General features: G+C 68.7%; 33 protein-coding genes. 14 read left to right on the plus strand and 19 right to left on the minus strand.

Going from position 1 to position 42,928, the window contains the following annotated elements; translation table 11 throughout:
- Positions 1 to 329, minus strand: a 329-nt coding sequence (locus BCL67_RS12985) for a transposase (RefSeq protein ID WP_181256015.1), incomplete at its 3' end; no start/stop codon positions are given.
- 631 nt (positions 330 to 960) lie between these two features.
- Between BCL67_RS12985 and BCL67_RS12995 the strand changes: the two genes are divergently transcribed.
- The gene (locus BCL67_RS12995) at positions 961 to 2,193 is read left to right on the plus strand and encodes a saccharopine dehydrogenase family protein (RefSeq protein WP_106123858.1); all 1,233 of its coding nucleotides are present in this window, start codon (positions 961 to 963) and stop codon (positions 2,191 to 2,193) included.
- Between the two features lie 44 nt (positions 2,194 to 2,237).
- Here the strand turns inward: BCL67_RS12995 and ychF are convergent, their stop codons facing one another.
- Positions 2,238 to 3,323, minus strand: coding sequence for a redox-regulated ATPase YchF (gene ychF / locus BCL67_RS13000; protein WP_106123884.1), 1,086 nt, complete (start codon positions 3,321 to 3,323; stop codon positions 2,238 to 2,240).
- 265 nt (positions 3,324 to 3,588) lie between these two features.
- On the opposite strand from ychF, the gene betT reads away from it, so the two are divergent.
- The 3 genes from betT to BCL67_RS13015 are packed head-to-tail and all read left to right on the plus strand — an operon-like array spanning position 3,589 to position 8,801.
- Positions 3,589 to 5,742, plus strand: coding sequence for a choline BCCT transporter BetT (gene betT, locus BCL67_RS13005; RefSeq protein ID WP_106123859.1), 2,154 nt, complete (start codon positions 3,589 to 3,591; stop codon positions 5,740 to 5,742).
- Entirely contained in the window at positions 5,743 to 7,236 is a 1,494-nt protein-coding gene (locus tag BCL67_RS13010) for an aldehyde dehydrogenase family protein (protein ID WP_106123860.1), read from the plus strand. It abuts the gene before it with no gap.
- Positions 7,233 to 8,801, plus strand: coding sequence for a GMC family oxidoreductase (locus tag BCL67_RS13015; protein WP_106123861.1), 1,569 nt, complete (start codon positions 7,233 to 7,235; stop codon positions 8,799 to 8,801). Before BCL67_RS13010 ends, BCL67_RS13015 begins: the two co-directional genes overlap by 4 nt.
- A 145-nt stretch (positions 8,802 to 8,946) precedes the next feature.
- Here BCL67_RS13015 and BCL67_RS13020 read toward each other — a convergent pair whose 3' ends face one another.
- Complete coding sequence (locus BCL67_RS13020; RefSeq protein ID WP_181256016.1) at positions 8,947 to 9,708, minus strand: histidine phosphatase family protein; 762 nt, start codon at positions 9,706 to 9,708, stop codon at positions 8,947 to 8,949.
- A gap of 139 nt (positions 9,709 to 9,847) precedes the next feature.
- On the opposite strand from BCL67_RS13020, the gene rmuC reads away from it, so the two are divergent.
- Positions 9,848 to 11,065, plus strand: coding sequence for a DNA recombination protein RmuC (gene rmuC / locus BCL67_RS13025; RefSeq protein WP_181256017.1), 1,218 nt, complete (start codon positions 9,848 to 9,850; stop codon positions 11,063 to 11,065).
- Between the two features lie 74 nt (positions 11,066 to 11,139).
- On the opposite strand, the gene BCL67_RS13030 is transcribed toward rmuC, so the two are convergent.
- From BCL67_RS13030 to BCL67_RS13050, 5 genes are all read right to left on the minus strand, one after another.
- The gene (locus BCL67_RS13030; RefSeq protein WP_106123863.1) at positions 11,140 to 12,801 is read right to left on the minus strand and encodes an SLC13 family permease; all 1,662 of its coding nucleotides are present in this window, start codon (positions 12,799 to 12,801) and stop codon (positions 11,140 to 11,142) included.
- A 218-nt stretch (positions 12,802 to 13,019) separates the two neighbouring features.
- A complete protein-coding gene (locus tag BCL67_RS13035; protein ID WP_106123864.1) occupies positions 13,020 to 14,207 on the minus strand; it encodes an MFS transporter in 1,188 nt (395 codons plus the stop codon).
- Positions 14,204 to 14,968, minus strand: coding sequence for a sulfite exporter TauE/SafE family protein (locus tag BCL67_RS13040; protein WP_106123865.1), 765 nt, complete (start codon positions 14,966 to 14,968; stop codon positions 14,204 to 14,206). The genes BCL67_RS13035 and BCL67_RS13040 overlap by 4 nt, the downstream gene beginning before the upstream one ends.
- 86 nt (positions 14,969 to 15,054) lie before the next feature.
- A complete protein-coding gene (locus BCL67_RS13045; protein ID WP_258175066.1) occupies positions 15,055 to 16,179 on the minus strand; it encodes a 4-hydroxy-3-methylbut-2-enyl diphosphate reductase in 1,125 nt (374 codons plus the stop codon).
- A gap of 62 nt (positions 16,180 to 16,241) precedes the next feature.
- Positions 16,242 to 17,174 (minus strand): hypothetical protein, encoded by a 933-nt coding sequence (locus BCL67_RS13050; RefSeq protein ID WP_106123866.1) that lies wholly within the window; start codon positions 17,172 to 17,174, stop codon positions 16,242 to 16,244.
- A gap of 95 nt (positions 17,175 to 17,269) precedes the next feature.
- On the opposite strand from BCL67_RS13050, the gene xseA reads away from it, so the two are divergent.
- Complete coding sequence (gene xseA, locus BCL67_RS13055) at positions 17,270 to 18,598, plus strand: exodeoxyribonuclease VII large subunit (protein ID WP_106123867.1); 1,329 nt, start codon at positions 17,270 to 17,272, stop codon at positions 18,596 to 18,598.
- Positions 18,595 to 18,870: an exodeoxyribonuclease VII small subunit gene (locus tag BCL67_RS13060; RefSeq protein ID WP_106123868.1), complete on the plus strand. Its 276-nt coding sequence runs from the start codon at positions 18,595 to 18,597 to the stop codon at positions 18,868 to 18,870. The genes xseA and BCL67_RS13060 overlap by 4 nt, the downstream gene beginning before the upstream one ends.
- 13 nt (positions 18,871 to 18,883) lie before the next feature.
- On the opposite strand, the gene BCL67_RS13065 is transcribed toward BCL67_RS13060, so the two are convergent.
- The 4 genes from BCL67_RS13065 to BCL67_RS13080 all read right to left on the minus strand — a co-directional run bounded on the left by BCL67_RS13065 (position 18,884) and on the right by BCL67_RS13080 (position 24,170).
- Positions 18,884 to 20,374 (minus strand): SLC13 family permease, encoded by a 1,491-nt coding sequence (locus tag BCL67_RS13065; RefSeq protein WP_106123869.1) that lies wholly within the window; start codon positions 20,372 to 20,374, stop codon positions 18,884 to 18,886.
- A 79-nt stretch (positions 20,375 to 20,453) separates the two neighbouring features.
- Entirely contained in the window at positions 20,454 to 21,692 is a 1,239-nt protein-coding gene (locus BCL67_RS13070; RefSeq protein WP_106123870.1) for a pyridoxal phosphate-dependent aminotransferase, read from the minus strand.
- Between the two features lie 159 nt (positions 21,693 to 21,851).
- Positions 21,852 to 23,090: a pyridoxal phosphate-dependent aminotransferase gene (locus BCL67_RS13075; RefSeq protein WP_106123871.1), complete on the minus strand. Its 1,239-nt coding sequence runs from the start codon at positions 23,088 to 23,090 to the stop codon at positions 21,852 to 21,854.
- A 117-nt stretch (positions 23,091 to 23,207) separates the two neighbouring features.
- Positions 23,208 to 24,170, minus strand: coding sequence for a glycine betaine ABC transporter substrate-binding protein (locus tag BCL67_RS13080; protein ID WP_146131166.1), 963 nt, complete (start codon positions 24,168 to 24,170; stop codon positions 23,208 to 23,210).
- 46 nt (positions 24,171 to 24,216) lie between these two features.
- On the opposite strand from BCL67_RS13080, the gene BCL67_RS13085 reads away from it, so the two are divergent.
- Positions 24,217 to 25,956, plus strand: coding sequence for a tetratricopeptide repeat protein (locus BCL67_RS13085; protein WP_146131167.1), 1,740 nt, complete (start codon positions 24,217 to 24,219; stop codon positions 25,954 to 25,956).
- Positions 25,957 to 25,963: 7 nt separating this feature from the next.
- Here BCL67_RS13085 and BCL67_RS13090 read toward each other — a convergent pair whose 3' ends face one another.
- From BCL67_RS13090 to BCL67_RS13110, 5 genes are read right to left on the minus strand one after another with little or no spacing between them, the layout of a single operon-like run.
- Positions 25,964 to 27,238, minus strand: coding sequence for a phosphotransferase (locus BCL67_RS13090; protein ID WP_106123874.1), 1,275 nt, complete (start codon positions 27,236 to 27,238; stop codon positions 25,964 to 25,966).
- Positions 27,239 to 27,249: 11 nt separating this feature from the next.
- Entirely contained in the window at positions 27,250 to 28,371 is a 1,122-nt protein-coding gene (locus BCL67_RS13095) for a hypothetical protein (RefSeq protein WP_146131168.1), read from the minus strand.
- A gap of 16 nt (positions 28,372 to 28,387) precedes the next feature.
- Complete coding sequence (locus BCL67_RS13100) at positions 28,388 to 29,008, minus strand: GNAT family N-acetyltransferase (protein ID WP_258175068.1); 621 nt, start codon at positions 29,006 to 29,008, stop codon at positions 28,388 to 28,390.
- 32 nt (positions 29,009 to 29,040) lie between these two features.
- Entirely contained in the window at positions 29,041 to 30,750 is a 1,710-nt protein-coding gene (locus BCL67_RS13105) for a DUF885 domain-containing protein (protein WP_106123877.1), read from the minus strand.
- Between the two features lie 6 nt (positions 30,751 to 30,756).
- Positions 30,757 to 32,142 (minus strand): NAD(P)H-quinone dehydrogenase, encoded by a 1,386-nt coding sequence (locus tag BCL67_RS13110; protein WP_374955653.1) that lies wholly within the window; start codon positions 32,140 to 32,142, stop codon positions 30,757 to 30,759.
- A gap of 290 nt (positions 32,143 to 32,432) precedes the next feature.
- Between BCL67_RS13110 and BCL67_RS13115 the strand changes: the two genes are divergently transcribed.
- The 5 genes from BCL67_RS13115 to BCL67_RS13135 all read left to right on the plus strand — a co-directional run bounded on the left by BCL67_RS13115 (position 32,433) and on the right by BCL67_RS13135 (position 37,559).
- Positions 32,433 to 33,260: a purine-nucleoside phosphorylase gene (locus BCL67_RS13115; protein WP_106123887.1), complete on the plus strand. Its 828-nt coding sequence runs from the start codon at positions 32,433 to 32,435 to the stop codon at positions 33,258 to 33,260.
- Positions 33,261 to 33,347: 87 nt separating this feature from the next.
- Positions 33,348 to 35,186, plus strand: a complete 1,839-nt coding sequence (locus BCL67_RS13120; RefSeq protein ID WP_106123888.1) for a phospho-sugar mutase — start codon at positions 33,348 to 33,350, stop codon at positions 35,184 to 35,186.
- A 49-nt stretch (positions 35,187 to 35,235) separates the two neighbouring features.
- Entirely contained in the window at positions 35,236 to 35,940 is a 705-nt protein-coding gene (deoC, locus tag BCL67_RS13125; protein ID WP_106123879.1) for a deoxyribose-phosphate aldolase, read from the plus strand.
- A gap of 42 nt (positions 35,941 to 35,982) precedes the next feature.
- A complete protein-coding gene (locus BCL67_RS13130; protein WP_106123880.1) occupies positions 35,983 to 36,303 on the plus strand; it encodes a hypothetical protein in 321 nt (106 codons plus the stop codon).
- Between the two features lie 23 nt (positions 36,304 to 36,326).
- Positions 36,327 to 37,559, plus strand: a complete 1,233-nt coding sequence (locus BCL67_RS13135) for an acyltransferase family protein (RefSeq protein WP_106123881.1) — start codon at positions 36,327 to 36,329, stop codon at positions 37,557 to 37,559.
- Here the strand turns inward: BCL67_RS13135 and mfd are convergent.
- Positions 37,496 to 41,155 carry a transcription-repair coupling factor gene (mfd, locus tag BCL67_RS13140; RefSeq protein ID WP_106123882.1) on the minus strand — a complete coding sequence of 1,220 codons (3,660 nt, stop codon included), beginning with the start codon at positions 41,153 to 41,155 and terminating at the stop codon, positions 37,496 to 37,498. The two genes, BCL67_RS13135 and mfd, sit on opposite strands and share 64 nt — an antisense overlap.
- 125 nt (positions 41,156 to 41,280) lie before the next feature.
- Positions 41,281 to 42,498, minus strand: a complete 1,218-nt coding sequence (locus BCL67_RS13145; RefSeq protein ID WP_308738007.1) for a calcium/sodium antiporter — start codon at positions 42,496 to 42,498, stop codon at positions 41,281 to 41,283.
- 134 nt (positions 42,499 to 42,632) lie between these two features.
- Here BCL67_RS13145 and BCL67_RS13150 point away from each other — a divergent pair.
- The coding region (locus tag BCL67_RS13150; RefSeq protein ID WP_146131169.1) for a transposase family protein at positions 42,633 to 42,928 on the plus strand (296 nt) is incomplete at its 3' end.

The following is a 42,928-nucleotide window of genomic DNA, read 5'->3' on the forward strand; positions in this document are numbered from 1 at the left end:
CAGTCAGCCACGACTGTGATCAGTGCTGATTCGGCTCGTTTGCGACGTTCGAGCAGCCATTCTGGGAAGTAAGTGCCTGAGCGCAGCTTCGGGACCTGCACATCGACGGTGCCCAGGCGGGTGTCGAGGTCCCGGTGGCGGTAGCCGTTGCGCTGAGTGGCCCGGTCGGGGCTGGGCTTGCCCCATTCGGCTCCGATGACGGCGTCAGCGTCTGCCGAAAGCAGCGTGTTGATCACCGTCTGCAAGAGGTTGCGCATCAGATCCGGGGATGCGTCGGTGAGGGCTTCAGCGAGCAGGCCGGCAGGGTCGATAATGTGAGGTGCGGTCATCGTGATGATGCCTTTCGAGTGGGATGTGAGAGTTTTTCTCGAAGGATCACACGGTGGCCGCATCTATGTCGGTAACGACAGGCGTGGCCACCATGGGTTACACCACTATGCGGGACTCAACTGAGCCGGCCCAGACCATGGCGTTTCTCAACTACTATCCTGCCGCTGACTCGGGCCCCAATCCCGCGGATACCCTGGCCGTGCTGCTCACAGCGCCCTCGAATGGACGGCGCTATGGTCTCGATGATCCCTTCGTGGACCGAGAACTTCGCCGCGTCTGGGACACGGCTGGGCTGCCCGGACGCTTCGAGACGTCCGTCGAGGAGTGCACCATCCTGGATCCGCATTATTTCAGTCTCGCCGGCGGTTTCGGAGGTGCCCTGTATGGAGCTGTCCGCCCCCTGGCGATGAGCGGTCCCCTGCACCGTCCAGCTCACCATAGCCTGAGGCGGCCATGGCTGTGGCGGGTCGGCGCCTCGGTGCATCCGGGCGGCGGACTGCCGGCCGTGATGGGCGGCGCCATGATGACGATGGACGGACTGCTTCGGGCACTGCCGCCCGGGCACGGCGGGCGTGGCTTCCACAGAGGAATGCACTCCCCGGTGCCGGTCCGCTGTGGAAGACTGCCGGCATGGAGGCTCCAACGCGCAACCACGACCTCGTCCTCTTCGGTGCGACCGGATTTGTCGGGGAACTCATCGCTGGGTACCTCGCGCACCACGCTCCACCGGACCTGCGAGTGGGACTCGCGGGGAGGTCGAGGGTGAAGCTCGAAGCCGTACGGTCCAGACTGCCCGTCGCCGCTCATGACTGGGCCATCATTGAGGCCGATATCGGGCGCCCTGACTCGCTCGCGGCAATGGCCGCCGGAACCAGAGTTCTGTTCACCACGGTGGGTCCCTACGCGAAGTATGGGCTCTCGGTTGTCGAGGCGTGTGCCCGCGCCGGCACCCATTACGGGGACCTGACGGGAGAGGTGTCCTTCGTCCGTGAAGCTGTCGACCGTTGGGATGCCCTTGCGAGGGCCACAGGTGCACGGATCGTCCACGCGTGCGGCTACGACTCCGTCCCGTCGGACCTCGCGGTGCTCCTCCTGCACCAGGCCGCGCAGGCTGACGGCGCGGGCGGACTGACCGAGGTGCAGCTCGTTGCCAGGGCGAAGGGCGGTGTCAGCGGCGGCACCATCGAGTCCATGCGTGGGCAGCTCGACGGCATCCGGACGGACCCTGTGCTGCGATCGCTTGCGCGCGACCCCTACTCGCTCAGTCCAGACCGGACGGCGGAGCCCGTGACCCGGCAGCCGCCGGATCTGGGGTGGGTCGGCCGTTCGGATGACGGCAAGTGGGCCGCGCCCTTCATCATGGCGTCGGTGAATACGCGGATCGTACGTCGCAGCAATGCCCTGCAGGGGTGGGCCTACGGCAGGTCCCTGCGATACGGCGAACTGATGGGTATGGGGCGAGGTCCAGTCGGCGCCGTCACCGCCGGCGCGACGGCGCTTGGCCTTCGGCTGTCCGGAGCCGCACTGGCGCTCCCTGTCACGAGGAGACTACTGGACCGTGTCCTTCCGTCGCCCGGTGCCGGACCGAGCGAGGCCGCGCGGCGCTCAGGCTGGTTCCATTCCCAGGTGACTGCTTCCACGGAGAGCGGCCGGCGCTATCGTGCCATCGCAGCCGGGCCCGGCGATCCGGGATACGCCGCCACCGCCGTGATGGCCGGAGAGACAGTGCTCTCACTCGCCCTCGACGCCGACCGTCTGCCGCCCGCCACAGGATCACTGACCCCGGCGACCGCCCTCGGTGACGTTCTGGTTGAGCGGCTGCGCGAGGCGGGCCAGACCTATGAGGTCACGTCTCTGACCTGACGCCGGACGTGAGGGACTGGTCGTGGTGTGGTCAGGGGCGCCGACTACACGTTGAAGCGGAACTCCACCACGTCGCCGTCCTTCATGATGTATTCCTTGCCCTCTATCCGCACCTTGCCGGCAGACTTCGCGTCAGCCATGGATCCGGCCGCCACCAGGTCGTCGAAGGACACGATCTCGGCCTTGATGAAGCCGCGCTGGAAGTCGGTGTGGATGACGCCGGCCGCCTCGGGCGCCGTCGCCCCCTTGTTGACGGTCCAGGCGCGGGTCTCTTTGGGTCCGGCGGTCAGGTAGGTCTGCAGTCCGAGCGTGGCGAAGCCGACGCGGGCCAGCTGGTCCATGCCGGACTCCTCCTGGCCGTTGAGCTCGAGCATCTCGCGGGCCTCCTCCTCGGAGAGCTCCACGAGGTCGGCCTCGAGCTTGGCGTCGAGGAACACGGCGTCGGCCGGGGCGACCAGCGCTGCCAGCTCGGCCTGCTTCTCGGGCGAGTTCAGCACGCCCTCATCGGCGTTGAACACGTAGATGAAGGGCTTGGCGGTGAGCAGGTTCAGCTGCGCCAGGTGCTCCATGTCCAGCTTGTCCTTGGTGACGGAGCCGAAGATCGTGTCCCCGCGCTCCAGCGTCTTCTGCGCCACCAGGTACGCGTCCAGGGTGGCCTGCTCGGCCTTGCGCCCCTTGACCTGCTTCTCCAGCTTCGGGATCGCGTTCTCCATGGTCTGGAGATCCGCCAGGATCAGTTCGGTGTTGATCGTCTCCATATCGGAGGTCGGATCAACCTTGCCGTCCACGTGGATGACGTTCTCGTCCTCGAACACGCGGACCACCTGGGCGATGGCGTGGGCCTCACGGATGGTGGCCAGGAACTGGTTGCCCAGCCCTTCACCCTCGGAGGCGCCCTTGACGATCCCGGCGATGTCGACGAAGGACACCGTCGCAGGAAGGATCTTCTGCGAACCGAAGATCTCGGCCAGTGCCGCCAGCCGCTGGTCGGGCAGGTTCACGATGCCCACATTCGGCTCGATGGTGGCGAACGGGTAGTTCGCCGCCAGGATCGACTGACGAGTCAGCGCGTTGAACAGGGTCGACTTGCCCACATTGGGTAGTCCTACGATTCCGATAGTCAAAGCCACGGTCACCTAACCTACCGTCCAGAGCTCCCCTCCCGCGACTTCACGGGACTCCCCGCCCCTTCACGCTCTTCAACGGCGCACATAGACTGGCCATCCGTTCACTATGTGGACCGAATCTCCGCCGGTTTCAGGAGATCTGGCTCACATCTACCGCACCTTCGTATCCCGGATGCGGCCGACCCGCGTCTAAGATGCCTGAGGCTCCACCACTCGAACCTATTGATACACAAGCGCATTCATTCAGCACCGGAAGGAACATAATTTCATGGCATCGGCCACGCAAGACGTCCCCAGTGACGTCCCGAGCGATGTCCAGGGGGACGGCTCGTCAGGTACTCCTGCACGCTCGAAAGTGAATCTGCCGGTCTTCATCGGCTCCGCGGCGATCATCATCGCCTTCACCCTGTGGGCCTGGCTCGCACCGGACACCGCCTACACCACGCTGGAATCGGTCTTCCTCTGGATCGGCGCGAACCTCGGCTGGTACTACATCCTCACCGCCGGCATCGTGGTGGTCTTCGTCCTCATCGTCGCCTTCTCCCGAGTGGGCCGGACCAAGATCGGACCAGACCACTCCACCCCGAAGTACAACCTCTTCACCTGGACCGCGATGCTCTTCGCCGCGGGCATCGGTGTGGACCTGATGTTCTTCGCGATCTCCGGACCCGCCACGAACCTCACCACCGCCCCCGGCGTGGAGGCCGGCTCCTCCGCCGCCACCGAGATGGCCGTGCTGTGGACCCTCTTCCACTACGGGATCCCCGGCTGGGCGATGTACGCCCTGATGGGCATGGCCTTCGGCCTCTTCGCCTACCGCTACCACCTGCCGCTGAGCATCCGCAGCGCGCTCTACCCGATCATCGGCAAGCGCGCCCAGGGTGTCACCGGCGACGGCATCGAGATCGCCGCAGTGATCGGCACCATCTTCGGCATCGCCACCAGCCTCGGCATCGGCGTGGTCTTCCTCAACTACGGCCTGGAATGGCTCTTCGGGATCGAACAGGGCACCGGCGCGCAGATCGGGCTGATCGTGCTGGCCGTGATCGTCGTGATCGCCTCCTCCGTCTCCGGCGTGGACAAAGGGATTCGTCGTCTCTCCGAGCTCAACGTGGTCTTCGCCGTCGTGCTGATGCTCTACGTGCTCATCGCCGGTGAGACCACCTACCTGCTCAACGCGCTGGTCAAGAACGCCGGCGACTTCGCCGCCTACTTCCCCTCGATGCTGCTGGACACCTTCGCCTATGACCCGCCCGAGGGTCAGTGGCTGGAGTGGTGGACGCTGTTCTTCTGGGCCTGGTGGATCGCCTGGGCGCCGTTCGTCGGACTGTTCCTGGCCCGGATCTCTCGCGGCCGGACGCTGCGCCAGTTCGTCATCGGCACCCTGATCATCCCGTTCGGCTTCATCCTGCTGTGGATCTCGATCTTCGGCAACGGCGCGATCTGGGAGTTCCTCAGCGGCAACACCGAATTCATCACCGCCGCTGTGGAGAACCCCGAGTCCAGCTACTACCTGCTCCTGGAGCAGTACCCGGGCGCGACCTTCACCATCGGGCTCTCGGTGATCACCGGCCTGCTGTTCTACATCACCTCCGCCGACTCCGGCGCCCTGGTGATGGCGAACTTCACCTCCAAGCCGCTGAGCCACTCCGACGACGGCGCCCCCTGGCTCCGCGTGTTCTGGGCCCTGGCCACCGGCGCCCTGACCCTGGCGGTGCTGATGCTCGACGGGGTCTACACGCTGCAGATGGCCACGGTGATCATCGGACTGCCGTTCTCGGTGGTGATGTATGTGCTGATGATGGGCATCTGGCGGGCGCTGCAGATGGAGCGCTACAACCGCGAGTCCCGCGAGGCCACCCTGCCCTGGATGGTCTCCGAGCGCAGCCAGGACTCCGGCGATCGGGGCGGGCTGAGCTGGCGCCGTCGCCTGGCCCGGGGCATGCACTTCCCCACCGCGAAGCAGGCCACCGAGTTCATCAACACGGTGGCGGCCCCCGCGGTGGAGGACGTGGCCTCGGAGCTGCGTGATCAGGGTGCCGAGATCAGCTGCGAGCGCGGCCTGGTGCCCGACACCCAGATCCCGCACATCGATCTGCACGTCTACTTCGGTGAGCAGACCGAGTTCAAATATCAGGTCTACCCGATCGCGTACTCGGTCCCGAGCTTCGCGCGCAGCATGCGCCCCACCGAGGAGACCTACTACCGTGTGGAGACGTTCTCCGCCACCGGTTCGGAGGGCCACGACCTCATGGGCTACACCCGAGACCAGGTCATCGCCGACGTCCTGGACGCCTATGAGCGACACCTGGCCTTCCTCACCATGAGTGAAGAAGGCGGACAGTCCTCATCGCTGCACACCGGCAGCAACATCCCAGACGACTGGGACCATGACCGCACCAACGGAAGCGCAGGAGCATAAATGAGCACAGCAGAACCGATCTCCACGCTGTTCATCGACGGGAAATGGGTTCCCGCCCAGTCCGGCGAGACGCGCACCATCCACTGTCCCGCAGACGGCTCCGAAGTGGGACTGGTCTCCGAAGCCGGCGAGGCCGACACCCTCGCCGCGATCGCCGCCGCCCGCAAGGCCTTCGACTCCCACGTCTGGGCCGACACGCCGGCCGCTGAGCGTGGAGCCTTCGTGCTGGCCGTCGCCGATGCGATCGAGGCGCGCAAGGACGAGTTCGCTCGGGCCGAGGCGCTGGACACCGGCAAGCGGTTCGTCGAGGCGCAGATCGACATGGACGACATCATCGCCTGCTACCGGCACTTCGGGAAGCTCGCCGACGCCGAGTCCGGGCGCCTGGTCGACGCCGGGGACCCCACGGTCCTCTCCCGCGTGGTCTACGAGCCCGTGGGCGTCGTCGGGATGATCACCCCGTGGAACTACCCGCTGCTGCAGGCGGCCTGGAAGATGGCCCCTGCCCTGGCCGCGGGCAACAGCTTCATCCTCAAGCCCGCGGAGCTGACCCCGCACACCGGCATGCTGATCATGGACGTCTATGACTCCCTGGGCCTGCCCGCCGGCGTCGCGAACCTGATCACCGGCGCCGGCGCCACCGCGGGCGCGCCGCTGTCCTCCCACCCGGATGTGGACATGGTCTCCTTCACCGGTGGCGTGGTCACCGGGCGCAAGATCGGCGCCACCGCCGCAGAGACCGTCAAGAAGGTCGCTCTGGAGCTCGGCGGCAAGAACCCGAACGTGGTCTTCGCCGACGCCGATTTCAACGCCGCGGTGGACAACGCGCTCAACGCCGGCTTCGTGGACTCCGGGCTGGTCTGCTCCGCAGGCACCCGGCTGATCATCGAGGAGTCGATCAAGGAGAAGTTCGTCACCGAGCTGGTCCGCCGCGCGGAGCACATCCGGATGGGCGGACCCTTCGAGGAGACCGCCGAGACCGGACCGCTGATCTCGGCCGAGCACCGTCAGAAGGTGTACGACTACACCCAGCGCGGCATCGAGGAGGGCGCCACCCTGCGCACCGGGCACCACTTCGGCGGCGAGAAGCACCGCAACGGGTACTTCTACGCCCCCACCGTGCTCGACGACGTCAAGCGCGGCATGTCCGTGGTCGAAGAGGAGGGCTTCGGCCCGGTCATCACCGTGGAGACCTTCACCACCGAGGCCGAGGCCATCGAGACCGCGAACGACACCATCTACGGCCTGGCCGGAGCGGTCTGGACCTCGGACCGGGGCACCGCGCACCGGGTCTCCTCCCGGCTGCGCCACGGCACCATCTGGATCAACGACTACCACCCCTACCTGCCGCAGGCGGAGTGGGGCGGGTTCAAGCAGTCCGGCGTCGGCCGCGAGCTGGGTCACATGGGGCTGGATGAGTACCGCGAGGCCAAGCACATCTACGAGAACACCGAGCCCGCCGTCACCGGCTGGTTCAGCATGCCGGAGAAATGAGGAGACCCGTGGAGAACACCACTTTCGACTACGTCGTGATCGGCGGCGGATCAGGCGGCGCCGCCGTCGCCGCCCGCCTGTCCGAGGACCCCAACGTCACGGTGGCCCTGCTGGAGGCAGGTCCCACCGATGCGGACAAGCCCGAGATCCTGCAGCTCAACCGCTGGATGGAGCTGCTGGAGTCCGGCTTCGACTGGGACTACCCCATCGAGGAGCAGGAGAACGGCAACTCCTTCATGCGCCACGCCCGCGCCAAGGTGCTCGGCGGCTGCTCCTCGCACAACTCCTGCATCGCCTTCTGGGCGCTGCGTGAGGACATGGACGAATGGGAGGCGAAGGGCGCCACCGGCTGGAACGCGGAGTCCACCTACCCGCTGTTCCAGCGGCTGGAGACCAACGACGCCCCCGGCGATCACCACGGTCGCAGCGGACCCGTCAACCTGATGACGATCCCGCCGAAGGACCCCTGCGGCGTCGCCCTGCTGGACGCCTGTGAGGAACAGGGCATCCCGCGGGTGGCCTTCAACACCGGGGAGACCGTGCTCAAGGGCGCGAACTTCTTCCAGGTCAACCGGAAGGAGGACGGGACCCGGTCGTCGTCGTCGGTCTCCTATCTGCACCCGATCCTTCAGCGCCCGAACCTGAGCATCCTCACCGACACCTGGGTCCGCGAGATCATCTTCGAGGGCGACCGCGCGGTCGGCGTGGACGCGGTCAACAACCCGTTCGGCCGGGCGCACCGGATCAGCGCCACCAAGGAGATCGTGCTCTCCGCGGGCGCGATCGACTCCCCGAAGCTGCTGATGCTCTCCGGGATCGGACCGGCGCAGCACCTGGCCGAGTTCGGCATCGAGGCCCGCGTGGACTCCCCCGGCGTGGGCGAGCACCTGCAGGACCACCCCGAGGCGGTCATCGCCTGGGAGGCCAAGCAGCCCATGGTGAAGGACTCCTACCAGTGGTGGGAGATCGGGATCTTCTCGGCCACCCGCGAGGGCCTGGACCGGCCGGACCTGATGATGCACTACGGCTCGGTGCCCTTCGACATGCACACCCTGCGGCAGGGCTACCCCACCGCGGACAACACCTTCTGCCTGACCCCCAACGTCACGCACGCGAAGTCGCGCGGGACGGTGCGGCTGCGCTCCAAGGACTACCGGGACAAGCCCAAGGTGGATCCGCGCTACTTCACCGACCCGGAGGGCCACGACATGCGCGTGGCCGTGGAAGGCATCAAGCTGGCCCGGAAGATCGCCGCGCAGCCCGCCATGGCGGACTGGGCCGGCCAGGAGCTCTTCCCCGGTGCTGACACCCAGACCGACGAGGAGCTGGCGGACTACGTCTCCCGCACGCACAACACGGTCTATCACCCGGCCGGATCCGTGCGGATGGGCGCCGACGACGACGCGATGTCACCGGTGGACTCGCAGCTGCGGGTCAAGGGCGTCCACGGGCTGCGTGTGGCCGACGCCTCGGTCATGCCGGAGCTGACCACGGTGAACCCGAACATCACCACCATGATGATCGGTGAGCGCTGCGCGGACCTGATCAAGGCGGCCAACGCCTAGGTTCCGCGCGCGAGCCCGGGTTCCGCCGGGCGCCCCACATCGAGTGGGCGATTTGAGGGAGATTCTCGGCCTGAGAGGTCGGGACAGTCCCTTGAATCGCCCACTCGATGTGTATCCGGGGCTGCTGTTCAGATGGAGCCGCTGCTCAGATGGCGGGAGTGCTCAGCTCCGGGTTCAACAGCTCAGGGGACAGGTTGATCAGGCGCAGCCGCGCGTGAGCGGCGATCTGTGCATCGGTGAGCTCACGGATCGCGCGGGCCTCGGCGTCGTCGTCGTGCTCCTCGTCCAGCCCGGCGTTCGGCAGCGAGGAGGAGACCGAACCCGAGGTCAGCGGGATGTCGAGCACGGTGACCGCGGCCGGGGTCAACGGGATGAACTGGCGCCGATCCAGCAGTCCGAGCCCCTCGAAGAGCACCCGCAGCGCAGCGCCGTGGCAGACGACGACGGCGGTGCGCACCTCGAAGCTGAGGTCGGCTGAGGCGGTGGGAGCGATCTCCGCGGTCGAACGCACGATGTCACTGAAGGCGCGCGTCATCCGGGCCTGCAGATCCGGGTGCGCCTCTCCCCCGGCCGGGGTGTAGCTCCCGGCCCGCCAGCCCTCGAAGTTCTCCGGCTCGGCGTCACGGATCTCCGCCGCGAAGGCGCCCTCCCACTCACCCAGATTCTGCTCGCGCAGCTCGTCCCAGATCTTGGGCTGAAGGTCCAGGCCGAACTCGGCGAAGGTCTGCTGGGTCCGCACCAGGCTGGAGACATGAGCCTGCGCCGGGTTCTGCGCGCGGACGAAGGCACCGGTGGTCCGCGCCTGCAGCTTCCCGGACTCGGCGAGCGAGATGTCCGAATGTCCCTGGAGGCGGTGGGTCTTGTTCCACTCGGTCTCTCCATGGCGGACTAGCAGAATTCGGATCATCGGGGCTCCTCTGGTTCGGGCGGGAAGCGCCTTGCCGGCGCGAGTTCTCTGCTGCAACCCTATGTCAGCGGGCTCGCCGGTGCGGATGTCGCCCCTGAGGTCAGCGTCCATGTCCCTGCCCGGTGGCATGCTGGGTGGCATGACCACTCTGTACTTCTTCGCCGCCGTCCTGCTCGGTGTTGTCCTCGGCGTCCTGGGCTGCTGGCTGGTGCTCTATCTGCTGCGCCGCGGCACCGAGGACCCCGCCGCGCTGCGTGACCAGCTGCACCACGTACGGGCTGAGCTCGCTGACGCCCAGGGCCAGCTCGCCGCCTCGCAGCAGGAGCTCAGCCTGGCGCAGGGACGGCTCTGGGAGCTGGAGCGCCGTCGGGAGGAGGACTCCGAGGCAGCCCGGGAGCGCGAGACGCTGGTGGAGATGCTGCACCCGGTGCGCCAGGGCGTCACCGAGATGCACCGCCGGGTCCAGGAGCTGGAGACCGAGCGGGCCGCGCAGCACTCCCGGCTCTCGCAGCAGCTGACCTCCGCCGCAGAGACCGACGCCCGGATCATCGAATCCACCCAGGCGCTGCTCGGGAGTCTGCACTCGACCTCGGCGCGCGGACACTGGGGCGAGGTGCAGCTGCGCCGGGTGGTGGAGTCTGCCGGCATGCTGCCCCATGTCGACTTCACCGAGCAGTACAGCGGTCGCGGCACCGACGGGCAGCTGCTGATCCCGGACATGGTGGTGCACCTGCCGGGAGGCCGCCAGCTGGTCCTCGACGCGAAGGCGCCGCTGAACCCGACTGACCCGTCGGCCCAGGCCAAGGCGCTGCGCTCCCGGGTCGATGAGCTCGCGAAGAAGCGCTACTGGGAGGCGGTGGACCTCTCCCCGGATGTGGTCTTCTGCTTCGTCCCCGCCGAGTCGCTGCTCTCGGCGGCGATGGAAGCGGACCCGATGCTGCTGGATGACGCACTGTCCAAGGGCGTCACCCTGGTCTCTCCCGCCTCGCTGCTGGCCTCGCTGAAGGCGGTCTCTGCGGCCTGGCGGCAGGAGCGACTGGCGCAGAACATCCGCGAGGTCGTGGACCATTCCCGGGACCTCTACCGTCGGCTGGCCAAGATGAGCGAGCACCTCGCGCGCACCGGAGACCGGCTGCGGCAGGCGGTGACGGCGTACAACGGGTTGATCGGCAACATCGAACGTCAGGTGCTGCCCAAGGTGGAGGCGATGAGCCGGCTGGAGGTCGGTGAGCCCACGGCCACCTCCACCGAAGGGCTGCTGGAGGATCTCGGTGAGACGCTGAGCGTCACCACGGTGAGCACCGAGGTCAATCCGCTCGGCCCCCGGCTGGAGGCCGAACGCAGTCAGGGGCAGTGATCCGCGCTGACGCTGCGGTTCACTGCCCCTGACGTTCCCGCCCGGGCGGGGCAGGCAGGTCGAGCTTCTCGGTGTTACAGGGTCAGGCCGAAGACCCAGACCAGGATGGTCATCGACACCGCGGTGATGCACACGACGCCGGCCACGTTGAGCCAGATGCCGCCCTTGATCATCTGCCCGATGGTGACGTAGCCCGAGCCGTAGGCGATCGCGTTCGGCGGGGTGGCCACCGGCAGCATGAAGGCGCAGGTCGCAGCCAGCGCCACCGGTGCGGCGAGGATCAGCGGATCGATGCCGGTGCCCATCGCGACGCCGGAGGCCACCGGGAGGAAGGTGGCCGCCGTCGCGGTGTTCGAGGTCATCTCGGTGAGCAGCAGGATGCCGAGCGTGGCGACCAGCACCAGCACCCAGACCGGGATGCCAGCCAGTCCTTCGACCTGCGTGCCGAGCCAGGTGGACAGACCCGAGGAGCTGAACTGCGCCGAGAGGGCCAGACCGCCGCCGAAGAGCAGCAGCACGCCCCAGGGCAGCTTCGCGGCGTATTCCCAGTCCAGCAGGCGCACGCCCTTGGCGGCACCGCCGGGCAGCAGGAAGAGCAGCAGGCCCACGACCATGGCGATGCCGGCATCGGAGATGAACGGGTCCTCCATGCCGAGCAGGTTGGTGGAGACCAGCGGGATGAAGACCCAGGAGAGCGCGGCGAGCACGAAGATGATCAGCACCCGGGTCTCTGCGGAGGACATCGGGCCGAGCTTGCGCAGCTCGCCCCGGATCAGGTCGCCGCCGCCGGGGATGTCATCGATCTCGGGCTTGAACAGCACGCGGGTCAGCAGGACCCAGGCGATGACCAGCATGATGATCGAGATCGGCACGCCGACGAGCATCCACTGGCCGAAGCCGATGGTCAGGTCATGGGTCTCCGCCATGTGACCCACCAGCAGCGCATTCGGCGGGGTGCCGATGATGGTGCCCAGCGAGCCGATCGACGCGGCGTAGGCGATGCCGAGCATCAGGGCGGTGCCGAAGTTGGACTTCAGCGCCGAGTTGGTCTCGTTCTCGCCGGCCTCCGTGGCCGTCGCGGGGTCTTCACCCTTCATGATCTTGCTGACCAGCATCAGCACCGAGACGCCGATGGGGAGCATCATCACCGCGGTGGCGGTGTTGGAGACCCACATCGAGAGGAATCCGGTGGCGATCATGAAGCCGGCGATCAGGTTCACCGGCTTGGAGCCCATGGCGCGCAGGGTCATCAGCGCGATCCGGCGGTGCAGGTTCCAGCGCTGCATCGCCAGGGCCAGCATGAAGCCGCCCATGAACAGGAAGATGATGTTGTTGCCGTAGCTGGCGCCCACGTCATCGACCGAGACTCCGCCCACGGCCTCTTCGGCGCTGCCGAAGTCCCCCGCGGGGACCAGCAGCGGGAAGATGATCAGCGGCAGCAGCGCGGTCGCCGGGATCGGGATCGCCTCGGTCATCCACCAGACGGCCATCAGCACGGCGGTGGCGGCGGTCAGCCGGGGCCAGACCTCCATGTCGCCGGGCATGACCAGGTAGACCAGGAGCGCGAGAACCACGCCGCCGACCAGGCCGATCATCCGGCGCATCAGCGCGGTCCGGTCCAGGCCCTCGGCGCGGGCGCCGACCGAGAGCTCTTCGCCTTCCGCCTCGGACTGTGTTCTAGGGTCGTACTTCTTCAGGTGGTCACCTGAAACACGGGAACGCGGAGGCGTCGTCATTGCCGGTACTCCTGCTGGTTCGGTATTGGGTGGTGCGCCATCTCGTGATAGGGCTCACAGAGTCTACGGGGCCCCTGCAGAAGTTGCCACTTTGAACCGAGACGGCGACGTCCCCGCTGGGCAGGTCCGTCGGGTGATGCGGCTGCTTCGGCCCGGCCTGGTCAGCTCGACCGGGCCTGCTCTGGTCGGCCCGGTCTGGTCTGGTCTGGTCGGGGCGGTCAATCCTTGGGCAGCACGACGGCGGCCAGCACCGTCGCGAGTCCTGCGAGCCCGAGCACCATCAGCACCGTCCCCGACCAGCCAGCCACGTGCAGCGCGGTCCCGCCCAGATAGCCGAAGATCGAGGAGCCGCCGTAGTATCCCAGGTTGTACAGCGACGCTGACTGAGCACGGCCGGCGGTCGCGGCCGCGCCGACCCAGCCCGAGGCCACCGCGTGGGCGGCGAAGAACCCCGCGGTGAGCACCACGGTGCCCACGATGATCACGGCAAGATGCGGCACCAAGGTCAGTCCGACGCCGAGGATCATGATCAGGTTTCCAGCGAGCAGCACCGGCTTTCGCGAGTAGCGTGCCGCCAGGCGTCCGGCGCGCGGCGAGGACCAGGTCCCGGCGAGATAGGCGAGGAAGACGAAGGATGCGATCCAGAGCGGGATCGAATACGGCGGCGCGGAGAGGTGGAAGCCCAGGAAGTTGTACATGGCCACGAAGCCGCCCATGGTGAGGAATCCCTGCAGGTAGAGGGTCCAGAGCGTGGGCGAGCGCAGGTTCCCGGTCAGCGCCGGCACGATCTCGCGCACCCGGACGCGCCGCGGGGTGAAGTTCTGCGCGGTCGGCGCCAGGCGCAGGAACACCAGGACGCAGGCCACCGCGATGAGCGTCACGGTGAGCATGCCGATCTTCCAGCCCAGCTGCTCCCCCACCGGGGCGGCCACGATGCGCCCGGTCAGTCCGCCCAGCGAGGTGCCGGAGATGTAGGTGCCCGCCGCAGCCACTGCGATCTTCGGGCTGACCTCCTCGTTGAGGTAGGCCACGGCCAGGGCCGGGACCCCCCCGAGCATGAATCCCTCGATGAAGCGCATCAGCAGGGCGAGCTCGAAGCCCTGGCTGACGAACAGGGCGGGCATGAGCACCGCCAGGATCCCGAAGAGGCAGGCGAGGCTGATCGCCCAGATCATGGCCTTCTTCCGACCGTGGGCGTCGCCGATATAGGACCAGGGGATGACGCCGAGCGCGAGTCCGAGGGTGGCGGTGGAGATCATCAGCGCGGCCCGGTCCGCGGAGACGTCCTGCTCGGCGGCGATCAGCGGCAGCAGGCCCTGCGGCGAATAGAGCTGGGCGAAGGTCGCCACCCCGATGAAGAACAGCGCGATCAGCAGGCGGCGGCTGTGCGCGCTCTGCGCGGTCACGCCAGCACGTCCAGGGTGCCGCGGACGATCGCGCCGGCTCCGCCGAGTCCGGCCAGCGTCATGGCCACGGTCCTGGCAGTGGGGATGGACACGCGTTTCGCGAGCTGGGTGCCGAGCAGGATCCCGACGATGACGGTCAGCACGATCACCGGGAAGAGCCAGCCCAGCGGCGGACCCGCCTGTCCGTTGACCTCGACCGAGCCCATCAGCAGCTTGGTGATCACCGAGACCGCACCCATGGTCATGAAGATCGGCTGCAGGGTCGCGGCAAAGCTGCGATGCTCCCAGCGCGAGATCCGGGAGTAGATGACCAGGACCGGTCCTGCGACTCCGGAGGTGGTGTTGAAGAACCCACCCAGCAGTCCGGCGAAGAGTCCTGCCCCGCGGCCGGGAAGATGCGGCAGCGTCGGCAGCGCGAAGGTCACCAGCAGCGCGAAGACCACGATGCCGCCGACGATGATCGAGAGCCAACCGGCGCTGAGCTGCCCGACCACCCAGGCTCCGGGGATCGCGCCCACCACCGAGGCAGGCATGATCAGCCAGAAGCGTCGCCAATTGATATGTGCCCAGACCGCGATCATGATCAGGCCGCCGGAGACGAACGTGGTCATATTGGTGATCAGCACGCCGAAGGCCGGACCGAGCAGGATCGAGAGCACCGGGGCGACCACCAGGCCGACGCCGGTCCCGGAGACCCGTTGGAGGATGGTGCCGATCAACACCGCGGCCGCGATCACCGCAGTCATGCCCAGCACCGTCATGAACTCATCGTATGTCAGCCCAGGTCATGCCGACGTCACGCCACCCTCGCGCACAGATGTCGGGCCCTGGACTCTGGACCAGGGGCTCAGGAGGTCGAGCAGGGGCTGGACTTGCGGCCGCCGCGGCCGACGTCGTCGTGTCCTGCCTGGGTGAGCGCCTTGCGGATCTCCTTGGGCAGCGAGAACACGATGTCCTCCTGCGCGGTGACGACTTCCTCGACCTGACCGTAGCCGTACTCGGCGAGCAGCCGCAGGACGTCATCGACCAGGACCTCGGGCACGGAGGCGCCGGAGGTGACCCCGATGGTGGCCGCGTCCTGGAACCAGGCCTCGTCGACCTGGTTGGCGTAGTCCACGCGCTCGGCGCGGGCCGCACCGTACTCCTTGGCGACCTCTTTGAGCCGAACGGAGTTCGAGGAGTTCTCGGAGCCGACCACGATCACCAGATCAGACTGGGGGGCGACCTTCTTGATCGCGGCCTGCCGGTTGGAGGTGGCGTAGCAGATGTCGTCCGAGGGCGGATCCTGCAGCTTGGGGAAGCGCTCACGCAGCTTCTGAACGGTCTCCATGGTCTCGTCCACCGAAAGGGTGGTCTGCGAGAGCCAGATCAGCTGATCCGGGTTGCGCACCTCGAGATCGTCGACCTCCCAGGGTCCGTTGACGATCGTGGTGTTCTGCGGAGCCTCGCCGTAGGTGCCCTCGACCTCTTCGTGGCCTTCGTGGCCGATCAGCAGGATCTCGTAGTCGTCCCGCGCGAAGCGCACGGCTTCGCGGTGGACCTTGGTGACCAGCGGGCAGGTCGCGTCGATGGTCTGCAGGTTCCGGCTCTCTGCCAGATCCTTGACGGCCGGAGAGACCCCGTGGGCGGAGAAGACGAGCATGGCACCCTCGGGCACCTCATCGGCCTCTTCCACGAAGATCACGCCCTTCTCCTGCAGCGTCTCGACCACGTGGCGGTTGTGCACGATCTCCTTGCGGACGTAGATCGGCGCTCCGTAGGTCTCCAGGGCCTTCTCCACGGCGATCACGGCCCGGTCCACCCCGGCACAGTAGCCGCGGGGTGCCGCGAGCAGCACCTTGCGCGGACCGGTGAAGGTGGACTCGGCGGCCACTTCCTCGGGGCTGCGGCGCCGGCGGGGCACCATCGGCATGGGGACAGCGATGTGCTGTCGCCGGGCCGGAGCGTCGGGGGCGGTGGCAGTGGAAGTCATGCGCCTGAGTCTACCGGCGGGCGCCTGGGGCCGTCACACCGTGTCCCCGGTTGACGCTGGGTTCACCGGTCGAGATCGCGGCGCCGGCTCCCCCGTCGGCTGCTTCGGGCTGCCACGCTGCCCAGCAGCCCCACGACGACGGCGGCGCCCGCCGCTGCGGTGAAGATCCACCAGGCCGGCTGGGCCCATTCGGTGAACCGGGACTGGACATGGTTCGCGAGGGCCGCGTTGGCCTCACCGGCCACCGCGCCGAACTCTGGAGCGGAGATCGCGAAGACTCCCAGTAGCCCCAGACCCACCGCGAGCAGGCCGCCGAGGGTCAGCGCCACCCACCGGCTCCGACCCGGGCCCAGGAGCAGTCCCAGTGCGGCCAGCACTCCGGCGGAGACGGCGAGCACCAGCCAGTGTCTGCTGACCTCCGCCAGCAGCGCCCAGGTATAGGGGTCTGCGCCCTCGCCGAGGGTGGCTTCGATGTCCACCACCAGCTCAGGGGCGAGGAACTCGAAGCTGGAGGTGTCCACGAAGGGCAGCCAGCCCAGGGCGGAGTCCAGACCCTCACGCAGCGGCTCGGTCATCGCCTCCGACATGGGGCTCAGGTCCACCGGGAGGTCCAGGTCGCTGGCGTCACCGGTGGTCCCCTGCTCGAACAGGGTCTCGAGCTGCGCGGTGTAGTCGGCCCGGGTTCCCTGCAGGGTCTCGTCCCAGGCTGCGTCCACTCCCTCGTTCTCCAGCATCGAGGCGACGATGGAGTCGACCGTGGAGTCTGCCGCGTCGCCGAGCAGGTTCGTGAGGCCTCCGGGAAGCTCAGACTCCAGCTCGGTCATCAACGTCTCGGTCACAAGCTCGCTGAACCCCTCCTGCTGAGGAAGGTCGCCGGCGATCTGCGCGATGGGCTCCTGCTCCCGCAGCAGCTGGTTGATCTGGAACCCTGCCAGCGCCGTCGCGGCGAGCACGGCGGCGAGCAGCAGCGAGATCACGCTGAGCACCTGGCGCATGTGGATAACTCCTTCAACCAGGTCAAGGGGGTGGCATAGGCTGTAAGCACCATAGCGAACCTTCCGGGGAGACCGTCGATGATCGAAGGCAGGACATGAGCGAGCCGGCACAGGCGCAGGACACTTCGGCGGAGACCCCGTGGCCGCTGAGCACGTACTCCGGCAAGCTCAAGGCCCATATCGAAGCCGCACCGCCCACCTGGGTGGAGGGCCAGCTGGTGGAGTTCAATCTGCGCAACGGCAATGCCTGGATGACGCTTCGGGATCTGGAGCAGGAGGTGTCCTTCTCCACGGTGGCCTGGCGCGCGGTGGCCGGCAGCCTCAACGGCACCGTCCAGCCCGGATCCCGCGTGGTCGCCCTGGTGAAGCCGAACCTCTACGAGAAGTCCGGCCGGCTGTCCCTGGTGGCCCAGCAGATGAAGCCCGTGGGACTCGGGGACCTGCTGGCCCGGATCGAGCAGCTCAAGCAGCGTCTGGCCGCAGAGGGTCTGTTCCGGGTCGACCGGAAGAAGCCGCTGCCGGTGCTGCCGTTGCGGATCGGACTGATCACCGGTCGGAACTCGGACGCCAAGAAGGACATCCTGCGCAACACCCACGCCCGCTGGGCCGCCGCCCAGTTCGAGATCCGTGAGGTCGCGACCCAGGGGCCCAGTGCGCCCCAGGAGGTCGCCGCGGCGCTGGCGCAGCTCGACGCGGATGCGGACGTGGAGGTCATCGTGATCGCGCGCGGCGGCGGCGCCCTGGAGGAGGTCGTGCTGCCGTTCTCCGATGAACGGCTGATCCGCGCCGTCGCGGCCGCGCACACCCCGGTGGTCTCGGCGATCGGGCATGAGGCGGACCGCCCGCTGCTCGACGAGGTCGCGGACATGCGCGCATCCACCCCCACCGGTGCCGCGAAGCTGCTGGTGGTCGACGAGGCCCAGGAGCGCGACCAGCTCACCCACGCGCGGGAACGCATGTCCGCCGGCGTCGAACGGCTCATCGGCCGGGAGACCGAATGGCTGACCGCGCTGCGTTCCCGGCCGGTGCTCGCCCAGCCTCAGGACATGATCACCGGACGCGCCCAGGAGCTGCTGATGCTGCGGCGTCGCTCGCTCTTCGGGATGGAGACCGCGGTGCGCCGCGGCACCGACTGGGTCGCGCAGACGCGGGCCCGGGTCCGGTCGCTCTCCCCCCAGTCCACCCTCGATCGCGGATACGCGGTGGTGCAGACCCAGGCCGATGTGGGCTGGGAGGTGCTGCGCGATGCCGCCACCGTCTCCCCCGGGGACCAGCTGAGCATCATGGTCGCCTCCGGCGAGCTCACCGCCCGCGCCGAAGAGATCTACCCCAAGGACCGCCGGGCCGCCCCTGCCGAGCAGGCTGCCACGGCGCTCGAGACACCACAGACCGCACAGACCCCGAACCGAGAGGCAGCGCCATGAGCGAAGACGCCAGCGCCACCCAGACCCAGACCGCGACGTCCACCGAGTTCAGCACCGCGCAGACCGAGGACATCGAGACCATGAGCTACGAGCGGGCCCGCGAGGAACTGATCTCGGTGGTGACCAAGCTCGAGACCGGCGGCGCCCCGCTGGAGGAGTCACTGGCCCTCTGGCAGCGCGGCGAGGCCCTCGCCGACCGCTGCGAGCGGTGGCTCGACGGCGCGCGGACCCGCCTCGAGGAGGTCCGCGTGGAGCTGACCGAGGACCGCTAGGCCGGCAGGGGCGTCATACCCCGCTGGCGAGGACGACCGGCTGCCAGAGCAGGATGAAGACCGAGATCAGGCTCAGCGCGATGATGTTCATCCAGAAGCCGGCCTTCACCATGTCGTCCATCTCCAGGTAGTCGGAGGAGAACACTGCCGCGTTCGGCGGAGTGGAGATCGGCAGCATGAATGCGCAGCTTGAGGTCAGCGCGACCAGCGCCATGATCGCGAAGGGGTCCACTCCCATGCCCAGGGCGAGCCCCACGCTGACCGGGATGAGCATGTTGGACACCGCGGTGTTCGACATCACCTCGGTCATGAACAGTACGATGGCTCCGAGCACGACGATGATGATGACGTAGGGCAGCACCTCTAGTCCGCCGAGTATCTCGCCGAACCACGGGGTGAGGTCGGAGTCGTCGAAGGCCGCCGCGAGCGAGAGTCCCCCGCCGAAGAGCAGCAGGATCCCCCAGGGCAGTGCCTGCATGTCCTTCCACACCAGGATGCCGCCTCGCTTGCCGTCCTCATCAGTCGCTCGGGCGCGCAGCAGGAACATCGCGGTGGCACCGATCATGGAGACCGTCGTGTCTGTGAGCGGAATTCCCCATTCCTCGGGTAGGAACCCGATGGTCATCCACATGGCGCCGACGAAACCAAAGATGGCCAGGACCGTCTTCTCCTCGTAGGACATGGAGCCGAGCTCGCGCAGCTGATCATGAGCGAAGTCTGGTGAGATCTCGGCCTGGGAGACCAGTCGGAACTGGACCTTGGAGAGGTAGAAGTACAGCAGCACCAGCAGGATGGCAGTCAGCGGGGCGGCGAAGACGAACCACTGCGCGAAGCTGACGGTGATGTCGAAGTGCAGCGACGCTTGGGCGGCGAACACCGCGTTGGGCACCGAGCCGATCAGCGTCGCCAGTCCGCCGATGGAGGCGGCGTAGGCAATGGCCAGGAGCAGTCCCTTGGCGAACTTCTTGAGTCCCTCCTCGTCGAAGAACTGCTTCTCCTTGACCTCTTCGATCAGCGCCAGGCCGATGGGCAGCATCATCAGAGCCGTGGCCGCGTTCGAGATCCACATCGAGAGTCCGGCGGTTGCCAAAATCACGCCCAGCATCAGCCGGTTGCCCTGGGTCCCGACCATGCGGATGATGGTCATGGCGATGCGTTTGTGCAGGTTCCACTTCTGGATCGCGAGGGCGATCGTGAAACCACCCATGTACATGAAGACGATCGGATTCGCATACGCCATCGCGGCGGTCTCTTCATCTGTTCCACCCGTGAGCGGCAGCAGAAACAGCGGAAGCAGCGACGTCGCGGGAATCGGCAGCGCCTCGGTGATCCACCAGGCGGCGACCCACAGGGTCACCGCGAGCACCGCTCGAGGCGCGTCGTCGAGACCGGTGATCGCCGGGATGAAGTAGAACACGGCGAAGAGCACCGGGCCCAGCACCAGCCCTACTCGTCGTCGGCTCAGCAGCTGCGTGCGCTCGGTCGTCTCCTTGTCGGTGGCCATGGGGCCAGAGTGTTCCAGACCACAGCGACGTAATCCAACTCAACGCTTCGCTTGAGCGAGGCGGAAACAGGAACCAGGCTCAGGCGCGGGCCGCGGCGTCCCGGTAGTCCGCGAGGAACTCTGCGATCCCGGCGATCGCGTGCTCGAGGTCTTCCACCCCGGGCAGAGTGACCAGCCGGAAGTGGTTGTCATCGATCCAGTTGAACGCCCGGCCGTGGGAGACCAGGATCTTCTGCTGCCGCAGCAGCTCGATGACGAACTTCTCGTCGTTCTCGATGGGATAGATCTCCGGATCCAGCCGCGGGAACAGGTAGAGCGCGCCGTCGGCCTGGTGCACCTGGACGCCTTCGATCTCGCGGAGCAGCCGATACGCGGTCTCGCGCTGTTCGAAGAGCCGCCCGCCCGGATCGATCAGGTCCTGGATGGACTGGTGTCCGCCCAGCGCCGCCTGGATCGCATGCTGGGCGGGAACGTTGGCGCACATGCGCATGTTCATCAGGAGGGTCAGCCCTTCCATGTAGTTCTTCGCCCGGTGGGTCGGCCCGGAGACGAAGATCCACCCGGAGCGGAAGCCCGCCACGCGCCACGTCTTGGAGAGTCCGGAGAAGGTGATCGTGAAGACGTCATCCGAGAGCGTGCAGGCGTTGATCATCTCGGCATCGTCGAAGGTGATGTTCTCGTAGATCTCGTCCGAGAGCAGCATCAGGTTGTGCCGCCGGGCGATGTCGACCATCGCCTCGAGGATCTCACGCGGGTAGACCGCACCGGTGGGGTTGTTCGGGTTGATGATCACCAGGGCCTTGGTCCGGTCGGTCACCTTCGACTCGATCTCGGCGGGGTCCGGCCACCAGCTGTTGTCCTCATCGCAGATGTAATGCACGGCCCTGCCGCCGGCCAGCGTGGTGGCGCCGGTCCAGAGCGGATAGTCCGGGGCGGGGATGAGCACCTCGTCACCGGGCGCCAGCAGCGCCTGGAGCACCATCGAGATCAGTTCCGAGACCCCGTTGCCCAGATAGATGTCCGCAGGGTCCGCATCGGTCATGCCGCGAGCCTGGTAATACTGGGCGACGGCGATCCGGGCGGAATAGATGCCCTGGGAGTCGGAGTAGCCCTGGGCGTCGTGGAGGTTGCTGATCATCGCCATCCGGATCGAGTCCGGCGCCTCGAAGCCGAAGGGCGCCGGGTTCCCGATGTTCAGCCGCGTGATCGCATGCCCTTCGCGCTCCAGCCGAGCGGCCTCCTGCGCGATCGGCCCGCGCACGTCGTACCGGACGTCCTGAAGCTTGGGCGACTGGGTGAAGTCTTCGAATTCCTGCATCCTGGAGTTACGCACTGTCCTATCCTGCACCTTCCGAGGTGTGAGAGCCCCTGTCGTTTCACATGCTGAACGTCGCACCGTCCCGGCGCGGCGCGTGCCGCGCGCCGTTCTTCGGGCGCACGGTGCCGCGCGGGCGGAGCCTGAGCCCGCGCGCCGCGGTCAGGCTCGGGCGAACGCGTCGCGGTAGGAGGCGAGGAAGTCCGCGATCCCGGCGATGGCCTCTTCAAGCTCCTCCACCGGCGGCAGCGACACCAGCCGGAAGTGGTTGTCATCGATCCAGTTGAATGCCCGACCGTGGGAGACCAGGATCTTCTGCTGACGCAGCAGCTCCATCACGAAGGTCTCATCGTTCTGGATCGGATAGATCTTCGGATCCAGCCGGGGGAAGAGGTAGAGCGCGCCGTCGGCCTGGTGGACGTCCACGCCTTCGATCTCGGCAAGGAGCTTGTGGGCGATGTTGCGCTGCTCATAGAGCCTGCCGCCGGGACGGATGAACTCCTCCACGGACTGGTAGCCGCCGAGCGCGGTCTGGATCGCGTGCTGGGCGGGGACGTTGGGGCACATCCGCAGGTTCGACATCAGGTTCAGGCCCTCGATGTAGTTCTTGGCCCGGTGCTTGGGTCCCGACATGTAGAGCCAGCCGGAGCGGAAGCCCGCCACGCGCCAGGTCTTGGAGAGTCCGGAGAAGGTGATCGTGAAGACGTCATCGGAGAGCGTGCAGGCGTTGATCATCTCGGCGTCGTCGAAGGTGATCTTCTCGTAGATCTCATCGGAGAGCAGGATCAGGTTGTGCCGGCGGGCGATGTCGACCATCGCCTCGAGGATCTCACGCGGGTAGACCGCGCCGGTGGGGTTGTTCGGGTTGATCAGCACCAGAGCCTTGGTCCGGTCGGTGACCTTGGACTCGACCTCTTCGGGGTCCGGCCACCACTGGTTCTCCTCGTCACAGATGTAGTGCACGGCGCGCCCGCTGCACAAGGTGGTGATCGCGGTCCACAGCGGGTAGTCCGGGGCGGGGATGAGCACCTCGTCGCCGGGGTTGATCAGCGCCTGCAGCACCATGGTGATCAGCTCGGAGACGCCGTTGCCCAGGATCACATCGGAGACCTCGGCCTCGCGCATGCCGCGGGACTGGTAGTACTGGGCGACCGCGGTGCGGGCCGAGTAGATGCCCTGGGATTCGGAATAGCCCTGGGAGCTGGGGAGGTTCTTGATCATGTCCACCAGGATCGAGTCCGGCGCGTCGAAGCCGAACGGCGCCATGTTCCCGATGTTCAGCTTGGTGATCCGGTGTCCCGCTCGCTCGAGCCGTGCGGCTTCTACTGCGATGGGGCCGCGCACGTCGTACCGCACGTTGCGAAGCTTCTGGGCCTGTGTGAAGTCCTCGAATTCCTCCATGACCAGATTGTGCCCTATGTCGGACTCTGTGCCGGGACGTTACGACCTCGACTCTTCTTCGGCGCGTTGCGCCCCGCGAGGCGAGCCGTGCGGTGTGCCTTCACACCCGGCGCGCGCTCAGCCCCAGTCCTCGGGCTCTGCGACGAAGCCCTCCTGGACCAGCCAGTACTCGGCGGCCTCCTGCGGGCTCAGCGCCTGCTCCCCGTCGACCAGCCGGCGCAGCGTGACCAGGGCGTCCTCATTGAGCGCCTGCGCCAGCTCCACGGCCACGCCGGGGACCTCCTCGGCGACCTCCGCGGAGACCACCGGGACGAACTGCTCCTGCGGGAAGGCGCGCTCGGCGTCGGTGAGCGCGATGAGCGCCTGCTCCTCGATGCCGGGGTGTGAGGTCGTGACGATCGCGGCGTCGAGCTCGGCGGTGATCACGTCGTTGATCAGCTCGGACTCCTCCGCGACGACGATCTCGGCGGGCTCGCAGTCATAGATCTCGGCCAGCAGCGGTCCTGGCTCCGGCAGATCCGGGCGCACGCCGATGCGCAGCTCGTCACAGGCCGCAGCGAAGGCGGGGTCATCGACCTCCCCCTCGGTGGCGATCTCGTTGAGCTGGGCGGTGACCGTGGTGATCACCAGGGAGCTGCCGAGCACCGCCGAAGAGGGCTCCAGCAGCTGCGCGTCCTCGTCGAGGCTGTCTTCGATGACGCCGAGCAGCTCCGCCGAGCTGGGCTGCTCCAGCTCGCCGAAGGCCTCCGGGTCCAGCTCCCGCGCGAGGGCCATGGACCGGCCGATGACGAGATCGGACTCCCCCGCCGTGACCACATCACCGGGGCCGCGATCTGAGGTCTCCACCACCGCGGGCGTGTCCCGGGAGTTCAGCGCCAGGGCGTAGACATTGGCGATGGTCTGATCCAGCGGATGCTCCCCCACGGCGATGGTCCAGGCCCGCTCGGCGGCGCTCCCGGTGGGCTCCTCCGCCGGTGGCGGGGGCGAGCACCCCGTCGCCGTCCATACCGCGACCGCGGCAACAGTGGTGATCCCCGAGACGCGGCGGGCACGCCGAGGCGTCACAGGGGAAAAAGTCATGAGCGTCATTCTACGACGGCGCCGGATCGGCGCTAGTCTGGTGAAGATGACGAGTCCGCTGATTCCGCGTCTGACGGCACTCCTCGAGGCCGCCGGTGGCACGACTGTGCCCGCCGCCGATGCCGCCGGATGGCTCGACCTCGCCTATGAGGGCGCCTACGGCGAACGCTACCGCTCGGCCGCTGAGGCCGCCGAAGCCGGACTGAGCTCCCCTGGTGGAGAAGATCCGGAGAACCGGCTGATGCTGCTGCGCATTCTGGCCGGCGTCCACGAGATGCGCGGAGACTCCGCCGCCGCCGCTCCGTTCATCGCTGCCCGGCTGAGCCTGCTGCGCGATCTGGGCCGGTTCCGCCAGGCCCGGCTCGAAGACGATCTCGGCGCGATGCTGCTGCGGGAACCCGACCGGGTCGAAGGCGAGATCCTCGCCCGGGTCGCGGAGGACCTGCGCGCCGAGGATCAGTCCTCCGGCCAGGTCTCAGTGGAGCTCGCCGACGTGCTCTCCTCGCTGGCGGTGCGCCGGCTCCAGGACGAGGGTCCCGAACTCACTCTGCCCCTGGTGCAGGAGACCTGCACCATCCTGTCCACGCTGGACCGGCCCGAGGCGCTGGCCGGGGCTCGGATGTTCCTGGCCCACACGCTGCTGCTCTCCGGGGAGACCACCCAGGCGCTGACCACCGCGGAGCTGGTGCTCGGCGCCCCGGCGAACCGTGCGGTGCACGGCGCGATGGCGATGCTGCAGGCCACGATCCACCATCATGAAGACCGCAACCTCGTCGCGATCGAGTCCGCGCTGCGCTCGGTCGAGCTCTATGCCGCCGCTCGGGTGCGCAAGGGAGCCGCCTCGGCCGCGGCGCTGCTGGCCGGGCTGACCGGAGAAGAGGACGACGGCGAGGCCTCGGTCCTCGCCTGGCGGGTCGCCGTGCAGCAGGCCGAGCTCGGAGAGTTCCGCGAATCGAGGCTGCTGACCCTGGCCCTGGGACAGCAGCTCCTGGAGCTGGACGACTACGCCGAGGCCGAGAAGGTCCTTGATGCGCTCTCCGTGCGGCTGGGCGGATCCGAGGAGGATCGCTCCACCCGGGCTCGGGCGCTGATGGGGCTCGGTCACGCGGTGACGCATCTGAAGCGCCCGCTGGAAGCGATGTCGCACTGGAACGAGGCGGCGGAGATCTTCAGCGAGATCGGTGAGACCGATGAATCAGCCCGTGCCCACCTCGCCGCCGGCGCGCTGGCCGCCTCGCTGGAGCGCCTGGAGGTGGCCCGCAGCCACTACGAACGTGGACTCGAGCTGGTGGAGCACAGCGAGGACCTGGACCCGCAGGTGCTGTTCCAGGCGCTGCACTCCCTGGGGCACCTGCTCACCCGGGCCGAGGACCAGACCGGGATCGCCCACCTGGACCGGGCGCTGGCGCTGGCTCGAGAGCACGGCACCACCTGGCAGCGGGCGGACATCACCGATTCACTCGCCCGCGGTTGGACCGCCCTGGGCGATGGGACCAAGGCGGTGGCCGCGGGCCTGGAAGCCGCTGACCTCTTCGCCGAGGCCGGGGACGAGGACTCAGCCGGGGACGCCGAGGTCTTCGCCGCGAAGGTGCTGCTGGAGATGGGGCGCGCCGACGAGGCCGAGACCATCTTCCGGATGTCCACCGACGAGCGCGAGGCCAGTCCGACCCTGATGGCCGATGCGCTCGAGGGTCAGATCGAGGCGCTGATGCGCCAGGGCAAGGCCGAGGCGGCCGCCGATCTGCGCCGCAAGCTCACCCGGCTCAAGCGCCGCATGCGCAGCTGAACAGGTCCTAGCGTCTCGGCCACTGCGGCAGCGCAGGCTCCGGCGGGCGAAGACCCACCACGGCCTCGGCGCAGCTGAGTCGGTGCTCCGCCTGGGCCTGCCAGTGCTGTCTGCGGGTGTCCCGCGCCCCAGCCACCAGCGACAGCGCCACCGATGCGGTGCGCACGCGCAGCGCCTGCGCATCCACGGTGGCTGCGAACCCGGCGGCGAAGCGCTGGAACGCGGCGGGGACATGGATGTACCGGGCGTCTACGGCAGGCAGCACCGCGAGGTGGCCCAGGAAGCAGGCGAGGTCATCCACCCGGTGTCCCGGCCCCAGCGAGTCGACGTCGAGCAGCGCGGAGACCTCGCCACCGTGCATCAACAGGTTCGCCTCATAGAAGTCCCCGTGGGTGGGGACCACCGGTCCGCGGTCGGTCATCGGCAGTGCCGCGCTGATGTGCTCGACCAGCGCGCGGATGCGGTCGGCGGCCTCGGGCAGGGCGGAGGTCGCGGCCGTGGCGTAGGCGGAGAGCCGGTCGGTCCAGGCTTCTCGGGCCGGCAGCGTCATCACCTCGGCCGGGAGCTTCTCGAGCAGCTCGATGAACTGCTCCGGTGCGGCACCGGCGGCGCCGTCGGCGAGGAAGTATTCGGCCAGGGACTCCCCCGGACCCTCCTTCAGGGCGACGACGTCGAGCACCGGCTCACGCACCGGCACGGCGGCCGGGATCCCGGCGTCGAGCAGCAGCTGGTGGCGGGTATGCAGCTCATCGGCGCGGCGGGCGCGCAGGACCTTCAGGAAGAGTCGAGTGCCGTCGTCGAACTCGGCGGCGATCACCGCCCGGCGCAGCGGCCGGTAGCTGATGGTCTCCAGGCTGATCAGGTCACGGCCTGCGCCCCAGACGTTGCGGACCGAGTCGGGGTCGGTGGCGATGCGCAGCCCCGGCAGCGACGGGTCCAGCGGGTGCTGCCAGATGGAGAGCCGGCCGTAGGGACTGTGTGACTGCACGACGCCGTCCGCATCGGCGGGCACCGGTTCGGTGGTCATGCCCACGTAGAGCTCGTCCACATGATCGGAGGTCTCGGTGTAGGCGCCGGCGGGTCCTCCGCGCGGCATCACCGGGCGCCCGGTGGCAACCCGGTAGACCCCGGTCACCCCGGCACCCGGACGGTGCTGCAGAGACTCCAGGTGCACGCTGGTCGCGTAGACCCCGGTGTGTTGAATGGCCTCCGCGATCGGCGGATGCGCGTCATAGGACTCCATGAACGCCAGCTGCCTGGCTTCCAGCTCGGCTGGGGTCATGCCTTTTGACATCAGGCGCGCCGGCGCTTGAGCACTTCGTCGAGATTCATGGAGTCGTGCTTCGGCCCCTTGAGCTGCTCCGCCGCACGGTCCTGCTCGACCGGCCCGTGGCCGACGGCCGGGGTCTGCTCGGCGGGAGGCTGCGGGTCCAGGAAGCGGCGCTGGGTGAGCTTGACGTCGCTGCGCGGAGCAGGGGTCTGCGCCTTGAGCGCCTCGGGCTCGACCCGCTGCGCCTTGTCGAGCTCCAGGTACTTCGGGCGCGGCACGGCGCGCGGCTCCCACGGACCGACCGGCTCGGCTGCCTCGCCGAGCACCGTGCCGGAAGCCTGCACGTCGGCTCCGAAGGTGCGCTCCAGACCGACGGGAAGTCCGTCCTCGTCGATCTGCTGCAGCGAGTTCGGGCCGCCGGCTCCGCGGTCATCGGAGCTCAGCGCGTCGAAGAGCCCGGCGCGCGCCGGGCGCTCCCAGGGCGTGGCCTGCAGCGGGTTCATCGCTTCTTCGATGGCTGACTGCACGCGGGCCCGACGCTGGCTGCGTCGGCGCAGCACCGCCATGGTCCGCATCGTCACCAGCGAGAGCAGGAAGATCCCAGCGGCGCTGAGCGGCACCGCGGCGGGCACCGCGGTCAGCGGGGCGAGGATCCCGGTCACTACCGCAGTCAACAGGGCGAGCACTCCGAGCAGCGCCACCAGGGTGCGCCCCCAGTGCAGGTGGAACCCGGAGGGCCGGCCGGGTGAACCGGCCGCTGCGCGTGCGGAATCGCTGCGCCAGGAGCCAGCGCGGTGCTGGGCCTCTGCGGCGCGTGAAGAATCAGCGTCGCGTGAAGAGTCAGTGGTGGAAGACATTGTCGCCCCTCGGTCGGTGTCGGGGTGGGCGGTGGTGCCGGTCGGCGGCGTCGAGGAGGGCTCCTGCTGCGGAGCGTCCTGCTCGGCCGCGGCGGCGTCCTGGTGAGCAGGCTCGAGATCGGCGAAGCTGCTGGCCTGGCGCTGTCCGCGCAGGACCAGGGTGCCCAGAAAGAGCACCGCGATCAGGGCTATCAGGGCGGAGGAGGGGATGGGCAGGCCCTGCACAGCGGAGAGGAAAGCACTCTCGGTGTGTTCCATGCCCAGCATCTCTGGCCCCCTGCCCTTCATGAAGTACAGGGTGAGCCTATCCGACACCTGATTGTGATCCGCGGCAACGCGCCACAAGTCCTTCGCCGATCTCTTCCCGGGTCAGCGCGAAGCAGCGGTGGTCGCGCCAGGCGCCGTGGATGTGCAGGAACCGCAGCCGCAGCCCTTCTTCGCGGAATCCCAGCTTCTCCACGACCCGCAGGCTGGCGGCGTTCTCCGGGCGCACGGCGACCTCGACCCGGTGCAGGCTGCGTTCGAAGAAGAGGTGGTCGACGGCGAGCGCCACCGCCATCGGGGTGATCCCCTGCCCGGCGTGTCCCTCATCGAGCCAATAGCCCAGCGAGGTGGTCCGCGCGGAGCCGCCGATGATCGGACCCACGGTGAGCTGCCCGACCAGCCGGGCCGCCTCCCCGGCAGGGGTGAACCAGATCAGCCACGGCAGATGGGTGACGGCCTGCGCGCTGCGGGTCAGATTGCGGGCCATCTGCCGGAAGCTGGAGGCCGAGTCGCGGGGATCCGGGTCTTCGGGGGTGGTGGCGTCCCAGGGCTGCAGCCACTGGGTGTTCAGGACCCGCAGCGCCATGAAGCGATGTTCATCCTGGAGCGTGAGCGGTCGCAGCTCCACGCGTCCCGCGGGGGTCTGGACTGCAGGGCTCACCGGCCAGGCGTGGTTCCGGCCGGAGAACAGCCTCATGGCCGCATCGCGAATCGCAGCGTGTCCAGTCCGACCATGCCCAGCGCCAGCAGCTCGGTGTGGAAGGCCCGCAGGTCGAAGGTCTCCCCTGCCTGCTGGGCGGCCGCCTCGCGCTCGGCGCGGATCTGCTCGAAGACCCGCTGACCGACCTTGTACGAGGGCGCCTGCCCGGGCCAGCCCAGATAGCGGGTGAACTCGAAGTCCAGCTGCGCGGGCGAGATCGGGAGGTGTGCACGCAGGAACTCCTTGCCCCGCTCGGGGGTCCAGGTCTCCCCGCCGAACTCCGGCGGAGCCTCGAAGCCGCAGTGGACCCCGATGTCGAAGACCACCCGGGCCGCGCGCATCCGCTGCATGTCATACATCCCCATCAGGTCGCCGGGGTCGGTGAGGAAGCCCAGCTCGGCCATGAGCTGCTCGGCGTAGAGGGCCCAGCCCTCGGCGAAGCCCGAGACGAAGCTTCCGTGGCGGCGCCAGGAGTTCAGCCGGTCCTTCACCAGGGTGGCGGTGGCGATCTGCAGATGGTGCCCCGGGACGCCCTCGTGGTAGACGGTGGTGGTCTCGGTCCAGGTCGTGAAGCTCTCGTCCTCGGGCGGGACCGACCACCACATCCGGCCGGGCCGGGAGAAGTCGTCGCTGGGACCGGTGTAGTAGACCCCGCCGTCCTGGGTCGGGGCGATCATGCACTCCAGGACATCCATCGGGGCGGGGATGTCGAAGTGCACGTCCTTGAGCGCGGCGAGCGCCTCATCGGAGAGTCGCTGCATCCATTCCTGCAGCGCGGCGGTGCCGGCGAGCTGTCGGGCGGGATCCGCGTCGAGGATCGCCTTGGCCTCCTGGACCGAGGCGCCGGGCTTGATCTGCTGGGCCACATCTTCCTGCGCCGCGACGAGCCGTGCGAGCTCCTCGAGCCCCCACCGGTAGGTCTCCCCCAGGTCCAGCGTGGTCCCGGTGAAGTATCGGCTCGCCAGGCTGTAGGCCTCGATGCCCACGGCGTCGGTCTCCGGCGCCTGGGGCAGCAGCTCGGTCTCGAGGCGCTGGGCCAGCACCCGGTAGGCCTGCTGGGCCGCCTGGGTCCCGGCGGCGAGCGCGTCCTGCGTGGCGGCGCTGACCTGTGCCTGCTGGCCGCTGGTCAGGTAGCCGGCGAGCGCGCCGTCGTCGGTGGCATAGCTGCGGCACTGCTGCGCCACCGCCTCGACCTGGCGGCGGGCGGGCACGTGACCCTGCTCGGCGGAGTGCACCAGGGAGGCCCAGTATCCGTCCAGCGCGGCCGGCAGATTGCGCAGCCGTCCAGCCAGGTGGGTGAAGTCCTGCTCGGTCTGCGCGGGCATCAGCTCCAGGACCATCCGCACGCCCTGGGGCGGGGAGGCCAGGTTGTTCAGCTCGGTGCGCCCGGAGTCGTGCAGCGCCACGTCGAGTCCGATGCGTTCGGCCATCGCATGCAGCGTCACCGCGTCGATGTCGTCTGCGGGCTGAAGCTCGGCCAGCCGGGTCAGCGTCTCGCGCTGCAGCGCGGCGACCTCTTCACGGCCGGCGGGCGAGTAGTCGGCGTACTCCGTCTCGACCCCCGGGCGGCCGAGCACCGTGGCCTCCTCGGGGTTCAGGGCCAGGAGCCGCTCGAAGTAGTCCTCGGCGAAGGCGTCCACCGCGGTGGGGGTGCGCGGCGACAGTGCCGCGGGGCCGGTCGACTCGGGGGTGCTGCTGCTCATCCGGGGTCAGTCCTCTGGGTCGGTGACGTGGAGGTGAAGCCGGCGGGCGGCCTCGGAGATCGAGCCGGTCAGCGACGGATAGACCGTGAAGGTCGTCGCGACGTCGTCGACGTGGAGCTTGTGCGTGACGGCCAGGGCGAGCGGGAAGATCAGCTCGGAGGCGCGCGGGGCGACGACGACGGCGCCGATGACGGTGCCGGAGCCCTTCCGCGAGAAGATCTTCACGAAGCCTTCGCGGATGTTCATCATCTTGGCCCGCGCGTTGGTGGCCAGATCCAGCTTGATCACATCGGCCTGGTACTTCCCGGAGTCGACCTGCTCCTGGGTGACCCCGACGGTGGCGATCTCCGGTGAGGTGAACACGTTGGACGCGACCTGGTGCAGCTTCAGCGGCTTGACGCTCTCGCCCTGCATGTGGGCCACGGCCACGCGGCCCTGCATCGCGGCGACCGAGGCCAGCGGCATGACCCCGGTGCAGTCCCCGGCGGCGTAGATGTTGTTCGCGGTGGTCCGCGAGACGGTGTCCACCTGGATGTGGCCGGAGTCGGAGATCTCCACTCCGGCCTCCTCCAGCCCGATCCCGGCGGTGTTCGGGATGCCGCCCACGGCCATCAGGCAGTGCGAGCCGTGCAGCACCTCACCGTTGGTGAGCCGGACCTCGACCCCGTTCTCGGTGCGTTCCACGGACTCGGCGCGGGTCCGCGAGGCGACGTGGACCCCGACGCGTTCGAAGGAGTTCTCCAGCACCGTGGCGGCGTCGGAGTCCTCCCCGGGCAGGACCTGATCCCGGGAGGAGACCAGCGTGACCTCGGCACCGAGCCGGCGGTAGGCAGAGGCGAACTCGGCACCGGTCACACCGGAGCCGACGACGATCATGTGCTCCGGGGCCTCGATGAGGTTATAGGCCTGGGTCCAGTTGAAGATGCGCACCCCGTCGGGCTTGGCCGAGGTGAGCTCCCGCGGGTGGGCTCCGGTGGCGACGATGACGGCGTCGGCCACGATCTTCTCACCGGAGTGCTCACCGGAGGTGACCTCGATGGTGTGCGGCGGCACGAGCCTGCCGCGTCCGATGATGACCCGCACCCCGTAGGACTCCAGGGTGGAGCGGATGTCGCGGGACTGGCTGTGTGCAAGCTTGAGCAGACGCTCATTGACCTTGGAGAAGTCCGCCCAGGCCTCGGCCTCCTCGGCGTCCTCCACGGCAGCATCCTCGGTGCCGTTGCTGTGTTCCCCGAAGCGCACGCCGAACGCGGGCGAGACGTTGACCCGGCGCATCGCGTCGGCGGTGGCGATCAGGGTCTTGGACGGGACGACGTCGGTGAGCACCGCCGAACCGCCGAGGCCCTTCTCCTCGATGATGGTGACCTCCGCGCCGGCGTCGGCGGCGACCATGGCCGCTTCATAGCCGCCCGGGCCTCCCCCGAGGATGGCGATGCGGTCAGGGGCGAAGCGTCGTTGCACGTTAGTTGGAGTCACAGCCCCATTCTGCCCAGTCGGGACACCAATGTCATACGCCGCACAGGGATGTGACCCAAGGCTGTGGATCCGACGGGCCGCGTCAGCCTGCCCCGGTGTCCCACCCAGACGGTAGATTGATCCCTGTGAGCCACGACAAAGTCCAGACCCAGCACAGTGCCCCGACCAACGACGGACTCGGAGACCACCTGGTCCCGCATCCGGAGCTGACCCCGACCAACGACCCGACCGCCCCGGCGAATCTGCTCGCCGAAGCGGCCGCCGGTGCGCTGCTCGCACAGGCAGGGGTCGACTCCATCGACCTGGCCTGCACCCTCGGCTCGGGCTGGGGTGACGCCGCCGCCCAGCTGGGCGAGCTCGTCGCGGAGATCGACGCCGAGGAGATCCCCGGCTTCCATTCCTCCGGCGTCTCGGGCCACAGCGGAACGCTCAAGGTCATCCGCACCGGCTCCGGAGCGCATGTCCTCGTCATCGGAGCGCGCACCCACTACTACGAGGGGCGCGGCGTGGACGCCGTCGCCCACGGCGTGCGCACCGCCGCCGCCGCGGGTGCCGCGACCATGGTGCTCACCAACGGCTGCGGCGGGCTGAACCCGCAGTGGAAGCCCGGCACCCCGGTGCTGATCTCCGATCACCTCAACCTCACCGGAACGTCCTCGCTGCGCGGCGCGCACTTCGTGGACATGACCGACCTCTACTCCCCCCGACTGCGCGCCGTGGCCCGAGAGGTCGACCCCGACCTGCCCGCGGGCGTCTACGCGCAGTTCCCGGGCCCGCACTATGAGACCCCCGCCGAAGTCAGGATGGCCGGAGTCCTCGGCGCCGATCTGGTGGGCATGTCCACCGCGCTGGAGGCGATCGCCGCCCGCGCCGCCGGCATGGAGGTCTTCGGCATCTCCCTGGTCACCAACCAGGCGGCCGGGATCTCCCCAGAGCCGCTGAGCCACACCGAGGTCCTCGACGCCGGACGCGACGCGGCTCCCCGGATCTCCGCGCTGCTGGCCCAGGTCATCGGGCGCATCGTCGCTCCCTGACCGAGTGCCCTGCCATCCACCGATGATCCGACGATGACCGACCGACCCAGACCCGATACCCCGACCGAGATGAGGGAGCAGACCGCCATGACCGAGAACCTGTTCGGCGCCGTGCGCCGCTGGATCGAGATGGACCCCGACGCCAAGACCCGGTCCGCGCTTGCGCAGCTGCTGACCCGCGCCGAGGACTCGGACGCCTCGGCTGCCGAGGAGCTGCAGCGCCTCTTCTCCGGTCGGCTCGCCTTCGGCACCGCCGGTCTGCGCGCGGAGCTGGGTCCAGGACCGCTGCGGATGAACCGCCTCGTGGTCCGCCAGACCGCGGCCGGGATGCTCAGCTACGCGGAGGAGCAGCTCGCCCGGGCCCAGCAGGGTGCGGACAACCCGCAGGACCTGATGCGCAGCGGGGCGCGCAAGATCGTGATCGGCTTCGACGCGCGGCACCAGTCCGACGAGTTCGCGGCGGACACTGCCGAGATCTTCTCCGCCGCCGGCTGGGAGGTCCACCTGTTCACCCGCCCGGGACCCACGCCGCTGCTGGCCCGCCAGGTGCTGGTGCTCGACGCCGAGATCGGCGTGATGGTCACCGCCAGCCACAACCCGCCCCAGGACAACGGGTACAAGGTCTACCTCGGCGGGGAGCTCTCCCGCTTCCTGGAGCCCCATGGCCGTGGCGTCGGCGCACAGATCGTGGCACCGGTCGATCAGGACATCGCCGCCCGGATCGCCGAGCTCGTCGACGCCGACACCCCCGCCGATGCCTCAGCCAGCTCCCCCGAGGCCGGCAGCGATGTCGCGGCCGGCGCTGCGAGGACCCACCCCGTCACCGACGAGGCCCGCAGCAGCTACGAGCGTGAGGCGCTGGAGCTGCTGGACCCGCAGACCTACCCGCAGCGCGACCTGCACGTGGTCTACACCGCGATGCACGGCGTGGGCGGGGAGATGGTGACCTCGCTGCTGCGCGCGGGCGGGTTCACGGTGACCCCGGTGGCCGAGCAGTTCGAGCCGGACCCGGACTTCCCCACCGCAGACTTCCCCAACCCGGAGGAGCCCGGCGCCCTCGACCTGGCGCTGAAGACCGCCGAGTCCGAGAACGCCGACCTGGTGCTGGCCAACGACCCGGACGCCGATCGGCTCTCCGCCGCGGTCTATGACGACGCCGCCGGCGCCTGGCGCCAGCTCTCCGGTGATGAGATCGGAGCCCTCCTGGGCCGGCATCTGCTGGAACGCGGTCCGCTGCGTCCGCAGGCCGACGGCGGCGCCCCGGTCCTGGCGAACTCGATCGTCTCCTCCCGGCTGCTCGAACGGCTGTGCCAGGTCCGCGGAGTCGGCCACGCCGCGACGCTCACCGGATTCAAATGGCTCGCCCGAGTCGCGCACATGAGCTTCGGCTACGAGGAGGCCATCGGCTTCAATGTGGACCCCGAACATGTCAAGGACAAGGACGGCGTCTCCGCGGCGCTGATCTTCGCCGAGATGACAGCCTCGCTGAAGTCCCGCGGGATCAGCCTGATCGCCGCCCTGGACGAGATCGCCGCCGAGGCCGGGGTCTTCGTCACCGGTCAGGTGACCATCCGGGTCAGCGATCTCTCCGAGCTGGGCAAGGTCACCGCGGCACTGCGCGCGCAGCCGCCTGCGGAGATCGCAGGCTCCGCCGTCGTCGAGTCGCTGGACCTGACCCAGGACCCGCTGCCCGGCACAGAGCTGAGCGAGGCGACCAAGACCGACGCGCTGATCTACCTCACCGAAGCCGGTGACCGGGTGATCGTCCGGCCCTCCGGGACCGAGCCTAAGGTCAAGTGCTATCTCGAAGCGGTGGCGGACACGCCCGGCGTCGACGCCGACCCCGAGGCCATCGGCGCAGCCCGCGCGCAGGCCGCCGAGCGGCTGGAACAGCTGCGCACCTCGATGGAGTCCATGCTCAGCTGACCCCGCCGCCCCACCCACTTGTTGTTCCGCAGATGCACGAGGAGACCCGATGACGCACACCCCCACCCCCGCCGAGATGGCGCCGCTGATCGACCACACCGCTTTGAAGCCCGACACCGACGAGGCCACGATCCGTCGGATCGTGACCGAGGCGCGCACCCACTCCTTCGCCGCGGTCTGCATCAACCCGCGCTGGGTGCCGCTGGTCGCCGCAGAGCTCGCCGGCACCGAGGTCAAGACCTGCACCGTGGTCGGCTTCCCGCTGGGCGCCTCCACCATGGCGTCGAAGCTGGCCGAGACCGTCGAAGCGGTCCAGCTCGGCGCCGCGGAGGTGGACATGGTGGTGGACATCGCCGCCGCCAATGCGGGTGACCGCAACTACGTCGAGGCGCAGATCCGCGCGCTGGCCGATGCCGCGCACGCAGGCGGCGCGATCCTGAAGGTGATCCTCGAGACGGCGCTGCTAAACGAGTCCGCCAAGGAGCTGGTCTGCCGGGCCGCAGAGGCCGCCGGCGCCGATTTCGTGAAGACCTCCACCGGCTTCGGCGGCGGCGGCGCGACCCTGGCCGACATCGCACTGATGCACTCCCTGGTCGGTGGCCGCCTGGGCATCAAGGCCTCCGGCGGGGTCCGCAGCTACGACGACGCCGTCGCGATGGTCTCCGCCGGCGCCACACGCATCGGGGCGAGCTCCTCTCTTGATATCGTGGAGCCTAGAGAATCCAGCACATCGGGTGCTGCCGGAAGCTACTGAGATGTGCCTCCTGCAGACCGCACCGCATCCTAAGGGGAGCACATGATCAGCAACGGTAAGGTCAAGGCCTATTCGGGTCAGGGCAATCTAGTCGGCAACCTCGCCGCGTTCCTCGTCGTCTTCCTGATGCTCGTCGGTTCGATCGTCGCGCTGAACTTCTGGGACCTGGACCAGGTCTGGATTCCGGGACTCATCTTCATCGTCCTGTACTGCGGCTCCTTCTACGCGGCCAAGGAGATCATCGGGCGCTCGGACTCGCTGGACATGCAGGACCTCCACGGCGAACACGGCGAGCCGCTCGACGCCATGGCCTCGCGCGCAAGCTCCTCGCGTGAGTCGGCTGCGGAGCCGCACGTCCGCTGACCGCGGCACCCCCTGACGCAGCCATGACCACCCCGGCACCGAGGCCCTCACGCGCCCGGAATCTCGGGATCGACCTGTTGCGGGTCATCTCGGTCGCCGCGGTGGTCTTCGGTCACGCGTGGGCCGGGATGCCGGGGGCCGAGTACCTCCAGATCTGGCGCATGCCGCTGTTCTTCTTCCTGGCCGGGTTCTTCTTCTCCACCTCTCGGACCCTGCGCGGGGAGCTCCTCGCGCGCAGTCGCAGCCTGGCCCTGCCCTACCTGGTCTGGTTCCTGCTGCTCTGCCTCGCGGTGCTGGCGATGATCCCCACGCCGTGGCCCTTCGATCCGATGACGGTCCCGCAGGCGCTCTTCGGCGGCGCGATGACGAACATGCCCTTCCTGGTGTTCTGGTTCATCTCGGTGCTCTTCCTGGCCGCGCTGCTGCTGCGCGCGGTGCTGAGCCAGCCCTGGTGGGTCGGCGTCGCCGTGGCGGTCACAGGATTCGCGCTGGCGCAGATCCCAGGATCCGTCATGGGCTACACCCCGCTGGGGATCGGACTGGCACCGGCCTGCATGGGGTTCATGCTGGCGGGCCACTGGTTTGGCCGCTTCATGCGGACCCCGCGCGGCATGAACCTGCCCGCCAAGCCCTGGATCGGTCTGCTCTGCCTGATCATCGGCTTCGGCGCCGTGGCCGGCGGAGTGCGCACCATGAACATCAAATACTCCGGCTTCGGGACCTTCCTGCTCTCCCCCGCGGTCTCGGTGCTGATCAGCATCGGACTGGTGCTGGTCTTCTCCACCACGATCAACGCGCTGCTCGGCGGACCCCGGACGCAGCAGGCCCTGCCGCGGCACCAGTCGCGACGTGGACGGCTCATCGGCGTGGTCATCGCCGAGCTGGTCCAGACGGCGACCTTCGTGGTCTTCGCCCATGCGATCGTGCTCTACCTGCTGCTGCGCCTCTTCGGCCTGGAGAACCCGCCGCTGCGCACCCTGGCGGCGCTGGTCATCTGCTGGAGCCTGGGCATGGCGGTGAACCGGACCCCGCTGGCGCTGCCGCTGAACGGGCTCCCCCGGTCAGCGCTGCGCCGACCCAGCGCGGATCTGACCGGTCCAGACCAGGACGGTTCAGGACAGGCCGACGCCGGCGCAGCGGGTTCAGGCCCGACCGGCGCAGGTGAGCCCCACGCAGGCCGGACCAGCACAGGTCAGGCCGGCGCGGGTGAGACCGGTGCCGGCGAGACCGGCGGGAAGATCGCCTCGAAGACCTGATTCAGCCAGGCGAGCAGCTCACCGTCGGTGAGCTCCACACCGGTGATCCCGCTGGTCTTGGGCTTCGGAATCAGCACCTGCTTCATCGTGGCCTTGTGCTGGCTGCCCGGATACATCCGTTCCATGCGCATGGTCTTGGACTCCGCCAGCTCCGCCACCGGGCCGAACCGGATGAACTTGCCCTGGGTGCCGACGTCGTGGATCCCCGCGGCCCGGGCGCGGTTGCGGAACCGGGCCACCTCCACGATGTTGGTCACCGGCTCGGGCAGATCCCCGTAGCGGTCCTGCCATTCGGTGACGACCTCGGCGATCTTCTCCTCGGTGTCCGCGGCCGCAAGCTTGCGGTAGCCCTCCAGGCGCAGCCGCTCCCCCGGGACGTAGTCATGGGGCAGGTGCGCGTTGATCGGCAGCTCGATCTTGACCTCCGTGAAGGTCTCCTCGGTGTCCCCGCGGTAGTCCGCCACCGCCTCGCCGACCAGGCGCAGGTACAAGTCGAAGCCGACTCCGGCGATATGGCCTGACTGCTCGCCGCCGAGCATGTTGCCGGCGCCGCGGATCTCGAGGTCCTTCATCGCCAGCTGCAGGCCGGCACCGAGCTCGTTGTTCGCCGCCACCGCGCGCAGCCGCTCCAGGGCGACCTCGCCCAGCGGCTTCTCCGCCGGGTAGAGGAAGTAGGCGTAGGCCCGCTCCCGGGAACGTCCGACGCGGCCGCGCAGCTGGTGCAGCTGGGAGAGCCCGTAGGTGGAGGCCCGATCCACGATCAGGGTGTTGGCGTTGGAGATGTCCAGCCCGGTCTCGATGATCGTGGTGGAGACCAGCACGTCGAAGCGCTTCTCCCAGAAGTCCTGGATGATCTGCTCCAGCCGGGTCTCGCTCATCTGCCCGTGGGCGACCTCCACCCGGGCCTCGGGGACCAGCTCCCGGATCCGCGCGGCGGTGCCGTCGATGGAGGAGACCCGGTTGTGCACGAAGAAGACCTGCCCCTCACGCATCAGCTCGCGACGGATCGCCGCGGAGACCTGCTTGTCAGTGTAGGGGCCCACATAGGTGAGCACCGGGTGGCGCTCCTCCGGCGGGGTGGCCAGGGTGGAGGTCTCCCGGATCCCCGCCATGGACATCTCCAGGGTGCGCGGGATCGGGGTGGCCGACATGGCCAGCACGTCCACGTTGGTGCGCATCTTCTTGAGCTGCTCCTTGTGCTCGACGCCGAAGCGCTGCTCCTCGTCGATGATCACCAGGCCCAGGTCGTGGAAGTCCACCTCCTTGGAGAGCAGCCGATGGGTGCCGATCACGATGTCCACGCTGCCCTCGCGCAGCCCGGCCATCGTCTCCTTGGACTCCTTGGCGGTCTGGAACCGGGAGAGCGGCGCCACCCGCACCGGGAAGCCGGCATAGCGCTCGGTGAAGGTCTCATAGTGCTGGGAGACCAGCAGCGTGGTGGGCACCAGCACCGCGACCTGCTTGCCGTCCTGGACCGCCTTGAAGGCGGCTCGGATCGCGATCTCGGTCTTGCCGTAGCCGACGTCGCCGGAGATCAGCCGGTCCATCGGGATCTCACGCTGCATGTCCGCCTTGACCTCGTCGGTGGCGGTGAGCTGGTCCGGGGTCTCGGCGTAGGGGAAGGCGTCCTCGAGCTCCCCCTGCCAGGGGGTGTCGGGGCCGAAGGAGAACCCGCGCGAGGCCATGCGCGCGGCGTAGAGCCGGATCAGCTCGCCGGCGATCTCCTTGACCGCCTTCTTGGCCTTGCGCTTGGTCTGGGACCAGTCGCTGCCGCCCATCTTCGAGAGCGAGGGCGCCTCGCCGCCGACGTACTGGGAGACCTGGTCCAGCTGGTCGGTGGGCACCATCAGCCGGTCCTTGGCGCCGCCGCGCTTGGAGGCGGCGTACTCCAGGACCAGATACTCGCGGATGCCCGCGGTGCCTGCCTTGATCGCCTGCGGGGTGCCGACCTTGCGCTGGATCAGCTCCACGAACTGGCCGATGCCGTGCTGCTCGTGGACCACATAGTCCCCGGGCTTCAGCGCCAGCGGGTCCACCACGTGTCGACGCCGTCGGGCGGGGACCTTGCGGGCGGAGCCGGAGTCCTGGCGGATCGCGCGGCCGAGCATCTCGGACTCGGTCAGCAGCGCCAGCTGCAGCGGGTCCACCGCGAAGCCCTCGGAGACGTTCGCCGTGGAGATCGTGATCGTGCCCGGAGCGGGGACATCCTCGAGGGTGTCCACCCGGACGCAGGGCACGTCGTGCTCGGTGAGCAGCTCGTGGACCCGCTGGGCGGAGCCGGAGGCGGCGGTGGTGACCACCACGGACCAGTTCGCCTTCGCGCGCTCGCCCAGGAAGGTCATCACGTCCTCGACGCTGCCGCGGTAGCCGATCGGCTCGCGGGAGGCGATCGAGACGATGTCGGCGTCCTGCTCCAGCTCCTCGTCCAGGCCCAGGGAGGTCATCGACCACCAGCCGGCGCCGTGCGCGATCGAGGCCTCGCGGGTCTCCGCGAGGCTGGCGAAGCCGCCGGCGGCCAGGCCCTGCTGCTCGCTGCCGATCTTTGCGCCGCTGAGGTCAAGCGGTGCGGCGGCGCCGTCGGGGGCTGCGGACCAGGCGGCGGCGAGGAACTCCTCGTTGGTCGCCGCGAGGTCGTGGGCGCGGCCTCGGGTCTTCTCGGGCTCGATCACCACGGTGAGCGAGCCGGCGGGCAGCTGATCCACGAACGGCACCATCTTGTGCACCAGGACCGGGGCCAGGGACTCCATGCCCTCCGCGGCGATGCCCTCGGCGAGCTTGGTGAGCAGGTCCGCGGCGTGCGGCATCTGCGCGATGAGCTCCTTGGCGCGGGCCTGCACGGCCTCGGTGATCAGCAGTTCGCGGCAGGGCGCGGCGTCGAGCACCTCCGGGTGTTCGGTGGACTCGGTGTCCAGCGAGCGCTGGTCGGCCACGGCGAACCATCGCATCTGCTCGACCTCGTCGCCGAAGAACTCGATGCGCACCGGGTGCGGCTCGGTGGGCGGGAACACGTCGAGGATGCCGCCGCGCACGGCGAACTCACCGCGCCGGGTGACCATGTCCACGCGCGAATACGCGGCATCGGCGAGCTGCGCGACGGTCTGGTCGAAGTCGGCGAACTCCCCGACCTGCAGCCGCACCGGGGTGAGATCGCCGAGCCCGGCGACCAGCGGCTGGACCACCGCGCGGACCGGCGCGACGACGACGTCGAGCACTCCTCCGGCCTCATCCGGGTGGGCGAGCCGGCGCAGCACCCCGAGCCGGCGCCCCACGGTGTCCGAACGTGGCGAGAGCCGCTCATGCGGCAGGGTCTCCCAGGACGGGAAGTGCGCGACCGCGGCCTCCGGGGCGTAGGCGGCGAGCGAGGTGGCCAGCTCGTCGGCCTCGCGGTCGGTGGCGGTCACCGCCAGCAGCGTGCCGGTCGCGCTGGTGCTGCGCAGCTTGGTGGCGATCTCGGCGATCAGCGCGGGTCGGAGCCCGGTGGTCGAGGAGATCTGAAGCTCGTCGGTGCGCTCCCCGGCCGGATGTGCGGCGGCGGCGGCGACACGCCTGTAGGAGGGGTTCGCCGTGAGCGCTGTGCGCAGACCTGACAGAGCCATGGGAGAGTGACGCCTCGTTTCGCATGCAGATCGACATCGGAGCTCCGTGGGCGGGGTTTCGGCGCGGTGGATTCAGGTGTGAGATTCGTGAGTTCAGGCCTCACACAGGATACTCGCTGATCCGGCTACGGCGCCCCGGTCCGTCCGGGGCCGGGCCTGCCAGGCTCAGGCGTCCCAGGGTCGGCGGAGTCCGCGGGCTGCGCGGTGCGGGCCGCGCGACGCGTGCGCAGCACCCCGACCTCGTAGCCGACCAGGGCGGTGATCCAGAGCCCGGTGATCGGCAGCACGAACCAGAGCATCGCGGAGCTGAACGGCTGCAGCGCTGCATGGCCCGCGGCGTAGAGCACCAGGTAGACCACGTAGGCGCTGTAGAGCGCCACCAGGACCAGTCCCTCCAGACGCCCGATGGCCTGGGAGGTGAATGCCAGCGGAAGCAGCACCAGTGCTGTGGCGATCATCACCGGCAGGTCGAAGTTCACGGCCGCCGAGGCGACCTCGACGCCCAGCGGGGAGATGATCGCGGTCAGTCCGAGGACGGCGCCGATGTTGAAGATGTTGCTGCCCACCAGGTTGCCCACCGCCATGTCGCGCTCCCCGCGCAGGGCGGCGATGACGCTGGTGGCGAGCTCAGGCAGCGAGGTGCCGATGGCCACGATGGTGAGTCCGATGATCAGGTCGCTGACCCCGAGGGACAGCGCGATGGTGCTCGCGGCGGAGACCAGCATCTGCGCGCCCACCACGAGCAGCGCGATGCCCACGGCGAGCAGCACCAGGTCCACCAGGATCGAGCGTCGCTTCGTGGTGCGCAGCCCCTTGGTCAGCTTCACGGCGCCGCCGCCCACGGCCCGGTCGACGTCGAGCGTCTCCTCCGGGCTCGGTGCAGCCTGCTCGCGGCCGGTCTGACGGCGCGCGAGCACCACGGTGACGGCGAGGTAGGCGACGATCAGCCCGAGCAGCACGGCGCCCTCGAGGGTGCTGACATTGCCGTCCAGGGCCATCAGCAGCGCGATCACGGAGAAGCCGATCATGATCGGGATGTCGACCTTGATCAGCTGGACCTTGACCACCAGCGCTCCGAAGATGGCGGTCAGGCCCAGCACGAAGAGGATGTTCACGATGTTGCTGCCCACCACGTTGCCCAGCGCAAGCCCGGGAGAGCCGCTCAGCGCGGCGCCGGTGCTCACCGCCAGCTCCGGGGCCGAGGTCGCGGAGGAGACCACGGTCAGGCCGATGATCAGCGAGGACAGGCCGACGGTGCGGCCCAGCGAGGCTGCGCCCCGCACCAGGGCCTCGCCGCCGCCGACGAGCAGGACGAAACCGCCGAGGAGCAGGAGAAGAGTCATGATGGTCACCGGTGCAACTTTACAGGCTCTTCGCAGATGAGGGTGTAGCAACCGTTGGCGTGGCGGTGCACAGATAGATGTCGAGGCCTTCCGAAGATGGAAGTTCCTACACTGCCCATCTGAAAGACCTCGACGTGGCCAAGCCTACTTTTGCCATCCCCGATATTGATAGTTTCTGCCTGGTCGACCAGCTCGGACTCACCATCACCGGCCAGCACCTCGAAGAACGCCGAGCCGTGCTGGAATGCCGAGTCCTCCAACACGACCCCTGGTGCCGGAACTGCGGCGCCGAAGGCGTCTCGATCGGCACCGTGGTGCGCCGGATGGCCCATGTGCCGCTGGGCTGGCGGCCCACCACCCTCTTGGTTCGGGTGCGCCGCTACCGGTGCGCGGACTGCGCCCGGGTCTGGCGCCAAGACACCAGCTGCGC

Source organism: Nesterenkonia sandarakina (assembly GCF_003003175.1).
Taxonomy (GTDB): domain Bacteria; phylum Actinomycetota; class Actinomycetes; order Actinomycetales; family Micrococcaceae; genus Nesterenkonia; species Nesterenkonia sandarakina_A.

Coding starts and splice junctions, on each gene's coding strand:
- BCL67_RS12995 (WP_106123858.1), top strand. CDS start 961: ATGGAGGCTCCAACGCGCAACCACGACCTCGTCCTCTTCGGTGCGACC.
- betT (WP_106123859.1), top strand. CDS start 3,589: ATGGCATCGGCCACGCAAGACGTCCCCAGTGACGTCCCGAGCGATGTC.
- BCL67_RS13010 (WP_106123860.1), top strand. CDS start 5,743: ATGAGCACAGCAGAACCGATCTCCACGCTGTTCATCGACGGGAAATGG.
- BCL67_RS13015 (WP_106123861.1), top strand. CDS start 7,233: ATGAGGAGACCCGTGGAGAACACCACTTTCGACTACGTCGTGATCGGC.
- BCL67_RS13020 (WP_181256016.1), bottom strand. CDS start 9,708: ATGATCCGAATTCTGCTAGTCCGCCATGGAGAGACCGAGTGGAACAAG.
- rmuC (WP_181256017.1), top strand. CDS start 9,848: ATGACCACTCTGTACTTCTTCGCCGCCGTCCTGCTCGGTGTTGTCCTC.
- BCL67_RS13030 (WP_106123863.1), bottom strand. CDS start 12,801: ATGACGACGCCTCCGCGTTCCCGTGTTTCAGGTGACCACCTGAAGAAG.
- BCL67_RS13040 (WP_106123865.1), bottom strand. CDS start 14,968: ATGACGGTGCTGGGCATGACTGCGGTGATCGCGGCCGCGGTGTTGATC.
- BCL67_RS13045 (WP_258175066.1), bottom strand. CDS start 16,179: ATGACTTCCACTGCCACCGCCCCCGACGCTCCGGCCCGGCGACAGCAC.
- BCL67_RS13050 (WP_106123866.1), bottom strand. CDS start 17,174: ATGCGCCAGGTGCTCAGCGTGATCTCGCTGCTGCTCGCCGCCGTGCTC.
- xseA (WP_106123867.1), top strand. CDS start 17,270: ATGAGCGAGCCGGCACAGGCGCAGGACACTTCGGCGGAGACCCCGTGG.
- BCL67_RS13060 (WP_106123868.1), top strand. CDS start 18,595: ATGAGCGAAGACGCCAGCGCCACCCAGACCCAGACCGCGACGTCCACC.
- BCL67_RS13065 (WP_106123869.1), bottom strand. CDS start 20,374: ATGGCCACCGACAAGGAGACGACCGAGCGCACGCAGCTGCTGAGCCGA.
- BCL67_RS13070 (WP_106123870.1), bottom strand. CDS start 21,692: ATGCAGGAATTCGAAGACTTCACCCAGTCGCCCAAGCTTCAGGACGTC.
- BCL67_RS13075 (WP_106123871.1), bottom strand. CDS start 23,090: ATGGAGGAATTCGAGGACTTCACACAGGCCCAGAAGCTTCGCAACGTG.
- BCL67_RS13080 (WP_146131166.1), bottom strand. CDS start 24,170: ATGACTTTTTCCCCTGTGACGCCTCGGCGTGCCCGCCGCGTCTCGGGG.
- BCL67_RS13085 (WP_146131167.1), top strand. CDS start 24,217: ATGACGAGTCCGCTGATTCCGCGTCTGACGGCACTCCTCGAGGCCGCC.
- BCL67_RS13090 (WP_106123874.1), bottom strand. CDS start 27,238: ATGACCCCAGCCGAGCTGGAAGCCAGGCAGCTGGCGTTCATGGAGTCC.
- BCL67_RS13095 (WP_146131168.1), bottom strand. CDS start 28,371: ATGAAGGGCAGGGGGCCAGAGATGCTGGGCATGGAACACACCGAGAGT.
- BCL67_RS13105 (WP_106123877.1), bottom strand. CDS start 30,750: ATGAGCAGCAGCACCCCCGAGTCGACCGGCCCCGCGGCACTGTCGCCG.
- BCL67_RS13110 (WP_374955653.1), bottom strand. CDS start 32,142: ATGGTCGCCGCCGACGCCGGCGCGGAGGTCACCATCATCGAGGAGAAG.
- BCL67_RS13120 (WP_106123888.1), top strand. CDS start 33,348: ATGACCGAGAACCTGTTCGGCGCCGTGCGCCGCTGGATCGAGATGGAC.
- deoC (WP_106123879.1), top strand. CDS start 35,236: ATGACGCACACCCCCACCCCCGCCGAGATGGCGCCGCTGATCGACCAC.
- BCL67_RS13130 (WP_106123880.1), top strand. CDS start 35,983: ATGATCAGCAACGGTAAGGTCAAGGCCTATTCGGGTCAGGGCAATCTA.
- BCL67_RS13135 (WP_106123881.1), top strand. CDS start 36,327: ATGACCACCCCGGCACCGAGGCCCTCACGCGCCCGGAATCTCGGGATC.
- mfd (WP_106123882.1), bottom strand. CDS start 41,155: ATGGCTCTGTCAGGTCTGCGCACAGCGCTCACGGCGAACCCCTCCTAC.
- BCL67_RS13145 (WP_308738007.1), bottom strand. CDS start 42,498: ATGACTCTTCTCCTGCTCCTCGGCGGTTTCGTCCTGCTCGTCGGCGGC.